Origin of the sequence: Nostoc mirabile CHAB5784, from assembly GCF_020829645.1 — a bacterium.
Classification (GTDB): domain Bacteria; phylum Cyanobacteriota; class Cyanobacteriia; order Cyanobacteriales; family Nostocaceae; genus Nostoc; species Nostoc mirabile.
Map to the genome: position 1 here is coordinate 1 of NZ_JAIVFS010000050.1, position 57,671 is coordinate 57,671.

At 41.5% G+C, this 57,671-nt stretch carries 37 protein-coding genes and 3 pseudogenes (1 of these 40 running past the window's edge); 24 read left to right on the forward strand and 16 right to left on the reverse strand.

The window, feature by feature from the left end:
• The 3 genes from LC653_RS26115 to LC653_RS26125 all read left to right on the forward strand — a co-directional run.
• On the forward strand, window positions 1-200 hold a 200-nt coding region (locus LC653_RS26115), incomplete at its 5' end, for a hypothetical protein (protein WP_229497615.1).
• A complete protein-coding gene (locus LC653_RS26120; RefSeq protein WP_229497616.1) occupies window positions 142-5,316 on the forward strand; it encodes a PAS domain S-box protein in 5,175 nt (1,724 codons plus the stop codon). The genes LC653_RS26115 and LC653_RS26120, both read left to right, overlap by 59 nt.
• Entirely contained in the window at window positions 5,313-6,944 is a 1,632-nt protein-coding gene (locus tag LC653_RS26125; protein ID WP_229497617.1) for a hybrid sensor histidine kinase/response regulator, read from the forward strand. Before LC653_RS26120 ends, LC653_RS26125 begins: the two co-directional genes overlap by 4 nt.
• Window positions 6,945-7,030: 86 nt before the next feature.
• Here the strand turns inward: LC653_RS26125 and LC653_RS26130 are convergent, their stop codons facing one another.
• The 5 genes from LC653_RS26130 to LC653_RS26150 form a co-directional block, all read right to left on the reverse strand.
• Window positions 7,031-8,398 (reverse strand): hybrid sensor histidine kinase/response regulator, encoded by a 1,368-nt coding sequence (locus LC653_RS26130; RefSeq protein WP_229497618.1) that lies wholly within the window; start codon window positions 8,396-8,398, stop codon window positions 7,031-7,033.
• Window positions 8,399-9,028: 630 nt separating this feature from the next.
• Window positions 9,029-10,864, reverse strand: coding sequence for a two-component system response regulator (locus LC653_RS26135; RefSeq protein ID WP_229497619.1), 1,836 nt, complete (start codon window positions 10,862-10,864; stop codon window positions 9,029-9,031).
• Entirely contained in the window at window positions 10,861-14,469 is a 3,609-nt protein-coding gene (locus LC653_RS26140; protein ID WP_229497620.1) for an ATP-binding protein, read from the reverse strand. The genes LC653_RS26135 and LC653_RS26140 overlap by 4 nt, the downstream gene beginning before the upstream one ends.
• Before the next feature lie 475 nt (window positions 14,470-14,944).
• A complete protein-coding gene (locus tag LC653_RS26145; protein WP_229497621.1) occupies window positions 14,945-15,733 on the reverse strand; it encodes an MOSC domain-containing protein in 789 nt (262 codons plus the stop codon).
• Window positions 15,734-15,974: 241 nt separating this feature from the next.
• Window positions 15,975-17,366, reverse strand: a complete 1,392-nt coding sequence (locus tag LC653_RS26150) for an IS200/IS605 family accessory protein TnpB-related protein (RefSeq protein ID WP_229497622.1) — start codon at window positions 17,364-17,366, stop codon at window positions 15,975-15,977.
• A gap of 77 nt (window positions 17,367-17,443) precedes the next feature.
• Between LC653_RS26150 and tnpA the strand changes: the two genes are divergently transcribed.
• The gene (gene tnpA / locus LC653_RS26155; RefSeq protein ID WP_229497623.1) at window positions 17,444-17,869 is read left to right on the forward strand and encodes an IS200/IS605 family transposase; all 426 of its coding nucleotides are present in this window, start codon (window positions 17,444-17,446) and stop codon (window positions 17,867-17,869) included.
• Window positions 17,870-17,980: 111 nt separating this feature from the next.
• Here the strand turns inward: tnpA and lepB are convergent, their stop codons facing one another.
• Complete coding sequence (lepB, locus tag LC653_RS26160) at window positions 17,981-18,622, reverse strand: signal peptidase I (protein ID WP_229497624.1); 642 nt, start codon at window positions 18,620-18,622, stop codon at window positions 17,981-17,983.
• 271 nt (window positions 18,623-18,893) lie between these two features.
• Between lepB and LC653_RS26165 the strand changes: the two genes are divergently transcribed.
• Window positions 18,894-20,213: a dihydroorotase gene (locus LC653_RS26165; RefSeq protein ID WP_229497625.1), complete on the forward strand. Its 1,320-nt coding sequence runs from the start codon at window positions 18,894-18,896 to the stop codon at window positions 20,211-20,213.
• Window positions 20,214-20,823: 610 nt separating this feature from the next.
• Window positions 20,824-21,999 carry a patatin-like phospholipase family protein gene (locus LC653_RS26170; RefSeq protein WP_229497626.1) on the forward strand — a complete coding sequence of 392 codons (1,176 nt, stop codon included), beginning with the start codon at window positions 20,824-20,826 and terminating at the stop codon, window positions 21,997-21,999.
• Between the two features lie 804 nt (window positions 22,000-22,803).
• On the opposite strand, the gene tsaE is transcribed toward LC653_RS26170, so the two are convergent.
• Both tsaE and LC653_RS26180 read right to left on the reverse strand, forming a co-directional pair.
• On the reverse strand, window positions 22,804-23,259 hold the full coding sequence (gene tsaE / locus LC653_RS26175) for a tRNA (adenosine(37)-N6)-threonylcarbamoyltransferase complex ATPase subunit type 1 TsaE (RefSeq protein WP_229497627.1): 456 nt from the start codon (window positions 23,257-23,259) through the stop codon (window positions 22,804-22,806).
• Window positions 23,260-23,621: 362 nt separating this feature from the next.
• Window positions 23,622-25,010 carry a gluconeogenesis factor YvcK family protein gene (locus tag LC653_RS26180; protein WP_229497628.1) on the reverse strand — a complete coding sequence of 463 codons (1,389 nt, stop codon included), beginning with the start codon at window positions 25,008-25,010 and terminating at the stop codon, window positions 23,622-23,624.
• A 174-nt stretch (window positions 25,011-25,184) separates the two neighbouring features.
• On the opposite strand from LC653_RS26180, the gene ruvC reads away from it, so the two are divergent.
• From ruvC to LC653_RS26200, 4 genes are all read left to right on the forward strand, one after another.
• Window positions 25,185-25,676: a crossover junction endodeoxyribonuclease RuvC gene (ruvC, locus tag LC653_RS26185; RefSeq protein ID WP_229497629.1), complete on the forward strand. Its 492-nt coding sequence runs from the start codon at window positions 25,185-25,187 to the stop codon at window positions 25,674-25,676.
• A gap of 1,255 nt (window positions 25,677-26,931) precedes the next feature.
• Complete coding sequence (locus LC653_RS26190) at window positions 26,932-29,226, forward strand: NACHT domain-containing protein (RefSeq protein WP_229497630.1); 2,295 nt, start codon at window positions 26,932-26,934, stop codon at window positions 29,224-29,226.
• Window positions 29,227-30,166: 940 nt separating this feature from the next.
• Complete coding sequence (locus LC653_RS26195) at window positions 30,167-31,207, forward strand: chemotaxis protein CheB (RefSeq protein WP_229497631.1); 1,041 nt, start codon at window positions 30,167-30,169, stop codon at window positions 31,205-31,207.
• A 222-nt stretch (window positions 31,208-31,429) separates the two neighbouring features.
• Window positions 31,430-31,627: a hypothetical protein gene (locus LC653_RS26200; protein ID WP_229497632.1), complete on the forward strand. Its 198-nt coding sequence runs from the start codon at window positions 31,430-31,432 to the stop codon at window positions 31,625-31,627.
• A gap of 391 nt (window positions 31,628-32,018) precedes the next feature.
• On the opposite strand, the gene LC653_RS26205 is transcribed toward LC653_RS26200, so the two are convergent.
• The 5 genes from LC653_RS26205 to LC653_RS26225 all read right to left on the reverse strand — a co-directional run bounded on the left by LC653_RS26205 (window position 32,019) and on the right by LC653_RS26225 (window position 40,589).
• Window positions 32,019-32,168 (reverse strand): hypothetical protein, encoded by a 150-nt coding sequence (locus tag LC653_RS26205; RefSeq protein ID WP_229497633.1) that lies wholly within the window; start codon window positions 32,166-32,168, stop codon window positions 32,019-32,021.
• Window positions 32,169-32,279: 111 nt separating this feature from the next.
• On the reverse strand, window positions 32,280-32,549 hold the full coding sequence (locus LC653_RS26210; protein WP_229497634.1) for a hypothetical protein: 270 nt from the start codon (window positions 32,547-32,549) through the stop codon (window positions 32,280-32,282).
• A 612-nt stretch (window positions 32,550-33,161) separates the two neighbouring features.
• Entirely contained in the window at window positions 33,162-37,394 is a 4,233-nt protein-coding gene (locus tag LC653_RS26215; RefSeq protein ID WP_229497635.1) for a chemotaxis protein CheB, read from the reverse strand.
• Between the two features lie 704 nt (window positions 37,395-38,098).
• Window positions 38,099-38,539 (reverse strand): response regulator, encoded by a 441-nt coding sequence (locus tag LC653_RS26220; protein ID WP_229497636.1) that lies wholly within the window; start codon window positions 38,537-38,539, stop codon window positions 38,099-38,101.
• A 1,027-nt stretch (window positions 38,540-39,566) separates the two neighbouring features.
• A complete protein-coding gene (locus tag LC653_RS26225; protein WP_229497637.1) occupies window positions 39,567-40,589 on the reverse strand; it encodes a LacI family DNA-binding transcriptional regulator in 1,023 nt (340 codons plus the stop codon).
• 171 nt (window positions 40,590-40,760) lie between these two features.
• Between LC653_RS26225 and LC653_RS26230 the strand changes: the two genes are divergently transcribed.
• The 6 genes and pseudogenes from LC653_RS26230 to LC653_RS26250 all read left to right on the forward strand — a co-directional run bounded on the left by LC653_RS26230 (window position 40,761) and on the right by LC653_RS26250 (window position 42,948).
• Complete coding sequence (locus tag LC653_RS26230; RefSeq protein WP_229497649.1) at window positions 40,761-41,270, forward strand: gluconokinase; 510 nt, start codon at window positions 40,761-40,763, stop codon at window positions 41,268-41,270.
• A gap of 137 nt (window positions 41,271-41,407) precedes the next feature.
• The gene (locus LC653_RS26235; RefSeq protein ID WP_229497638.1) at window positions 41,408-41,731 is read left to right on the forward strand and encodes a DUF1815 family protein; all 324 of its coding nucleotides are present in this window, start codon (window positions 41,408-41,410) and stop codon (window positions 41,729-41,731) included.
• A 392-nt stretch (window positions 41,732-42,123) separates the two neighbouring features.
• Window positions 42,124-42,228: pseudogene (locus LC653_RS47485) on the forward strand (transcriptional regulator); the annotation flags it as partial.
• Window positions 42,229-42,267: 39 nt separating this feature from the next.
• Complete coding sequence (locus LC653_RS26240) at window positions 42,268-42,435, forward strand: hypothetical protein (protein WP_443689863.1); 168 nt, start codon at window positions 42,268-42,270, stop codon at window positions 42,433-42,435.
• A 43-nt stretch (window positions 42,436-42,478) separates the two neighbouring features.
• A pseudogene (locus tag LC653_RS26245) lies at window positions 42,479-42,595 on the forward strand (ribose ABC transporter permease); the annotation flags it as partial.
• A gap of 16 nt (window positions 42,596-42,611) precedes the next feature.
• A pseudogene (locus LC653_RS26250) lies at window positions 42,612-42,948 on the forward strand (MFS transporter).
• A 329-nt stretch (window positions 42,949-43,277) separates the two neighbouring features.
• On the opposite strand, the gene LC653_RS26255 reads toward LC653_RS26250, so the two are convergent.
• A complete protein-coding gene (locus LC653_RS26255) occupies window positions 43,278-43,448 on the reverse strand; it encodes a hypothetical protein (protein WP_229497639.1) in 171 nt (56 codons plus the stop codon).
• Between the two features lie 535 nt (window positions 43,449-43,983).
• Between LC653_RS26255 and LC653_RS26260 the strand changes: the two genes are divergently transcribed.
• The 4 genes from LC653_RS26260 (at window position 43,984) to LC653_RS26275 (ending at window position 49,768) form a co-directional block, all read left to right on the forward strand.
• Window positions 43,984-44,391: a sensor histidine kinase gene (locus LC653_RS26260; protein ID WP_308189143.1), complete on the forward strand. Its 408-nt coding sequence runs from the start codon at window positions 43,984-43,986 to the stop codon at window positions 44,389-44,391.
• 159 nt (window positions 44,392-44,550) lie between these two features.
• Window positions 44,551-45,021, forward strand: coding sequence for a riboflavin biosynthesis intermediates N-glycosidase (ybiA, locus tag LC653_RS26265; RefSeq protein ID WP_229497640.1), 471 nt, complete (start codon window positions 44,551-44,553; stop codon window positions 45,019-45,021).
• Window positions 45,022-45,702: 681 nt separating this feature from the next.
• Window positions 45,703-48,435 (forward strand): GAF domain-containing sensor histidine kinase, encoded by a 2,733-nt coding sequence (locus LC653_RS26270; protein ID WP_229497641.1) that lies wholly within the window; start codon window positions 45,703-45,705, stop codon window positions 48,433-48,435.
• Window positions 48,436-48,997: 562 nt separating this feature from the next.
• Entirely contained in the window at window positions 48,998-49,768 is a 771-nt protein-coding gene (locus LC653_RS26275) for a hypothetical protein (RefSeq protein ID WP_229497642.1), read from the forward strand.
• 17 nt (window positions 49,769-49,785) lie between these two features.
• Here the strand turns inward: LC653_RS26275 and LC653_RS26280 are convergent, their stop codons facing one another.
• The gene (locus tag LC653_RS26280; RefSeq protein ID WP_229497643.1) at window positions 49,786-50,640 is read right to left on the reverse strand and encodes a phosphate/phosphite/phosphonate ABC transporter substrate-binding protein; all 855 of its coding nucleotides are present in this window, start codon (window positions 50,638-50,640) and stop codon (window positions 49,786-49,788) included.
• Window positions 50,641-50,818: 178 nt separating this feature from the next.
• On the opposite strand from LC653_RS26280, the gene LC653_RS26285 reads away from it, so the two are divergent.
• Entirely contained in the window at window positions 50,819-51,733 is a 915-nt protein-coding gene (locus LC653_RS26285) for a Tll0287-like domain-containing protein (RefSeq protein WP_229497644.1), read from the forward strand.
• Window positions 51,734-51,799: 66 nt separating this feature from the next.
• Here the strand turns inward: LC653_RS26285 and LC653_RS26290 are convergent, their stop codons facing one another.
• Window positions 51,800-53,179, reverse strand: coding sequence for a serine/threonine-protein kinase (locus LC653_RS26290; protein WP_229497645.1), 1,380 nt, complete (start codon window positions 53,177-53,179; stop codon window positions 51,800-51,802).
• Window positions 53,180-53,795: 616 nt separating this feature from the next.
• On the opposite strand from LC653_RS26290, the gene LC653_RS26295 reads away from it, so the two are divergent.
• The 3 genes from LC653_RS26295 to LC653_RS26305 form a co-directional block, all read left to right on the forward strand.
• Window positions 53,796-54,998 carry a hypothetical protein gene (locus LC653_RS26295; protein WP_229497646.1) on the forward strand — a complete coding sequence of 401 codons (1,203 nt, stop codon included), beginning with the start codon at window positions 53,796-53,798 and terminating at the stop codon, window positions 54,996-54,998.
• Window positions 54,999-55,127: 129 nt separating this feature from the next.
• Complete coding sequence (locus LC653_RS26300; RefSeq protein ID WP_229497647.1) at window positions 55,128-56,546, forward strand: hypothetical protein; 1,419 nt, start codon at window positions 55,128-55,130, stop codon at window positions 56,544-56,546.
• 368 nt (window positions 56,547-56,914) lie between these two features.
• Window positions 56,915-57,671 carry the 5' portion of an actinoporin family protein gene (locus LC653_RS26305; protein WP_229497648.1) on the forward strand. It continues 680 nt past the right edge of the window, so only the first 757 of its 1,437 coding nucleotides appear in the window; the start codon lies at window positions 56,915-56,917; its stop codon lies beyond the right edge, outside the window.

Sequence of the window (57,671 nt, forward strand, 5' to 3'; positions counted from 1 at the left end):
TGAGCAACTCCTCTAGTTCCTCGACAGTTTCTTCAATCTCGATATGCGTTACCCCTGCCATCACATACCCTGAATGCTACTTCTATCTATATTTACCATCTGTCGCATTCTTTTTTCAAATTGGTATAACAATTACAGCTAATGCAGCAGCTAAAACAGCTACAGGAACAACAAAAGTTAATTGGAGCGATCGCTCTTGATATTCGCAAGTCCTTGAAGTTTCAAGATATCCTCGCTAAGAGTGTCAAAGAAGTCCGCCAGTTACTCAAGGCTGATCGCGTGCTGGTGTATCAATTTACTCATCAGATGGCGGGTAAAGTCATAGCTGAGTCGGTATTATCCCAATGGACACCAACCTTGGGACTGGAGATTGAACAAAAGGAAAGGGAGCAGGGAGCAGGGAGCAGGGGGGAAAATTTTCCTTTTTCCCCCAGCCTCTTCGTTGAAGATACCGATTTTCAGCAAAGCCAAGGGGAAGAATACTACCAAGGAAAAATCTGGGCAGCGACGAACATCTACGAAGCGGGTTTAAGCGATCGCCATATTCAATTTTTGGAACAGTTTCAAATCAAAGCGAATTTAGTTGTCCCCATTTTGTTAGAGAACCAAGGGACTCCAGCAGTTGAATGGGGGTTATTCATCGTGCATCAATGTTCTGCACCGCGACAATGGCAGACATTTGAGATAGAATTTCTCAACCAACTGACGGTGCAACTAGCGATCGCTATCCAACAAGCCCAACTCTACCACAACCTGCAAACCCTCAAGTCCGAGTTAGAAGCCAAAGTGGAGGAACGCACTACTGCACTACAGGAAAGCGATCGCCGATTCCGTGTATCCTATAACACTTTCCAATTCACAGGACTGCTAACGCCAGATGGCATTTTACTAGAAGCAAACCAGACTGCGCTCACTTTTGGCGGGCTTAAGCTTGAAGATGTGATTAATCGCCCTTTTTGGGAAGCACACTGGTGGACGATTTCACCTCAAATTCAAGAAGAATTAAAACAAGCGATCGCTCGTGCAGCTCAAGGGGAGTTTGTCCGCTATGAAGTTGATGTTCTCGGCGCAAATAACCGAGTAGCAACAATCGATTTTTCACTGCGTCCGTTGCAAAACCAGACGGGTGAAGTCGTTTTGTTGATTCCAGAAGGGCGAGATATCACTGAACGCAAAGCAACAGAACTCGCCTTGTATGAGCGTGAAGTGATGTTGTACTTGATTGGAGATAATCTGCTTAATGGCGCAGTTTATCGAGTGATCCGCGAATTGGATGATAGCGATCGCTTTTCCTACCTGAGTGGGGGGATTGAAAGACTGATGGAAGTCAAGGCAGAAGATGCACTCAAAGATTCATCTCTGCTTTATCGCCAGTTTATTCCAGAGGATATCCCTCGCTTACAGGCAGCCGTTGCAGAGTCCCGCCTGAATCTGTCTGTATTTGATATTCAACTGCGAATCCGAACGCCTAGTGGTCAACTCAAATGGCTTAATTTTCGTTCTACGCCACATCAGTTGAACGATGGGCGTGTGGCTTGGGATGGACTGGTGGTAGATGTCACCCACCTCAAGCGCACTGAAGAAACATTGCGCGAAAGTCAAGAACGTTGGCAATTAGCGATCGCAGGTACTAATGAAGCAATTTGGGATTGGGACATATCTACTAATCAAACCTTCCGGTCTGAGCGTTGGTTCACAATTTTGGGATATGAACCCAACGAACTTAGCAATTGCGATCATGAATGGAGTATTCGCATTCATCCTGATGATTATACCAGAGTTATGGCTGCACAAGAAGCTTATTTGCTTCAGCAAGTTGCCGATTATAACCTTGAGTATCGTCTGCGGTGCAAAGATGGCAGTTATCGCTGGGTGCGATCGCGGGCCAAAGCAATCTGGAATGAACAAGGAAATCCAGTGCGATTGGTCGGTTCACTTGGGGACATTAGCGAACACAAAGAAGCTGAGGAAAAACTCCAACAAAGTGAAGCGCAGCTAGCCACTACTCAACAGATCGCCCATGTAGGCAGTTGGGAATGGAACTTAGAAACGAAAAAGCGCTGCTGGTCAATAGAAACTTTTCGCATTTTTGGTCTAAATCCAACTCAAAGCGAACCTACCCAGGCAGAATTCCTCCAGATGCTTCATCCAGAGGATCGAGAACTGTTCCAGACCAATTTTGAACAGGCGCTCGCCCAAGAAACCCCTTTCAATATTGAGTATCGAATTGTCCGACCCAATGGCTCAGTCCGCTACCTTGAGGGGAAAGCAGAGATAGTTTATAATCCTCAAGGGAATGCAGTTAAGTTATTAGGATCTATCCTAGATATTACACAACGAAAACAAACTGAATTAGAAATTATTCGTAGTCGTGACCTTCTAGAAGCTATTTATAATGAATCTGCTGATGCGCTCTTTCTTGTGGATGCAGAAACTTTACTCACCACTGACTGTAACGATCAAGCAGTGAAGCTATTTGCAGCCTCTAGCAAAGCTGAACTCATTAATATTGAAGGTCACACTCTGCAAAAACAACAGTTCACCCCTGATGAGTTAACCTCCATAACCGAAGAAATGAACCAGCAAGGGTTTTGGAGTCGAGAAATTGAATATGTTACCAAGCAGGGCAATCCCTTTTGGGGAAACATAGCAGCCAAACAAATCACAGTCGCTGGCAATGTGATGAACCTGGTACGAGTCACGGATATCACTGCGTTCAAGCGTGTTGCAGAAGATCGCAAGCTGGCAGAAATAGCTCTCCGAGAAAGTGAAGAGAGATTACAATTAGCACTAGAAGCTTCTGGGGATGCTTTATGGGACTGGAATATTCTCACTGGAGAAGTATATTACAGCCCCCGCTATTTAGAAATGCTTGGATACAGTTTCGATGAACTTCCACAGGATCTTAGTACCTGGAAGCGATTAGTTCATCCAGACGATCTGCCTTGGGTTGAGAAAATCTTGGCAGATCACTTAAAGAATAATTCACTACCCTACAAATTTAACTATCGACTCCGAACTAAGTCGGGCGAATGCAAATGGATTGCCAACTACGGCAAAGTTGTCATGCGAGATGGACAAGGGAACTCTTTGCGGATGACTGGTACTCATCGGGATATCAGCGATGTTTACGACGAGCTTCGCTTACGCAAACAAACCGAAGCAGCCTTAGCCAGAAGTGAAGAACAACTCAGACTAACGTTAGAATTTAACCACGTCGGTATCTGGGATTGGAATGTTAAAACAAATGAAGTTATCTGGAACGACAACCATTTTCGTTTGTTAGGTTTAGAGCCAGAAGCATCAGCAGCTAGCTATCAGCTATGGCGCGATCGTGTTCATCCAGAGGATGTTGACCGAATTGAACAAGCTGTATTAGATGCCTTAGCACAACATATTAATTTTCAAGGTGAATATCGAGTGATTTATCCCAATGGCAGGGTTTACTGGCTGATTGGGAAAGGGCGCGGCATTTACAACGAAGCAGGCGAACCTGTTCGGATGTTAGGGGTAATTATTGATATCAGCGATCGCAAGCAAGCAGAAGCAGCCCTGCAAGAAAGTGAAGCCCGGTTCCAGGCATTTATGAACAATAGCCCCGTGCTAGCTTGGATCACTGATGCGGACGCGCGTGTACTTTACTTAAACCAAGCATACCTGGATACATTTAAATTACTACCCGAACAGGTGATTGGACGATCCATTTTTGATCTCTACCCAGATGAAATTGCTCGGCAGCATTTTGATCGCATTCAGACAGTTATACAGACAAATCAGGTAATTGAGGCGATCGAAGTTGCTTGCCGACCAGACGGCACCCTTGGAGAGTTCTTGGTATATAAGTTCCCGATCCTGGGATTGTCTGCACAAAAGCTAGTGGGTAGGGTGGCGATTGACATTACAGAACGGAAGATTTTGGAGCGAGAACTGGCTCACAAGCAAAAGTTATTGGATAGCTTCATCAATAGCGCACCCGTTGGTATAACCATTCTGGATCGGCAACTGCGTTACTCATTGATTAATGAAGCATTAGCAGAAATTAATGGCATTCCCGCAGCCGCGCATATTGGCAAAACTCTGTGGGAGATTATCCCTGATTTGGCATCAAGGCTCGAACCGATCTTTGAACATGTTTTAACCACGGGTGAAGCGATTCTGGATTTTGAGATTAGCGGCGAAACTCCAAAACTGCCCGGTGTAATCAGAACTTGGCTAGCTTCTTACTTTCCGATTCAGTCTCAAGCCGATCAACCCATTAGCATGGGCATTGTTGTAGTTGAAATCAGCGATCGCAAACGCGCTGAACAAATGTTACAACTGCAAGCAGTGATTACCCGTAACATGGCAGAGGGAATTTGCCTAATTCATGCCACAGATAGCGTGTTTGTCTACACTAATCCTAAATTTGAGCAGATGTTTGGCTATGAACCTGGTGAATTAATCGGTCAGCATGTGTCGATTGTCAACTATGGTGACGAACATACTACACCTGAAGAAGTTTACCAGGCGATTAGGACTGCTGTCTTGCAACACGGTGAGTCCACTTATGAAGTTTATAATGTTAAGAAAGATGGCACTCTGTTCTGGTGTAGGGCGAAAGCTTCCGTTTTTGAGCATCCTGAGTATGGAAGCGTTCTTGTGGCTGTCCAACAAGACATCACCGAGCATAAGCAAACGCAGGAAAAAATCAAAGCCTCTCTGAAAGAAAAGGAGGTATTACTTAAAGAAATTCACCATCGGGTGAAAAACAATTTAGGAATTGTCAGCAGTTTGCTGCAAATGCAGTGCAGACGTACACAAGATCCTCTGGTGACAGCTATTTTGCGCGATAGCCAAAACCGCGTTGCCTCCATTGCCTTGGTTCATGAAAAGTTATACCGCTCTGAAGACCTCGCTGATATTGATTTCGCTCAATACATCCCAGATTTAACAACTCATTTATTTGATTCCTATAACGTCAGTTCTAGCCAGATTCAACTGAAGATTCAAGTTGATAATGCTAGGCTCGACATCGAAACCGCCATTCCCTGTGGCTTGATTATCAATGAACTGGTTTCCAATGCTTTGAAATATGCTTTTATTGGTAATCGTAGAGGGGAAATTGAGGTTAAGTTTTATCAAGAATCCAAGTCTACTTTGGCACTGATTATTCGAGATAATGGTATTGGTTTACCTGAAAATTTTGATAGCAAGAAAGCTAAAACACTCGGCATAACCCTTCTCCAGGGTTTAGTCAAGCAACTGAGGGGAAAGCTCGAAATTGACTCTCACCACGGAACACAGTTCAAAATTACTTTTACAAACAGCCGTGCATGAACATAATTGACATCCCATCAAACATACATACAAAGCAGACAGTTAGAATCCTCGTTGTTGAAGACGAATATATTCTTGCGATCAATTTGCAAGAAAGTTTAGAGTCTCTGGGATACACTGTTTTAGATATAGCCGATTCCGCAGAAGGGGCAATTGTAAAAGCAACCGAATTACGCCCAAACCTGATTTTAATGGATATCAGGTTACGGGGTGAAATGGACGGTATCCAGGCAGCAGAGCAAATTTGGCATAATTTGCAAATTCCTGCTATCTACGTCACAGGACACTCAGATAAAAGTACTGTAGATAGGGCAACGCTGACATCCCCTTTTGGATATATTCTCAAACCAATTAAGGAGCAAGAACTCTACGTTGCCATTCAAACAGCACTCAATCGTTACAATCATGAGCAATTTTTGAGTTCTGTGCTTCGAGGAATGGGGGACGGGGTGATTGTAGTCGATCTTCAGTTAACCATCAAGTATCTAAATCAGGTAGCTGAAGCATTGACAGGGTGGCGATGGAATGAAGCCAAGGGACGAATGTTAACCGAGGTGTTCAAGCTCGTTGATGAACAAACTCAGATCCCCGCTCAAAATCCAATTATCGCAGCCCTGCAACAAGAAACTACCATCTATCTAGGCAGTCACATCTTACTAGTTGCTAGAGACGGGACAAGTATACCAGTAGCTGATAGCGCTACTCCTGTGAGAAATAATAGTGGTGTAATTACAGGAGCTGTACTAGTTTTTCGGGATGACACGCAACGACGATTAACCGAAGAACAAAATCTTGCAGCTCAACGTGCCCAACAACTAGAAATTCAAGTGGCAGAATTCCAACGGCTAAACCAGTTGAAAGAGGATTTTCTCGCAACCACTTCTCATGAAATGCGAACGCCTTTGTCAAACATCAAAATGGCCATTTCCGTGCTAGAAAATATTCTTGATGGGCAGGGTATCTTAAATTCAAACGCACTTTCCCCATCTGAATCTGTAGCCCGCTACTTAACTATCCTGCGTGAACAGTGCGAACAAGAACTAGATTTAGTAGACAATTTACTATATATGCGAATGATTGATGCAGATGTCTATCCGTTGGAATTAACTTCAATTCAACTTCAAACCTGGCTACCTCACGTTGCCGAGTATTTTGGTGAAAGAGCTGGAGCTAGGCAACAGTCTTTTCAAGTTAGCATTTCTCCAAATTTACCACCTTTAGTTACAGACTTAGCTAGCTTAACCGAAATTGTCACAGAGTTACTCAACAATGCTTGTAAATATACTCCTGCTGATGAACAAATTACGGTGAATGTTCGGGTAATCGACACCACAAAAAGTCTAATAAATGAGGATGCTGAATCTGGTGTATTAGATAATCTTCAAGTTTCCTACTTTCAAATCACAATTAGCAATTCTGGGGTAATAATCCCTAAAAAAGAACAATCTCGAATCTTTGAGCCGTTTTACCGAATTCCTCAAAGCGATCGCTGGGAACATGACGGTACAGGATTAGGTTTAGCATTAGTGAAGAAGTTAGTAGAATATCTCCAAGGCACAATTGAAGTTACCAGTTCTCAGGGCTGGACAACGTTCACAGTTCAATTGCCGTTAACCCTGGCAGAGTGATTAGTGACACAACGTATCCATCAGCAGTTAAACTTTTATTCCCTCTTCAAACGACAATTTACCGAGTTCGCTGTTGGCTAACGCTCTTATTGCTCGATGGGAATTTTGATCGCAAACTCTGCTCCTTTGCCAACAGATGAGGTACAGGTAATCTGTCCTCGGTGTTTTTGCACAATAATTTGATAACTAATCGATAACCCTAGCCCACTACCTTTGCCCACAGGTTTTGTGGTAAAAAATGGGTCAAATAAACGCGATCGCAACGACTCTTCAATACCAGGGCCATTGTCTGCGATCGCAATTTTGACCATATTCAAGCCTGTTAATTCTGTGTGAATCCGAATTTGGGGAGTAGGGAGTAGGGAGTAGGGAGTAGAAGATTGCTTCTCCACTCCCCACTCCCCATTCCCCACTCCCCCTTCTAAAAATTGGTTCCCCACTCCCCACTTCCCATTCCCCACTCCCCCTTCTATTGCATCAATAGCATTATTCAACAGATGCATAAATACTTGGTTTAATTCACTTGCATAACAAGTGACTAGGGGCAACTTACCATAATCTTTCACTACAACAATTGCCGGATGGTCTGCTGTTTCCCTGAGTCTATGTTGTAACATCACCAAAGTGTTTTCGATGTCTTCATGGATATTTACCTGCTTCATCTTTGCTTCATCATGCCGAGAAAAGTGTTGTAGCGCTAGTACAATTTCCCGAATGCGATCAGATCCTCTATACATTGCACCTATCAGGTTTTGCAGATCCGTAATCATAAAATTCAGGTCTATATCTTTAGCTATTTGCTGAATTTTTGGTGTGGCTTTGGGATATTCCTGTTGATAAGCCTCAATCAGATTAATTAGGTCTTGCACATATTGACCAGCATATTGGAGATTCCCATAAATAAAACTGATAGGGTTATTAATCTCATGAGCAAACCCAGCCACTAACTGTCCCAGCGCCACCATCTTTTCGCTCTGAATCTGTTTAACTTGAGAGGCTTTCAAATTGTCAAGAGCTTGTTGGAGTAAAAAGTTTTTTTCTTGCAGTTGAACTTGAAGCAAACGTAAATTAATCTGATTTTCAATTCGCAAGACAACCTCTGCCCCATGAAAAGGTTTTGCAATATAATCTACACCACCAACATCAAAGGCTTTTACTTTATCTACAATATCATCCAGGGCGCTAATAAAAATTACTGGGACTTCACAAGTTTTCTCGTCAGCTTTTAGCTGTTGACAAACTTGATAGCCATCCATGTCTGGCATCTTGATATCCAGCAAAATCACATCTGGCAAAACCATTTGGCAAGCAGTTAGTGCCATTTTACCGTTTAAGGCTTTGCGAACTTCAAAACCTTGTGCAGTCAACATTGCCGATAAAAGCCGCAAATTATCTGGCGTATCATCGACCACCAAAATATTTCTTTTATAATGGTTAGTTTGATTTAAATGCATTATGTATAAAAAGCTATATTTGTAATAATTGAGTATAGTAAATACTTGTTTTAAATAATCCTAAAAAATTTTTATCAATTTCACCAGAATACTTGTATTTATAGTCTAACTCCTACAGTGCTTGGAGAGTTTTACAGACTAGGACAGCTATTAGTCAATTAGGAGCTTTGCGAACTTGATAGCCCGGTTACAGCAGTATAGTACAGGACTTACGCACAAGGAACGGAAAATCGAACCACAGAGAAGCCAGTGCGCCCTTGCGGTTAAGAGACTTGTCCCTTGCGCGTCTCCCCTTGGGAGAAGCAACTGGCGCGACGCAGAGAAGCCAGTGCGCCCTTGCGGTTAAGAGACTTGTTCGCTCAAGCGCGTTCCCGCTATGACAGCAACTGGCGCGACACGGAGGAATAAGAGTTTGAGAGGTTTTCTGCGTAAGTTCTATAGTAGATAATACAGGCAGATTATCTAGCCGAGCGTCAACAATGAAATTTTTCCAAGTGTTATTTGATAGGTAAGTAAGCACAATTAAACCGAACTGTGTAAATTTATGTAAAGCGCCAGAAACGCTTTGAATATCAGCTTTTAAGCGATTTACATTTCTTAATCTAGTTATATTTTTTAGCGCCCACCTACTTACCATTGAGGTGCTGCGGCAAGTAACTTAGTAACCAATTGTTCTTCTATGGGTTTAGAAAACAGATATCCTTGAGCAAAATTACAGTTTAAAGTTCTTAATTGGGCTAACTGTTCTTGTGTTTCGACACCTTCCGCGATCGCACTCATTCCCATTGAGTTGGCAATGCCAATCATTGCTGGTACTAGTCCCATATTCTCTTTGTTTTCTTGCATACGTTTAACAAAAGATTTATCAATTTTGAGTGCATTCAAAGGAAAGCTGTGTAGGTAACTTAAAGAGGAATATCCTGTACCAAAGTCATCCATAATCAATTTTATTTTTCGCTGCTTTAGTTGTTGAAGAATTATTGCAATTGCATCAGAATTTTCCATAATTACACTTTCTGTAATTTCTAATTCTAAGTATGCAGGATTTATGTTACTTCCATAAATTATTCGGTCAATTTGATCTACTAAATTAGCCTGTGAAAATAACCTAGCACTCAAATTGACACTCATAGTTAGAGGTTCTGGTGTCACTGGATGATGTTGCCAAATGCTGAGTTGATGACAAGCTGACTGTAATACCCAAGTATTGATGGCATTAATCAAACCTGTTTCTTCTGCCACAGGAATAAATTCTATGGGAGAAACCAGACCGCGAATCGGATGTCGCCAGCGCACCAAGGCTTCAAATCCAGAAATTCTGCCTGTAGTCAGTGAAACAATTGGTTGATAATAAACGAGGAATTCTTGTCTTTCAACAGCCCTTCGCAGATCATTTTCTAACTCTAAAAGCTGAATAGCTTCCTGATGCATCGCTGGATTGAAAACGTGATATTTGGCTCTTCCTTGAGCCTTAGCCCGATACATTGCCGTATCAGCATCCCGCAGCAAATATTCTGGGCGCTCGTAATTTTTATTGCCCCAACTAATCCCAATACTGGCATTCATAAATACTTCATATCTGGACAGCTTAAAAGCGAGTGATAGCTGTTGCAGAATTTGTTCGGCAACTTGGATTGCCATATTGATATGTGTGATATTTTCTAAGATAATTCCAAATTCGTCACCGCCCAATCGTGCTAGAGTATTAATAGGTGTCAGACATGCTTGCAGGCGATAAGCGATGGCTATCAGCAATTCATCTCCCACCAGATGTCCAAGGGAATCATTGATAACTTTGAAGCGATCGCAGTCCAAAAAAAGGAGTGCAAACTGATAACTAGATTCTTGCTTCGCCCGATTTAAAGCATTTTCTAGTCGCCTAACAAACAAAACTCGGTTTGGTAATCCAGTCAGGGAATCATGCAGCGCTATGTCTAACAGTTGACTTTGCAATTTCTGCCGGGAATTTATTTCTTCTTGGAGTTTTTGGAGAGTTTTTTCTAGCTCCCCAGTCCGCTGTTTTACCCGATCTTCCAGTTCGACATTTAGCTTCAATACTTCTAATCGCGCCGACCTCAATGCCAGTTGATTTTGCACGCGCACTAAAACTTCTTGAAACTCAAAAGGTTTGGTGATGTAGTCTACACCACCTACCTTAAAGGCTTTAACTTTGTCAAAAACATCATCTAAAGCGCTAATAAAAATCACCGGAATATCGGCTGTTAGCTCCCAAGCTTTAAAGGTCTGACAAACTTCATAGCCATCTACTTCTGGCATCATAATATCAAGTAGAATCAAATCCGGTAATACTGTTTGAGTTGCCGTCAGTGCCATTTGCCAGTTCAAGGCTTTACGAACGTTATACCCTTCCCTTGTCAAGATCGACGATAAAACCCGGAGGTTATCCGCCATATCGTCAATGATCAAAATATCTTTTTTATTAGGGTCTAAATGCTCGTGATTCATTCTACGTTTGTTTTAGTCAATTCCATGATTTTCTCAAACTGGTAGTTATTCGCTAAATCCCGGAGAACTTTGAAAACTTGACTATTATCTGATGGAATTTGCTTGAGTAACTCTAAAATCAGTTCATCGCTACAGCTAGCTGCGGCATAGTAAATATGTTGGAGCCACTCAGGGGACATTTCTGATAAATGGCTCAGGAGTTCGGTAACAGTGATAAACATCGGTGTAGCTTCATCGACAACTGTTGTGTTTGTGTTTTCTACTTGGTTGGTATACTTTAAACCCAGATGTTGGCTCAGTTTTTCCAATAATACTTCTTGTGTGAATGGCTTGCGAATAAAATCATCGCAGCCAATGGACAAAATTTTCTGGCGTTCTTCTTCAAAGGCGCTAGCAGTTAGGGCAATAATGATCGTATTTGTATTAGAGCAACTCTGCTCTGCCCCAGAGAAGTCATCAGGGGGAGCTAGGGCTGTTGGCGATCGCTTTGCGGCACCATTAGCATCATTTTCCATGACACTAGTTGCTTCTGGTGTGGGGGACGCTGTGCCTAGCTGGGTTTTGAATAGCGGTACAACGAGAACTTCGGACTCGCCGGAATCGGGGAACCCGGACGCAAGGTACTGGCTCCCTGACGACAGCAACTGTTCCGATTTTGGGAACCTCCGCAACGTATTGGCTGCCCTATACCCTATTTGTTTAGCTTTAATTATTCTTGTCGCTTCGTAACCGTCCATAACCGGCATTCGCATATCCATAAAAATCAAGTGTGGTTGCCAAGATTCCCAATTAGCAACTGCTTCACTACCATCTCTAGCTTCCCTAACTTCAAAGCCAACAAATGTGAGAATTTTAACTAACAACATCCGGCTTTCTTTGGAGTCGTCAACTACTAAGATACGGTATGCTTTCTCAGTAGGTGCTAAAGCTAGAGTTTGGTATCTAACTTGGTTTGTTGGCATTTCTCTGGGGCAAGTTAGAGCAATCTGAATATCAAAGGCAAATCTACTACCGACACCAGGGATACTGTTGACAGTAATATCTCCTTTCATCAGTTGCACGTATTTCCGGCTAATCGCCAAACCCAATCCCGTCCCTTGTTGGAATTTTCTGCCGATTTCGGTTTGCTCAAAAGCTTCAAACAACAAGTCAAGTTCTTGTGGGGCAATACCGCAGCCAGTGTCTTGTACCTCGAAGAAGAGATGAGGGGGATGAGGGAGATTTTGCTCTCCCTGCTCCTCAGTTTCCCAGCTCCCAGCCCCCAGTTTCACCCGTAGTGTCACCCTCCCAGTATTAGTAAATTTAATGGCATTTCCCAAGAGGTTGAGCAAGACTTGACACAATTTATTTTCGTCCGTTTCTATGTATTTAGGAATGTTTTGTGCATATTCAAACACTAGTTCTAAATTTTTAGATGCAGCACTTGCGTGTTGCATCTCTTCTAACTTCTTCAATACATGAATTAAGTCAAAGCTGCTGGTGTTTAATGTGATTCTGCCAGCTTCGATTTTGGACATTTCTAGAATGTCGTTAATTAAGTTGAGTAGATGTTCGCCAGCACGATTAATAATTGCCAAGTTTTCTTGATGTTCGCCAGATAGCGAATAATCTCGGCTCATGACTTGGGTAAAACCGAGAATGGCATTGAGTGGGGTACGCAGTTCGTGGCTCATGTTAGCAAGGAATTCGCTTTTAGCGAGGTTAGCGGCGGTGCTTCGCGCCGCTTCACGAACAGCTGCTTGTTGTTCCTGTGCGGCAATTTTTTGCGATTGAATCAGTTCTTGTTGGGTGATTTGCAGTTGCTCGATAGCTTGCTGGAACTGTTCAGTACGTTTTTTTACTTGAGCCTCTAAGGTGCGATTGTATTCTGCTAATAAGTTTTCTGCTTGTTTGCGTTGGGTAATATCAAAAAATGTCGCGATCGCAAAAGCAAGATTTCCTGATTCATCATAAATTGGCTTTCCCAAAACTTCAATGGGAATAATCTTGTCAGAATGGCGAATTTCCATATCATCGATCCTGGTGCTTTCCCCAAGCAATGCTCTCAAAATCGGCAGGCGATCGCTGGGGTAAAGTTGATCTGTCCCAGCAAGGTAAGCTTGATATACCTCTGACAATTGTTCGGTGCTAACTTGTGCTATCGCTCCTTGACCTAGAATTTGCTGCCCAATATTATTTGTGTAATAAGGTTTACCTTCAGCATCTATGATAAATACACCTATCGGCATGGCTTCTAAAAATTGAGTTAGCCGACTCTGACTGTGAGATAGCGCCTCATTTAAGACTTGCATCTGAGCATTCTTTGCTGACAAAGTACTAAAGGATACTTGGAGTTGCTTTGCCATAGTTTCAAATGACTTGGCTAGTTCCCCTAGTTCATCCGAACGCTGAATTTCTGGTATTTGCTCCCATTCACCTTTAGCAATTTTCTTCGCTGATGTGTTTAATTGTGAAATCGGCTTGATTACCCAGCGACTAGTGAAAATTCCAATTATTGTAGCGACTAAAAAAGCAACTATGCACAGCAAAATAGTGATGCGGGTGTTAGCATTAATTTGCTCCATAAATTCGCCTTCGGGAATCACCGCCACAATTAGCCAATCTAAACCCAGTTCATCCTTCCAGTTTTTTACCTGCACAAAATAACGCATTCCATCGGCGGTAAAACTTAGCTGTTGCTTCCCAACAACAAACGCAAGACTGCCAAAGCGTTTGATCAAAGACTGGGTTGTGAGTCGAATTAAAGAATCTTCAGTGTCTAATGCCGATAGGCGTTTTGCTTGACGATTAATGATGGTATATGGTGACTCAGTAGTAGAAGAAGCTACTATTAACCCCGAGCGCTCTAAAATAAAAGTTTTACCCGATTGTTTGGTGTTTAAGTTGGCTAAAAAATTGCCGATTTGTAACAATAGCAAATCAACACTAATCACCCCAACAAGTTTCTGATTTTTATCGTAAACAGGATAGCTAGAAGATATGGATAGGACTTCTGGTTTATCTTCCCATTGATAAATTTGACTCCAAACTGGTTTGCCCATCTTAGCTGCATCTGCATACCACGCTTCTACACGAGGATCGTAATTTTTAACTTGTTGAAGCTGGCGGCGATTCCCTTTCAAGTCTGTATCGTAAACATAAAGTTTCCCGATGCCATGCTTTTCGGTAACTTCATTAATTAAGAGCGTGCCATTATCTAAACGTTCAATACCGATAAACTCACCTTTGGAATTGGCAAAGCTGTTGTAGCCAACATTAAAAACCTGCATTTGTTTCCAAAAATAATTTCCGGTGGTTTTAAAGTCTGAAAGGTTGAGCAAATCTAGCTCAATTGCATCTAAGTTGATTTGATTGATTTGCTTCGGGGTTGTTAAATGCCTATCAAGATGCTGTTCAATGCGATCGCAGATTTCATTTTCTAGTTGCGTAGCAAGCTCCGTTACCGCTTTTTGGCCGTTTTGATACGAAAGATAGCCCACAAGTCCCACCGCCCCACAAATTTGCAATATAAAGGGCACAATCAGAACATACCTCAGGGGCATATTGGCATAAACTTTGCCAACTAAGCGATTAATAGATTTGACGGGCTGAAGTTTGGATAACATTGTTGTTTAATTCTTCCCCAGCATATATTAGGGGTATTGTTGCCATATCAGCTACACTTAATATCAGGAGAATTACGGCGTATTATGCTTTTAATATGACATATTTTTTGCTCTACTTAGTATAAAAAAATACAGAGATTGATTTTCTACTTCTTTGACTGGCTAAATTCCCCCAACGCCTAATTTTCAGACTTTGCGGCCGCACCTAAATTTACTCAGTTTTATCAGATTTTCTCGGATGAACTGAAATTTAACCGATAAGCTACAGTATGCCATTCTAAAATTCAGGTCGTCATTAGCACCCAATCCTAAATTTAATTTTTAATTGCTGATGTCTTGATTTTCCAGATCAAAACCTTTGGACTTGTACAAAAACTTATATTTAAGTACAACAATTTTAAAATTTTCATACAAATACAGAGTAAAAATCTAAAAAAATTTACCTAATATTTTTTATTTTAAATAAATGTTAATTTTATTGTGGAAGTATGTCAAGCTCATCGCCGATTTGTAAAATTTTTCCAGCTGACGATGGGGGTAATTGGGTATTGACACTCAATCTGTAAAAGTGATTAAAAGGTGATGAAGCAACCCAATTTGGCAGAGTTGCTTGTCGCTGGGTTGCAAATATTTTTTGAAAGTTTGGGTAAGCTTTCCCTAAGTAAGAATCGCGTGTTGGGACTATACAACGCTGACATGGATTAACTCCAAAAAAATCCACATTTCCCAGTCGAAAGGAGACTAAATCACCTTGTTCACTAAATAGCCGATCTTCCCAAAATGCTGGTACACCATCAATCTCGATGTTGGCACGCATCCGACGGCGTATTTCATCTACAGTTAAACCGGGAAACCAAGAAGCTACTTCTGCCAATGTTGCTGTACTAATTACCGTTGGGCCAGGTGAGTGTGTATCGTCAGGAAAACCCATCATAGAGTTTTGCCTTAATGTGACAGCAAACTCAAAAAAATCACTCAAAATTGCTTCTAATGCTTGCCGTTCCTCATCCAGATGAAAAATTTGTTGTGAGTCACCGCCTGGCATCTGCAACGAGATAGTTCTATTTAAGAGTGCAAATTGCGCCCTTACTAAATTGATTTTAGCATGACGCTTGCCATTGACAAATCTATCCTGTTCGTCAAAAATGGCAAACTCGCGGTCATGCTGTAGTGCGCCACTGGCAAGAACTCTAGCGTTTTCAACTTCAATACCATCCAGTGACTTAACTGGATACAGTAAAATCTTGGCTAAGTAAGGCTTCATAGCAATTTTGGATTTTAGATTTTGCAAAAAGTCTGAGCGGAGTTAAGATTGGTAATCTAGCAGCCCTCAATCTAAAATTCTTTTGTTACTTATACGAGTGGCTAGTGCCGCAAGGCGGAAGTCACGCAGCGTCCCGTAGGGAAGGGGCTGACTCCCCTGGTTTTCTGAGCAAGTAAGCACTCGCGTTACTTGTTGAACGCACCCCAACTAAACCTTGCGGTTATAGTTGGGGATTCTTTCGCTAAGAAACTAATAAATTTCTCAACGTCCCCAGAGTTACTGGCGTTCTCAGTGTGTCGTTGGAACTTTTGCCTACGAACACTCTAGAAAAATGTTTATCCCCAATAATTAATGAATACCAATATCTAGCACCGATATTGTATGAAGCTGATAAATCAGCGTTATACTGCTTACCATTTTGAAATACAGCAAGTGAATAATTAACTTTGCTTCTTTTGACTTTTCCACTACCATCAAAAGCATAAGCACTTGTGTATTTAGGGTTAACAAAAACTACTTTACCTCCTAGCTCATTCCATCTTTGCTGTATCAACTCAACTATTTTGCAGTGACACCAGAGATGGAATTTTTGTTTTTGTAAAGAACCTTTTTTACCTGCTTTCGCTTTCCATCCCGATAAATTTTCAAATACAATCACTTTAATATTATGAGATTTTGCAAACTCTATAATGCCTCTCGTAACTTTACGTGATATTTCTAGATTGACGTTAGCCGACTTGCGGTAAAGACCCCGACAAAAACCATTGGATAACTTCTGCTTTGTAATGTTGGCAGTCTGAGAAGATTTTCTTTTGATCATCATTCTACGTTGGTTTCGTCGGTCTATGTCTCTGGCAGGATTGATGAATTTCCTTGCTTTTACAGTACCGTTTTTACCAACAATTGATGCTGTGGCAGCATTGTTAATTTCCATATCAACACTACACACAAATTCAGAATCTTCCCTATCAACTTTCTTGATTTTAACTGGCATAGAAAGTTGACATTTGTTCTTATTAACCACTAATGCGGGTGATTGTATCTCGTTGCCATCAATTAGATGACGAGATAACCCATGCTTCTTAACTTTGATGTTATTAAGCCATACCCAATCTGTACCACTCCATACTTTAATATCTACAGTTTGATAATTTAAGTTATAGCGTACTTGCTGACCTTTATATAAAGCAGGGTAAGTTTTGCACATAGCAGTTAATTTTGGTGGTTTAGCTGCTTTATGCTTTCTTATTCCTGATTGCCATTCATAATATCTGCTTTGAAAGCTTGAAACTATACCAATGGCATCAGCTATTGCTGCGCGTCTTAAGTAGCTAGGAAACTTTTTAAAGAACTGATATTTGTCAACTACAATCTGAAAATACTTATGTTTATGATTGGGATTATCTGCGGTTTTATGAATCATTTTCTCAACCGCATTTACCTTATCATGCGCTGTTAATTCGCCAAGATATTGCCATTGAGCATTAATAACAATCACCAACGGAATTAAAAACTTACGATAGGCTTCTATCGTTAAAACCATCTTGTGCTTTTGTTCATTGTCTGCTGACAAATCCCATACATCAGTTCTGATTTCCTGTGCAGCTTTTCTTTTGGTTCTTGCTTTACTCATTGGCTATTGTCTCGACCTTGACAAAGATATAGTATCAGGATACCTTTTTAGTTGTCAATACGGTTATTAAATTAGTTATGAAAGATATTGTCAAGCTAAAAACCCGTTCTAACAGTGCTTTTAGGCTCATTTATCATTTAGTTCTAGTAACTAAGTTTCGGCAGAAATCACTTACAGTTGAAATTCTCAATAGGATGAAATCGATTGTCAATGAATTGTTGTTTAAATGGGAATGTGAATTGATCGAATTTGGTGGAGAATCTGATCATGTGCATTTGTTAATTGAAACTCACCCCAGTGTAGATTTGTCAAAATTGGTAAACAATATAAAAACCGTAACTTCTAGAAAATTACGGAATGAATTTTCTCAACATTTAAAAAAATTTTATTGGTCAGAAAAGCCTCAGTTTTGGTCAGGGTCGTATGCGTTAATTAGCGTTGGCGCACAAGCTCCATTGGATAAACTTATAGAATATGTGCAAAACCAAGAGAAACCAGAATAAGCTGTTGCTACGCTTTTTATACATGTGTAGCTAACCCTACCTATAACGAAGTTTAGGTAGGGTTAGCTACACATTTTTGTTCAAGCAGGGGAGCGTCAATAATATTGTTAATTATGGATATATTGGCGATTTATCTATTCCTCCAACATGATCTAGAGGCCAGAACCGAACTACAGCCCGTCCAATAATATTCTCGCGGGGGACAACACCCCAGCAGCGACCATCATAACTATTGTTACGATTATCACCTAGCACTAAATATGAATTGGCTGGTATAGTCTGGGGTTTCGCCAAAAAAGGTGGCTGTGGCCCTGATTGGCAAACATCAATAACTGTACTCTGATCAGAACCGAGGTAATTGGCTTCTGGGAGGGGTTTGTTGTTGATATAAACTTTGCCATCCTTAAGTTGTACTTTTTCTCCAGGTAAGCCAATTACACGTTTAATAAAAGCATCTTGGTATTGTTCTTTTTGTAACTCTTTTGTAGGTGAAAATACTACAATATCTCCCCGCTGCGGGTCAGCAAATTTATACTTCAACTTATCGACAATGATTTTATCTGCCTCCCACTGGTTTGGCGTACCATGCAGAGTCGGTTCCATCGATCCAGAAGGAATCCAGCGTGCTTCAGCAACAAAGGTACGAATTCCCAAAGCTAGAACAATGCTCAATACAATTGTTCTACCTAGCTCTGCGATCCAAGAATTATCGGGTTGTGGACTAGAGTTGTTATCAGACACTTTATTTTGCATGAAATTACTTAACGGAAGGAAAGATGTAGGTAATTAACTTGCCTAGTGAGACTTTATCTGTTAATCTTAACGGGAAAATTTTAATTTCCTAGTCATGTTCCCATCTTGACTACCAATTTTAGATTGTGGATTTGACGGGGTTCTTCATAAATTAAAAATAAACTTTTTTTTAACGCGCGGCAAAAATTGGTTACTCCGATCGCGAATAAGTTTAACCTAAAAGCATAGTTCTCTGTAATACATAGTTCCTTGTCTGAAGAAAGTTAACCCTATGTCATCTCCACAAATTTTACTGATTCGCCGCGCTCGCATAATTCTACCCAATGGTGAACTGATGATTGGGGATGTGTTGACCCGCGATCGCCAAATAGTCGAAGTTGCACCAAAAATCTCCGAAACGGCACTAGCCACTGAAATTGACGCAGAAGGGTTAACTTTGTTGCCAGGAGTTATTGATCCGCAGGTGCATTTCCGAGAACCTGGACTAGAACACAAGGAAGATTTATTCACTGCCAGTTGCGCCTGTGCTAAAGGGGGAGTCACAACATTTTTAGAAATGCCCAATACGCGCCCCCTGACAACGACACAGCAGGCTTTAGACGACAAGCTACAACGTGCCTCACAAAAGTCTTTAGTTAATTATGGGTTTTTTATTGGGGCAACAGCAGAGAATCTACCAGATTTGCTTTTGGCAAAGCCAACACCGGGAATTAAGATTTTCATGGGGTCGATGCATGGCCAGCTGCTAGTTGATGGCGAAACAGCACTCTCTGCGATATTTGCTAAAGGCGATCGCTTGATTGCCGTTCATGCCGAAGACCAAGCTAGAATCAACCAACGCCGCCAAGAATTTGCCAACATCCACGATCCAGCCGTTCACTCGCAAATTCAAGATAATCAAGCGGCTTTGCTTGCAACTCAACTGGCATTAAAACTTTCTCAAAAATATCAACGTCGTTTGCATATTTTGCACATGTCAACTGCCGAAGAAGCAGATTTGCTGCGTCAGGAGAAACCTAGTTGGGTAACAGCAGAAGTGACACCACAGCATTTGTTGTTGAACACCAGTGCTTATGAGAAGATTGGCACTTTGGCACAGATGAATCCACCTTTGCGATCGCCCCACGATAACGAAGTTCTCTGGCAAGCTTTGCGCGATGGCGTGATTGATTTCATCGCTACAGATCACGCGCCACACACCTTAGAAGAAAAAGCTCAAGAATACCCCAATAGTCCTTCGGGAATGCCTGGGGTGGAAACTTCCCTAGCTTTGATGTTAACTGCGGCTATGGAGGGAAAGTGTACTATTGCTCAAGTTGTTAACTGGATGTCAAAAAATGTAGCTGTGGCTTATGGTATTCCGAATAAAGGAGCGATCGCGCCTGGTTACGATGCCGATTTAGTGCTTGTAGATTTAAACACATACCGTCCAGTCCGGCGCGAGGAACTTTTAACCAAATGCCGTTGGAGTCCCTTTGAAGGCTGGAACCTCACCGGCTGGGCTACAACCACCATTGTCGGCGGTGAGGTAGTTTATCACAAAGGTCAGGTAAATACGCAAGTACGGGGTCAAGCTTTAACTTTCTTGTAGAAATATTTATTTAACCTTACGTAGTAGACAAATAATTATACATCAAAGCCATACTTGAACTGGCAAGATTTTCATCTATCCAGAGTCAAGACTAGACCAATACGGTTTGGTTAAGATCCCCCCGCCTACGGCGACCCCCTTAAAAAGGGGGTAAATAGGAGGAAAAGCCCCCCTTAAAAAAGGGGGGTTGGGGGGATCTCCGAGAGCCAAATATACTAACCGAACCGTATTGAGACTAGACCAATGCGGTTTGGTTAAAGCTAAAAGGCGAAAATCCTTGTTTTTTTCCCTTACCTTTTTAACCAAAGGGTATTGACTTGTCGCTGTATCAGAAATTGCAACTTGAAACTCTGAATTTATTACTAAGTATTTCAAGTCAAATCTCAATAACTACTCCCGTAGCCTACCAGATTACCTATTTATTCTTCTTTTCCCTGCTTGGCGTCCAACTCTTACGAGACGCTACGCGTTGGCGGTTGGTAAAAACTTAGGTATCTTCCAGCCGCATAAGAGTAAACAAGCTAATGAAAGCATATTGCGATTCATTTCATGATGCTTGTCCCCAGAAACTATGCCCAGAAACATAACCTAGAAATCAAAGAGAATTACTATGTCCTTCAAAATTTTAGCTTTAGACGGTGGCGGTATTCGTGGAGTCGTTGCAGCACGAATACTTCAACAAGTAGAACAAGAAATTAGAAAGCAGGGGAAAGGAAACTTTTTACACGAATACTTTGATCTGATTTCTGGCACATCTACCGGTTCAATATTAGCAGGAGGGATTGCTGTTGGAAAGGAAAGCGGTGAACTCATTAAACTGTATAAAGATAGAGGTAAAGATATATTCCCGTTGGATAGAAAAGAGCGCTATAAAAACTTGCCGTCTATCATCAAATCAATTCTTGATGTATTTTCAGTATCTAAATATTCTCATGATGGAATGATTAGCGTCCTCAAAGATGCATATAAATCCACAAAAATAAAGGATATTGAAAAACCTGTTCTCTTAATTCTTGCTTACGATACGTTATATCGTAATACAACCTTTTTTACAAATTGTCATCCCGATCTGGGAGACAGATGGTACGATGACTGTTATTTATGGGAGATATGTACCGCTTCTGCCTCAGCTCCTACTTTTTTTCCACCATATAAATTAGAACCTGTAGATAAAGAAAAATTTGGTGATTGGGAATTCCCACACATTGATGGAGGAGTTTCTGCTAACAACCCCTCTCTTGCAGCTTTAAGTCTAGTTATGAGGATTAGTCAGTCTTCAGTCTCTCCAGAAATCAAGCAAAAATATAAACTTGATAATCTGCGATTAGAAGATATTTCTATCCTTTCTATTGGCACAGGTCAAACTGGTGAACCATATCAATATAAGCAAATAAGCAAATGGAAAGGCTTAGACTGGGTAAAAAATCTTACTAACATCTTTATGGAACCTACATCTGAGATTGGTAGTACGATTTGCCGGCAAATCATGGGTGGATACGATTCTAAACGTTACTTACGTCTTCAGTTTGACTTAAATGAGAAATTCAAACCCAAGCCACAAGAGACTTATAAAGATCCTCGCATTTTATTAGCTCCAGAAGAGCGAAAAAACCTATTTACAGGGCAAAAAGTCAGTGAAGAAATAGATAACACTAATTCAGAGATTATTGAGCAGTTAATAAATACTACTTCTGCATTCATTGATAAAGGTCTTACGTATTATACCAGAGACGACTCCGGTTCTCAGATAAAAGAGGCGATCGCCTCTTTCATTAAAAATAACTAGTGCATCCACGTAGACATATTAATGTCAACTAATATAAGACAAAACATCTCGTATTTCTACGATAATTATGTAGAAATACGAGATGTTTTATTTAAATTTATTAATATCAGTATTTATTACAGATGTGAAGAGAAAAACTTATTGCTATTTAAAATTTTTTCAATTAATTTTCAAATATTTGATAATTCAGTATATTTGTGTATATATTATGACTTTGGTTTGGGTATATTGAGTATAAGGAAAAGTTAGACAACTTCTACAGAACTTGCTTGATGTTGTTTAACTTTTCTCTACTAGCTTTGGCTGCTAAGTAATCCAGATTTGTTCTCTTAATGACAGTAGAGAACCAATCGGGTAAAACCAAGCTGACTAAGTTCTGTGAAAACTCTCATTTAACCCAACGACAGTTTACATTTTCTTCATTCACAGACCATCTAAATCAGTTTTTTAAGTGATTATTGCAGCAATAAAGCTGCTGTTACAAAATTTTTTCATTTATTTTGGGTTGAAATAACAATGTTAGTGATTTACAGTGGTGAGCGTGGTAGTGGCAGATAGAACGAGTGTGGAGTTCTCCCTCGACTGTTTGCAGAAATTTTCTCGTGTTGTATGTGCTAAAGAAGGTGACATTTCTCGTACTTAAGTCAATACGCTTGGGTTAAGAAGAATGCTACGTTGGGTTGAACATTCGTGTTACCCAACAAAGGCTTGATAATGTTGGGTTTCGTTCCTCAACCCAACCTACACTAGTTTTATTTTTTAGCCTTAACCCAAGCGTATTGGTACTTAAGTCGGGAGATGAGCTTAAATCGCGGCAATAACTTCGCTAATGGCACAATTGAATGGGATGAGTTCGACTTGACGAGTGCCCTCATTTCCATAAGTCAAGCTCACACTTAGATAGCTATCTGGCTTGTAGGGCAATCGTTTCGCCCATTCAACTGCCACAATTCCTGGTATGACTTCAACACCTTCCCAGTAACTTTCTAAATTCAGCGCTGCAACTTCTTGTGGTTCTAAGCGATATAAATCTAGGTGGTAAAGGGGGAGGCGTCCTTCCATGTACTCATTAATCAGCGTGAAAGTGGGACTGACAATAGGTTCAGTGATTCCCAAACCCTTGCCAATACCTTGAACTAGGGTAGTTTTACCAGCACCTAAATCACCTTCTAGTAAAATTACACTGCCAGGAGTCAGAGATTCACCGAGAGTAATACCTAAGCGTAGCGTCGCCTCTGTATCTGCAAGAAAAATTTTCATAATTAGTCATTAGTCATTAGTCAAAATAATTCGTAATTTATAATTCGTAATTCGTAATTATTACCCCACGACTGAAGTCGGGGGCCTAATTGAGGAATAAATTTATTTGTCTCCATAAACTTTAGTTAGGGGCTTGTCCTTTAATTACGAATTACGAATTACGAATTAGTAATTATTTGGTCATTAGTCATTAGTCCTTTGTTTAGACTAATGACTAATTTTCATTTTCCTTAATTTTGAATTTTGTTAGCGCAGCGTAAAGCCTTCTCTTCTTAGGCTGCGCCAACGGCATGGCAACGCTATGAGCGAGTCAGCGTACTCTGTAAGAGTTGCAAGCTACGCGCAGCGTCTCGTAGAGAGCGTCATTTTGAATTTTGAATTCCCCCAAGGGGCTGACCTCTACCGTACCACCGCAATAACACTCGTGCTAGTTTCTGCGGATTGTGACGGACAAAACCCGTTTCATCTTCATACAAAACATTAGCTGCAACAATCCTTCGCCCTAGCTGAGTTACGGCTTCTCTATCTAGGAAAACGGGATGGGAGTTTTGTTGGGCGTAGCGGATGAGTGATTGCTCCGAGGGAGATTTTTTGTGGATTAGCACAGCGTCGAATAGCCGTCTTTGCCCACAAGCAGCATCTATTGCTCTAATGTGATCTGCAACAGTGTAGCCTTCAGTTTCTCCTGGTTGAGTCATTATATTGCAGATATAAATACGGGGGGCATCTGTTTGAGCGATCGCATCGGCAATTTCTGGTACTAATAAATTAGGAATCAGGCTTGTATAAAGGCTACCTGGGCCAATAATAATGTAATCAGCTTCTTTAAGTGCCTTAATAGCTGCTGGTACTGCCGGAGGATTAGCTGGAATGCAGCCAATTTTGACAATTTTACCACCAGCTTTGGGAATGCTAGACTCCCCATCAATGCGACGACCATCGGCTAATTCTGCCCAGAGGCGAACATCACTGAGAGTTGCTGGTAGTACTTGTCCCCGTACCGCTAGCACTTTGGAACTGGCTGCAACTGCTTGTTCTAAATCTCCAGTAATATCACTCATTGCCGTTAAAAACAAATTACCAAAACTGTGACCCGTTAACCCATCTCCAGCCCGAAAACGGTATTGAAACAATTCTGTTAATAACTTTTCTTCATCTGCTAGAGCAGCCAAACAATTGCGAATATCTCCTGGTGGTAGCACTCCAAATTCTTGACGCAACCGCCCAGAAGATCCACCATCATCGGCGACAGTGACAATAGCAGTAATATTAGCACTGTAGGTTTTCAATCCCCTCAATAACGTAGAAAGTCCCGTACCACCACCAATTACCACTATTTTCGGGCCTCGGTACAATCGATGATGTGCCAGCAAGACATCGATAAGTTCTTCTCCGCCTTCTGTTCTTAGTACTTTAGTAATTGAGCCTACAGTGCGAGTTTGCCCCCAAAGCACTAACAGCAAGCCGCCAAGCAGCACCAAAGGCCCACTAACATAGTTGGGTAAAATGTTGGTGATTACTCCCAGGAAACCCCTAAACAACTCGATCATCCAAAAAATTGGGGTCAGCTTAATCCAGATAGCTAATCCCAAACTCGCCAGCAGTACACCCCCAATACTGATCAACAACCAACGTTTTACCGATAGTCCAGGGGATAACCATTTGAACCACTGGTTAACCCGATAGGAAGTACGAGAACGCGACTGCTTTTGCAGGGCGTTGAGGGCTTGTCTGAGAAAACCAATTGACATACCTGATTTACAGCAGTGCTACAAACAATAATTAACAGAAAATGTACACCACTTGGTTTAAAACACTAGGCGTGAAACTATTATATTTGTCAATCTCATTAGACTAAGAGCAAGTGGTCAAGATTGCCAGTATTTCTAGTTAAACAATACACTGGCTTGATAAAAGTGAATTTAATGGAAAAACGAATTTTAGGATTAGACCCAGGACTGGCAATTTTAGGGTTTGGGGTAATTACCTGCACACAAATTCCTAACAAGGTACAAGAGACTAGAGTAAATATGCTGGATTTTGGGGTAATCAAAACGTCGGCAGATGTAGAAATGGGACAGCGCTTATGTACTTTATTTGATGATTTACACACCGTGATGGAGGAATTTCAACCAGATTTAGTGGCGATCGAAAAACTATTCTTCTACCGGATGTCAAGTACAATCCTGGTTGCACAGGCGCGGGGTGTAGTCATTTTAGTCTTAGGGCAGCGTCGTCTTCCTTATGTAGAATTTACTCCGGCTCAAATTAAACAAGCTTTAACAGGGTATGGCAATGCCGATAAGTCGGAAGTGCAAGAAGCGGTGGCGCGGGAGTTGGATTTAGATGAAATTCCCAAGCCTGATGATGCTGCGGATGCTTTGGCGGTAGCTTTGACGGCTTCTTATCAGCTATAGGTGTGTACACGAAGAAAAAAGTTCTTATATTAATTAAGAATACATTCGTTATACCAATTCTGTATAAAGATGCGCCAAATTTATAAAGGAACGAACCGCAGAGACACAGAGAAGCCAGTGCGCCCTTGCGGTTAAGAGACTTGAAGCAACTGGCGCGACACAGAGGAGAAAAAGCAAGGTTAAAAAATTCAGCGCAGCTTCATAAAGAAATGGTATTAGAATCAAGACGCTCGTGGACTCGCTACCGCTACGCTATCAGTGAGGGATTCAGACCCGACACTGATTGTTTTGCACCAAATTTTCAATTTTGTGTGGTGTTTCATTGTTTATTCAGCGTTCGACTGAGCGCTCACGCCGAAGTCCACCATTTGCACGGAATTCAATTTCTTATTCTGCCGAAGTCGCGCATGTATTCTTTCTTGTTAACTAGTTCCGTGGGTTTAAGTCCCCCGGTTCAATAAAAAAGCAAGTTTTGTGTTGGGGTTATATCAAGTACGTCGGATTACTTATGATAAAATCTATCAATGTAGGTTGGTAGGTTGGGTTGAACTTAAGTGTTACCCAACATGAACATGGATCAAATGTTGGGTTTCGTTCCTCAACCCAACCTACAGATATTATAAGTGTTTAATCGAACCTGATATTAAATCCCCATTACAAAACTTAATTACGAATTACGAATTACGAATTACGAATTATTTAATAAGGATTTGGCTGAATAAGTAGGCTTGACAATAAAACGCTAGAAATATTGAAATCAAGAAAAAATTCTTATGCTTTAAATACGTTTGCTTTGATAATGTATCTTAGAGCCAATTATGTTTCAAAAGCCAGCTAGCAACACAAGAAAAGGACTTGATAATCTAAGCCTCCTCTCGGCAGATAAACCTCTAAATCACAAGCTTGCTCTAAGTTATTTAAATATTAATTATAACAAGCTAACTTTCTACATAAGTACACTTAAGCGTACAAAAGTTGTACAATAATTATGAGTAATCAATCATACAGAAATTTTAGGCTTGCCGTACCCCTATAGGTACTAAAATATACCAAATATTTCTCTGAGATCCAATACAAAATATACTTTAATGAATCAGATTTTATGGAAAAATGCAATGATAGGATATTGGCTGAAGATGCTTTAAATAAATCATTAGCATTTAAAAATAGCTCACTTAGTTTCTAAGTAGTTACGAAACTAAATGTATGAATAATGTCAAATTGAAGAATTCTTATTTGATGTATGTAAGCTCCTATGGTCAAGCGATCGCTCCAGGGATCACTCACCGGGATTCAACAAGCTAAAAAAGCATTCGCTCATAAGGGGTGGACACAAGAAAATTTGGCTTTTGAAGTCAACTTAAAAACTCGTCAACCAATTTGGCGGTTTTTTAGTGGACGTCCCGTTGAACGTCATATCTTTATAGAAATTTGTTGTGTGTTGTCGTTGAATTGGCGGGAGATTGCGGCTAATCCTCCAGAAGAATTTCCTGAATCAAAAGAACTCGGTGCTGCTGAATTCTTAGATATTGATGCTCTAGTACGACAAGTGCGATCGCAACGCTTCGACAAAATTCAAGACCAGTGCGGCACTTTGCAGTTATTAGATGTTACTCGCCCCGTTAGAATCGACGACATTTACATCGATGTCAACATTTTGGAGGAGATTGCCAGCCTTCAGTGGTTAGAGTTTGCTGATTTGCAAAACTTTACATCAAAAGAATTTGATCGCTTTGCTTTAGGTGGAGTATCCCAGACACAAATGGCGGGGATCGCGGCAGTTGAAATTTACTCAAAGCTGCGGGTGTTGGGTAAACCGGGAGCAGGTAAAACCACTTTTTTACAATATCTGGCAATTCAATGCAACCGAGGGAGATTTGCTGCAAATCGGGTTCCTATTTTTGTCACCTTAAGAGATTTTGCCGACGAATCTAGAGAAGCAGGAGAGTTCCATTTACTCAACTATATTTGCAAAGAATTCCTCACCTGTGGAATTTCAGATCCATCTGTGCTGGAAACTTTGTTGTTAGAGGGCAGAGTGTTGCTGTTGCTGGATGGATTAGATGAAGTACTCCATCAACAGAGCATTGGTGTCGTCAATGAGATTCGCAGACTCTCTGAAAAGTATCAAAAGAATATATTTGTCGTCACCTGCCGCACAGCAGCTAAAGCTTTCAACCTCAGACGCTTTACAGATGTTGAAATTGCCCCTTTTACTCAAGATCAAATTGTTCGTTTTGCTCAGAAGTGGTTTACAGCAGTTACGAAAACGAACATCCAGGATAAACATGAACAGGCATTTGAGTTTATTGAGAAACTAGATTTGCCCGAAAATCTACAATTTCGGAGACTTGCTATCACTCCCTTGTTTTTGCATCTCGCCTGCTGGGTTTTTCATCACCAGAACCAATTTCCAACCCAAAAAGCTGCGTTTTATAAGCAGTGTTTAGACCTGCTTCTGGGCAAATGGGACGAAACTAAAGCAATTGAGCGGGATGAAGTATACGAAGGTTTTTTATTACCACAAAAACTTAAATTGCTGAGTCAGGTTGCTAGCGCGACATTTGAGCAGGGTAATTACTTTTTTGAACAACGCATTGTTGAGCAATACATTAGCGATTATATCGGTGATTTGCCGAATGCTTCCACAGAACCAGAGGAATTGGAATTAGATAGTGAAGGGGTACTTCAGGCGATAGAGTTGCAACATGGATTACTAGCAGAACGAGTGCGGGGGATTTTCTCTTTCTCTTATTTGACGTTTCAAGAATACCTGACTGCTCGAAAAATCGTTGCCAGTTATAATTTACAAGCATTAAAACAACCGTTAGAACGTCTGGTAACTCATATTACTGAACCCAGGTGGCGTGAAATCTTTTTGTTAACGGTTGCTATGCTACGGAATGCAGATTTTTTGGTACTGTTGATGAAGCAAGAAATTGATGCGCTAGCGGCTCAAGATCCATATTTGCAAAAATTTTTAACTTGGGCAAGTCAAAAGTCTCTCGCTGCTCCTGAGTCTGCTGCAATTCGCGCGTTTTATCTTGCCCTGGCTAGGACTCCTCACCTTACCCCGTACTTTGCCCTTGTCTGCATCTTCGATCAAGATATTTTTTTGGATGCGGCATTAGATAACCTAGTAATGGAATGCGAATCTAATTTTGCCGATGTCTATGGGTGCAACGATGCTCTGAGTAGTGCTTTAGCAATTGTTCACGGTGCTGGCTTACATCAAGCTTTACAACAACTTAAAGACCTACTGCCCGATCCAGAACAAAGTAGAGAAAGGATTCAGACATGGTGGCAAACAAGTTATCCTGCTTGGATGGAACAGTTAAAAACTGCGATCGCCAAGCATCAAAACATCCAGCATCAATGGCATTTCAGCCCACAGCAACAGCAAGTATTGCAACAATATTACGATGCCAATCAGTTGCTTATCGATTGCCTTAATAGCAACTGTGAAATCACAGACGTTGTGCGGCAGGAGATTGAAGCCAGTTTATTGCCGATAGAAGAACTCTCCGAGCGGGAATGGCAGGGATTGTGATGAGGCAGGGGGCAGGGGGCAGGGGGCAGGGAGCAGGGGGGGAGAGGAGATATAGCCGTTCTCGTTTGAATGCAATACACTTTGACCTCTCTCCAAACCTCTCTCCTAAAAGGAGAGAGGCTTTGAATATTACTCCCCTTCCTTTGCAGGGAAGGGGTTGGGGGTTAGGTCTGTATTGCACTCAACTGAGAAGGGCTATATATTTCAATACGCTTGGGTTAAGGCTAAAACTCTTTGTGAAAGTCAATTTTTTTAACGAACCGCAGAGGCAAAAGAGACACAGAGAGAAGGAAGAAATGCTTAACTGAACAGTATTGAGATATATTTTAGAATGCAACAATGAGTCTTTGAACTCCATTAATGAGGCTCGGAACTCCATTAATGAGTCTTTGAACTCCATTAATGAGGCTCGGAACTCCATTAATGAGGCTCGGAACTCCATTAATGAGTCTTTGAACTCCATTAATGAGGCTCGGAACTCCATTAATGAGTCTTTGATATTCATTAATGAGCCTTTGATATTCATTAATGAGGCTCGGAACTCCATTAATGAGCCTTTGATATTCATTAATGAGACTTATACCATTTCTTTGTGAGGCTGCGCCAAACCCTTTTCTTTCGGGAGCATCCCAAATGTGTAAAAACATATTTTGTCATTGCGAGCGTAATGAAATGAAGCGTTCGCGGAGCGTCTCTTAGAGTTGCAATCGTAGCATCTAGACTTTGCGATTGCTTCATTCCGCTTCTCTTACGAGACGCTACCGCGAACGCTCCATTCGCAATGACTACCTGCTAACTTGGTAAATTTGCTTGCATTGGGATGCTCCCTTTCTTTCTTATACTTAAATATGGTTTAACGCATCTTCATACAGAAGATGTTTAATTATTCAAAAGACATAGATAACATTGCCCTGCTTTTATTCACTAAGAAAAGGAATCTATGCTTGGACACAACATTATTGTGATTGGTACTTCGGCAGGCGGACTCAAAGCGCTGGGCGCAATCTTAGGCACTCTGCCTGCTGACATTGATGCTGTCTTCTTCATTGTTCAGCACCTTGCAGCAGATAAGCCCAGCATTCTCCCCCAAATTCTTACAGATGTAGGCTCTCTCCCAGCATCTCACCCGGCAGATGGAGAGTCAATTCAAACCGGGCGAATCTATGTCGCACCGCCGGATTATCACCTGTTGGTCAATCAAGGCTCGATGCGTGTCGTGCGCGGGCCTCAAGAAAACCGCTTTCGCCCCGCGATCGATGCGTTATTTCGTTCAGCCGCCCGCGCTTATGGTACAAGGGTGGTAGGTGTGGTACTCACCGGCTATCTTGATGATGGCACGGTGGGGTTGCAGGCAATCAAGAAACGGGGCGGAGTGGCGATCGTTCAAGACCCGAACGAAGCAGAATACCCCAGCATGGCCAAGAGCGCCTTGCGGTATGTGAATGTCGATTACTGCCTGCCGCTTGCAGAAATCCCAGACCTACTAGTGGAGTTATCAAAGGAACCCGCCGCCCAGGAGGAGGCATATCCCGTGACCAAAGAGATCGAAATTGAATCCAAGATTGCTGAACAGCAGATGAATACCCAGGAGTTTTTAAAGAATGTAGAAGCGATCGGGACTAGAACGACTTACACCTGCCCTGAATGCAACGGCAGCATCTGGCAAATTGGCAAAGAACAGCCGCTACGGTTTCGCTGTCACATAGGGCATTCCTTTACAGCTAATGTGTTCCTGGCAGAGCAAACTCAGAATCTCGAAAATGCGCTGTGGTCGGCTGTGCGGGCAATGGAGGAAAAGGTTACATTCTCCCGTCAAATGGCAGAACAGATGAGAAACTACAATTTAACTATTGCCGCAACAAAATATGAGAATCATGCAATGAATTTGGATAAAGAGGTGTCCTTAGTTCGAGGCATAATTCTCAACGGCTTTGCCACGAAACGAACTATTGCTGCAATAGAGGAAGATCAGGCTGAGTAGCTGTAGGCTTAACCTTTTTTAACTAGTTCCGTGGGTTTAAGTCCCCCGGTTCTATAACCGACAAGTTTTGTGTTGGGGTTAAATCCCCATTACAAAACAAAATTTACGAATTACGTTAGCGCAGCGTTAGCGAGTCATCGAGCGTCATTACGAATTACGAATTATTTAATCACTATCGCTATATAAAAATCCAAAACCCTTATTTATTCGGACTTTTATAAATTGGCGTTGCTGATTGATGGGATGAATTTTGTTTCGCGCAAAGGCGAGGCAGGCGCTAATAGCCGCTCTGCCGACTTGATGCGACTGCCGTCGCAAAAGCACGAAGAATTAATCTTTGGCTTTGGTCACAAATCTCAATTCATCCCACATTTATGCCTGACAATTCAGGTTATGTGGAAAAGTCCACCAAAAACCTAACCCCCTAACCCCCAACCCGTGGCGGGAAGGGGGAAAATTCAAAGTCTCTCTCCTTAAAGGAAGAGAGAAATAGAAGTGAGGTTTTCCAGATGCCGTGAAAAGTCAGATTTATGCAACGCCTATAAATTTAGCTATCAGTTTGAGAATCTTTGACTGAATGGGTGAACATCTTGCTACTGCTTTACTTACTCGCTACTGATATTGTTTAAAAATCTCTTAGCATTTATAAGGGGCTGGCACTTGATTTATAATCCAATAGGCTTGGGTTAAGGATAATTGTAGGTTGGGTTGAACTTTAGTGTTACCCAACAAATGCCCGAAAATGTTGGGTTTCGTTCCTCAACCCAACCTACGCAAATTTATTTTTCTGGCTTAACCCAAGCGTATTGATTTATAATCGGCAAAAATCACCATCAATGGTATTAAAGTCTTGCTCTAATTGTTTGTCAAAATCAGATTTTTGGAGAATTTTATCTAAGGAGAAGCTATCAGTTTTAAAGTCTTCTATTTGTTTGACTAGAGCAGATTTATCTTGCTGCATGAATCTTCCCCTACTGTTCTGCTAGCACTCTGATTTCGTAAAGTTCTCGCCGAATGAAATAGAATGTAAATATCAAGCGCTTACCATTGAATGGCATGATTCAGAACTAAGTCATTTGAGGCTGTAAAGTGCCTCGAACCTTTTAAGGATAACGTCGCCCTCACTAGCAATGTGTGTAAGATGTAAATCTGCCTCGGTGAGGAATATCATCGTTTCTGCACCAACTCTGCCAAAGTCAGGCTCTAACCCTAATGCCATCTCAATAAGATACGTCCATGTACCAGATTCAGGTGTGTAGCTGCGTACAATCCCTTCTCCACCAATAAAGCTCACCCATTGAGTAGCGCGAAACTTAGGCACTTTCATGAAGGTTGCAGTCATGCGTAAAACTCCTCAATTCATAGTTGATACCTTCTGTTTTAATATAAAAAATTAAATATGTTTTGTATCTTTTTAAGTAAAGATGTTAAATATTCTCTATAACTTTTGAATGTTTTAGATGCAGATGAAACAATTTATACGTAATTAAAACGTTTATTCAAACATAATATATAGCAGTCCTAAATAATATCATGTCCGCCAAATAACCATAAAATAACCTCACCCCAACCAACAGGGTTTGTATCTGTTTCATTGTTTTCGTGAAATGGTATTAGGGGAGACAAAGCTACGCTTTGGTGGGGTGGGGTGCAATAACTGTGGGAATCATAACTAATACCAATTCAATTAATGATTGCAACACATCCTTGGGTAAAGACGCGATGAATCGCGTCTCTACAGATGTCGCATTCTTTTTTCAAATTGATATAATTATGCGGACATCATATAATTTGTAAAAAATTAGCTCCCCGACTTATTTGAGGAGTCAGGGATTTGGACACCGCGCATTTTTACAAATCAAATGTTGTATTGCTATATTTGACAACAGTACCCACAATTACGAATTACGTTAGCGTAGCAGGGCGTAGCCCATTACGAATTACGAATTACGAATTACGAATTATCTATGACTCGTCCACTCAAGTTTACAATCATCAATACTAATTCAGTAAGTTCAATCGGTTTAGCTAGATGCATTTGGAAACCAGCTTCAATCGCCCTTTGTCGCTCTTGCTCGGTGACATAAGCACTGATTGCTGCTGCTGGAATTTGTCCCCCAGCTTCAGCCTCAAGCTCTCTAACCTGACGAATCAGGGAGTAACCATCCTCCTCTGGCATCCCAATATCTGCTAGAAGCAGATCATATCTGCCAGGAAATTCAATTAGAGCCGCGATCGCTTCCCTTGCCGATGTAACAACCACTACTTCCGCCCCGAAGTCTTCTAACATCCACTTGATTAAGTCGCGGCTATCCGCTTGATCGTCTACAGCCAAGATACATAACCCTTCAAGGGTAAAGGATGGATTTTTACCATCTAATGTATCTGGAGTCTCTGATAAAAGGCTCGGCTCTAAATAAGTTGGCGGTGTAATCTCCACTGGCATTGAGCGCAGAGGCAGCCTGATGGCGATCGTGGTTCCTTTTCCCTCGCCTGGACTCTGTGCTTGAACTGTTCCACCGTGAAGTTCGACAATATGACGGACGATTGACAAGCCTAATCCAAGTCCCTGAGTTGTTTTACTGCTGCTGGAATCTCCTTGGCGGAAGCGCTCAAACACATATGGCAGCAAGTCTGCTGGGATGCCAATTCCTGTGTCGCTGACTCGAATCTCGGCGTGACTATGTACAGCTTCGAGCATAACTCCCACTCGCCCACCGGGTGGAGTGAACTTAATCGCGTTAGAAAGTAAATTCCACAGAACTTGCTGTAAACGGTCGAAATCTCCGACAACTGTCGCCGAGTTCAACTGTGAAATAATTTGAATGCTTTTCGCCTCTGCGGAAAATTCGATAGACTCAATCGCGGCATTCACTACTGAAACTAGATCGATTAGACGAGTGTTTAAATGAAGCTTTCCACTCGTAATCCGTGATAAATCCAGCATATCATCGATTAACTGAGCCTGCACATTAGCACTCCGCTCCACCACTTCCCAGGCACGAGTGACTGTTGAAGAATCTAAATCGCGGGTGCGGAAAAGTTGCGCCCAGCCGAGTATAGTATTGAGCGGGTTACGAAGTTCATGGGAGAGGTTCGACAGGAATTCATTTTTAGCTTGGTTGGCAGTTTCCGCCTCTTGACGGGCTGACTGCTCCTGTGCTAAAAGTTGCGATCGCTCTAACTCAAACTGCTTGCGATCGCTAATATCTTCAATCGCCAGCAAAATCCTTTGAGCCTCTCCCTGTTGAATAATTTTCCAACCATTGAGCAGCATGGTTTTCTGCCCAATCTGCTCAAAACGATGCTCTACCTCTAAGTTTTGAATAGTGGTATCGTTGGCGAGAATGTCTTCTAAGAGCGATCGCAGTCCAGGTAGGTTCCACTGACCATTCCCTAGTTCAAAAATCAGAGATTGCGTTGTCTCCAATGGTGAAACCTGAAATGTTTCATAAAACGAGCGATTGGCTTTGTTCACCCGGAAATCAGAATCAAGCACGATTAACGGCACTTGTACCGTCTCTACAATCGCTTCAGCGTAATTCCGCGCTTCTTCTAAGGTTGCTGCACTGCGTTTGAGAAAATCAATATCTATTAACACCAACACTACACCGTCAATCTGGTTTTCTGTGGTGCGATAAGGGCGGATGCGGAGGTTGTACCAATGTCCCCCCAGAGTTTGGACTTCTAATTCTTTGATGCTGAGTGTGTCAAGTACTTCCAAAATTAGAGGTTCTAAATCAGGAATATTCAGATTGGCTCTGATATCGCTCAAAGGTCGTCCAGCATCGGCGGGAATTAAATTGAAAAGCCGTTGCGCCATTGGCGTAAAACGTCGAACCCGTAAGTCCGAAGTCAATATCAAAATGGGAATATTGATACTGGCAAGTAAATTGGTGAGATCGTTGTTAACTTGGTGTAATTCCAGATTTCGAGAGCGAAGTTCTTCATTAGTTGTGTTAAGTTCTTCGTTGGTTGCCTGAATCTCTTCTTTAGCAGTTTCTAGCTCCTCATTGGTGCTTTGCAACTCTTCATTGCTGGAGAGAATTTCTTCATTAGCAACTTTCAGGTCTTGATTGATGTGTTCCTGCTCTTGAATCACCGCTTGCAGATATTCTTGAGTCGCAGCCTTCTCTTGATTGGCGGTTGCGAGTTCTTGTTTGAGCTGAACAATCTCTCGCTCTAAGTCTGGCTGCTCTTGGCTCTCAGGATTTACCGTGTTGAGGTTGCTAACAGTGGGTGGGGCTTCTTCAAATAAAACCAGAAAATAGAATTCTTCATTGGTCGAAGGCTTGAATGGAATCACCTCAATATTGATGATTTTTAAAAGATCGCCCTCTTCAATTCGTAACCCTTCCTTTCTAACTAGAATTTTTTGCCGTTGTGCTTGATAAATTGTGGCGCGTAGCTCAATGAGCAAACCCTCGCGCACCATTTTGAATAAGTTAAAACTTGGTTTACCAGGTGCAAGTTTTAGGTAGAGATCGATTTCTCCGCGAAATTGCAGCACCTCGAGCTTGTCGTTGATCACCACACCCACGGGGGCATAGCGATTCAAGAGCAGTTGGTCAGTTTTTCTCTCTAAGTCAAACTCATCGGATGGATTCTCATTTATCAACTTAGGCTCGTCCACTTTTACCATCGGATAATTGCTGGTAACGAACGAAAAAGTTGGACGAATTGCGGTTATTTTCTTGGCATAAATTTTATACTTTTTATCAATCTGAGTAAACAACTCTGAATATTTACCAGTGCTTTCTGAAGTCCCTAGCAGCAAAAAGCCAGCCGGGTTGAGACTGTAATGGAATATGGGCAATATCCGTTTTTGCAACGTTTCGTCCAAGTAAATCAGTACATTCCGGCAGCTAATTAAATCTAAGTTGGAAAAAGGGGGGTCACTACCCAAGTCTTGTCGGGCAAACACACACAGTTCGCGGACAGCTTTGTTAATTTGATACCCACCGCCTTCAATGGCATTAAAGAATCTGCGGCGGCGCTCTGGTGAGACTTCCATCATTTGATTCTCTGCATAAATGCCTGATCTTGCTTTGTCAATCGCTATCTCGCTGATGTCTGTAGCAAAAATCTGGATCGGCGGCGGGGTGATTTTATCCGATAAAAACTCCAGCAAGGAGATGGCGATGGAATAGACTTCTTCGCCTGTCGAACACCCAGCTACCCAAATCCGAATCGGCAACTCTACTGATTTGTTTTGGATGATACTGGGAAAAACTCGCTCCTTCAAGAGTTGAAATGCTTCGGGATCGCGGAAAAAATAGGTGACGTGGATCAGAATTTCTTCATAGAGCGCTTTGACTTCACTCGGATTTTCATGCAAAAACTGGGCATAATCCTCTAAACGTTCTAGTTTATACAACAGCATTCGGCGCTGGATTCGGCGATCGAGGGTGTTGGGCTTGTAGTGGCTAAAGTCAACGCCAGTTGCCGATCGCAATGACACAAATATAGTCGCCAGGGCATCCCCCAGTTCGGGCAACTTCTCAATTGCGATCGCTGGCAATAAATCAGAAATAAAAGGATTGCGACTGAGGTTTACCAGTTCCTCGGCGATTTTTTGAGGCGGCAACACAAAATCGACATTCCCGCTGGCAACAGCAGTATTGGGCATACTATCGAATTTTGCGGTGTCTTCACACTGAGCAAAAGTCACGCCTCCGGCTGCTTTGATTGCCTTCAGCCCCAGTGAACCGTCTCCATCGGCTCCAGATAAAACCACTGCGATCGCTTTGTTCCCTCGATCTGCTGCCAATGAAGTAAAGAACGCATCAGCAGGCATATATTTCCCCTGAACTTTCTCTCGCGGCGTGAGTTGCAACACTCCACCAGATAAGATCATCTTAGTGTTAGGCGGAATAACGTAGACCTTGTTAGGTTCTATAGTCAGGCCATCTTGCACTTCACTGACAGGCATTTGAGTTGTTCTTGCCAGAATCTCGCTCAATAGACTCTTGTGGTTAGGGTCTAAGTGTTGAATCAGCACAAATGCCATCCCTGTATCAGTAAGCAAATGCCTGAGTACCTGCGTAAATGCCTCTAATCCACCCGCAGAGGCGGCAATGCCAACGATGGGAAATAAACCATTTGCAATGTCTTGCTGCTCTACGTCGAACGCATCATTAGCGGTAGATTCAAATGCACGTTGCTCAAAGGGTTGATCGGATGTCATAGGATGAAGTTTAGCACTGCAATGGTTTGGCAGAACAGGTTTATACTTTAGGTCAGTTTACTTACTTGCCTTGTATTTAATAATAGTTTGAGTAGAAATTAAATACATTAAGGCTTCTTTGGGTGGTGCGCGTTCGCGTTGGCGTTCGCGTTAGCGTCTCTGAAAGAGAAGCCTCTCTGCAAAGAGAAGCGTCTCTAAGAGTTGCGCAGCGCAAGCGCGATAGGCAGGGAGACGCGATTAATCGCGTCTCTACTCGGGAATCAGGCTTTTCAAGTTATACCGATTTTTTTCACGCAATCAAACAGGAGTCCTATATTCCCAAAATATAAACTATAAACCATTTAAGTTTTCTAAATCCAAGTCACTGCCAAGAAGTAAGAAGCTAGAATAAATCCAATACCAATAATTCCGCTACTCAAAAGCAAAACTAATTGAGTTAAAATATACATTTGATAACTCGTGAGATTAATTTTATCGTTTATCAAGTTCATTAGTAGCATTTGAAAGATAATTATCCTCACCAATAAATGACCCATATCATTACTTCTCAAAACTTAGACTACTATATCTAAGACATTAAATAATTCGTAATTCGTAATTCGTAATTCGTAAATTTTGTTTTGTAAGGGGGATTTAACCCCTACACAAAACAAAATTTTTATTGAACCGGGGGACTTAAACCCACGGAATTGAGTTAATTAAAGCTACTTCCCATAAAAATGAGGATTATTAGCAATTGCTAAAATGCCAAGTACAGCAACAAAATCATCAATAACTACGGGTTTAGCAACGCATAGACTAAACCCAGCTAAGAGAGTACGTTGATACATATCTTCGGTTACAGCGCCTGTCAGAGCGATCGCTGGTACTACTTTGCCTCGTTCTCCCGTAAGTGTTCGCACTTGGTGAATCAGAGCATAGCCATCCTCCTTTGGCGAGGAAATACCATTCAAGAGGATATCAGGTTGCCATTGCACAAATATTTCCAGAGCTTGCTCTCCTAAAACTGCTGCTTGCACCTTCACACCATAGGATTGCAACATCGGCGTCAACGAATTGCAGAAATTGACATCATTATCTACAAGGAGTACTCGTAGCCCTTCAATAAATGAAGGATTAGTAGGAAATTTATTATTTATATGCATCAAAGTTTCAAAAATGAGGTTTTCTTGAGCTTTAGAATGTCCTTAAGCAGTACATTTATCGTAAATTAAAGGGTTTAAGACCCCAACCATTACATGTAGCATCCATTTCAGTCGGGGTTTAAATCCCCGTCTGAAATGTCTAAAATGTTTGAATTTTGAATTTTGAATTTTGAATTGTTAATGTGCTTGCTTGAAGTTCAATAAACGTCTCATCAGTAGGCATGAACGGGCTATTACCTTTGAAATGATCTACTCCCTTAGCAGCTTTAATTGCAGCAATTAGGATACTAGTAACTTCCAAAAATATCCCATTGCTTTTAGGGCAGGGAGCAGGGGGAGCAAAAGTCGTTTTGATTCCAAAAATCGGATAATTTATTTTTTGTAGTTCCCCTAAATACACTAGCTTTCATGGCAACATCGCCAATATCAACTATTTCTTTGACCCTTAAAAATAATTTGTGTTAACAATTTTTACTTTAGCATCCTATTGTTAAAGCTGATGTTTTAGATAGTGTATAAGTTGTATGTTTTGTATAAATTTAGCAAAAATTTTTCTGAGAAAAATATTTAAATTATTCTGATGCCCGGTAACTACTGCTAACAATTCTAATTATGTCTAAAGAAATAGAGTTTTTCTACGTTTCAGTAGTAATTAAAACAATTTTCAACAATAGATACTTAGTTTTTATAGATGAGCGCAGTCTCTCTCATGAAATTTGCACTTGCGACTTCGGTTTCGAGGATAATATCGAACCTCTAGATAATTCATCCTTGGAACGGCTTAAGTAGGTAGGCGTAATTAAACATAAGATAAAACCTCACCCTCAATCCCTCTCCGTGAGTTCGGAGAGGGAAGCCGGAGGCAGGGTGAGGTTTTATATTTAATTTGACCCACTTACTTATACCATTTCACTTTAAGGTTGATACAAATATTAATTGTAGTTATTTATTACAGAGCTTTTCAAGTAATTGAACTACACTACTCCCTACTTACCCTCTCAGTTGTGGTATAAGTACCTGAAAATTGCTATAATGCTGCGCTACTACCACGCTGTAATAGAAAAGGAGATAAAACGCGGTTTTCTACAGTTTTTTCTTCTAATAAATCAAGTAACATTTGCATGGCTATGCCACCAATTTCTAACATTGGCTGGCTGAGTGTCGTGAGTGCCGGGGTAACGTAACCACTCAAAGCAATACCATCAAATCCAACTAGACTTAAACTTCGCGGTACTAAAATACCTAGTTTTTGGCAGGCTAACAGAGCGCCAACCGCCACCATGTCGTTATAACAAAAGATGCCTGTAACCTCAGCAGTCAATAGTTTAGATAGCATCTTTTGTCCAGTAGTAACGTTGCTTATTCTGGTATCATCTTCATCACTAATTGCAATCCAATCAGCATTTTGTGGTAGGCTAGCTTCTGCAAGAGCCATTTGATATCCTTCTAGGCGCTGCTGATTCGACCTGCTGCGATCGCCTACGCCCAGATAACCAATAGCGGTGTGTCCTAGACTTATGAGATGCTCTGTGGCTAATTTACCACCTAAGCGATCGTCTATTGCCACTGAGTGAAATATTTCGGATTGATCTTCTGTCTGGCTATTAATCAGAACTGTTGGCACAGCAATTTGCGTTAATTGTTTGGTATGCTCTTTACTAATTCGTGAGTCGGCTACTAAAATCCCGTCCACTCTCCGGCGATGAAAACTATTAATAGCTGCTATTTCCTGCTGAAGATTTCGGTGTGAAGCACTTAACAAAACACTCAAGCCTGCGGGTCTAGCTATCTTCTCGATTCCCTCTACTACCTCAGCAAAAAAGGGATCTGCAATTGAAGTTACTACTACTCCAATGGTATTAGTGCGTTTATTTTGCAAGCTTTGAGCAATAGCATTAGGCACATAATTCATCTCCTGCGCCAGTTGCTTAATTTCCTCTCGCACTTTAGAGCTAATGAGAGCGTTATCTCGCAAAGCGCGTGAAACTGTGGAGTGAGAAACGCCTGCTCTTTGAGCAATATCTTCAATTGAAATTCTTCTTTTATTCATTTTTTATATGAAGTTTTAAATTTATGCATACGTGTGCATAAATAGTATCATAGAAAATAATCGTTATTTGTCAAGAGATTTTAATACAACTCACATTTTGCAAGGAGTCTTGAATTCTGCCTCCATTTCAATAACTTAACTTTTTTTAAGAAAAATATGATTAAGCAGTCAATGATTATTATCGTAATGGGTGTATCAGGTTCTGGCAAAACCACCATAGGAAAACTGTTAGCAGACTCGTTAGAATGGGAGTTTAGCGATGCTGACGCTTTCCACTCACCAGAGAATGTTGAGAAAATGCGGCGGGATATCCCTCTGAGTGAAGCTGACAGGACGCCTTGGTTACAAGATTTGCAAACAGCGATAAAACATTGGCTGCAAGAAAATAAAAATGTGGTGCTGGCGTGTTCGGCTCTAAAAGACAGTTATCGGCAATTTTTGGTATTGGATAGCGATGGCTCCGCCAACGCCAAGGGCGAACGCATCAAGCTAGTTTACCTCAAAGGGTCTTATGAGTTGATTCAAATGCGGTTGCAAAAGCGTAGCAATCATTACATGAGCGAAAAACTGCTCAACAGCCAGTTTTATACTCTTGAAGAACCATTAGATACCATATCTATAGATATTGCACAACCACCCCAGGTAATTGTCCAAAACATTAGAACGGCTTTGGGAATTTAGCTTATAGGTTACAACCGGAAGATTAAGATTAATCACGTCTTTACGAAAACACGAACTTTTAACAACCAAATTACATCAGATGTAAATCTAAAGAAATTTTAAAAGCAACCACATAACTGGAGTGGTAGGAGAAAACAGTGTTTCTAAGATTAGCGCAACAACATCAGGAATTCATTCAAGACTTGGTAATGAACCTGCAAGCCTTGACAATTACCCTTGACGGGCGTGGCTATACTGCGTCTTGTTATACATGCGGTGACAAAATGCAGAGTGCTTCATTTATGGTTAGCCTGGGAGACAAGCACCTGATTCGGTTTTTAGTGTCTGATTACGGGATTACTTGGATGGAGTTGTGGGACGATCGCGAATTAATGAAGCTGGAGGGTGCAGAAGCCATAAGCCAGTTACAAGAGTTGGCTAATATTGTCAAGTATTCTCATGCTGTACAATTGACAAATTAACACTCCTCTGAGTGAAGTTGACAAAAATATTAACTTTCCACAGGTGTGTAGAACAAAAAATGAGGTTATATTTAGTAACAGCTATGCACACGTATGCATAGCTGTGTACAAAAGACCTCTTGCATAAATCAAACAATTTGAACCCCACCCCGCCAATCGTCGCTTTGTCTCCCCTAAGAGCAAGCGAGGAGAGGTTGGGGTGTTAGGGACTTTTGCAAGAGGTCTAAAGTTATCGTTACTGAGAAGGCATCAAAACTCTGAGAATTAGTGATCGCATAAGTGCTTTTTCTAACTCAAATTCATATTCATATTCACCTTTTATTTATTTTGTCAATTGATTCTGATCGTTCAAAACACTTGAAGAAGTCAATCATGCACACGTATCTCAAGACGTTGCTGTAGACACAGGCGCTGAGGGAGGTGTGGATGCCACCATCACTACTAATAATGTCCAAGCTGGAGAAGTTAGTTGCAAATATATTGCTGACCGCCTCAAGTTCATGCTGGAGAAATTGTTGGTTTAGCGGGGCTGGTTGGTGCAGGACGCACAGAACTATCCCGGTTGGTTTTTGCTGCGTTGGTTAGCCATTAAACCGAGAGTTTTGATGTTAGATGAGCCGACACGCGGCGTAGATATCGGTGCCAAAAGCGAAATTTACCGAATTATGAGCGAATTGGCAGCACAAGGTGTAGCTTGGTGGTAACGAGCGGGCAGCTAGATTAACTGGGATTAAAGTTAATCGTGTCTTGCTATTTGTCTATGGTATCAGTGGATTACTGGCAGGTTTAGTAGGAATCATGAGTGCCAGCCGTCTTTATAGTGCTAGTAGCATCTTAGGTCAAGGTTACGAATTAGATGCGATCGCTGCTGTTATTCTAGGTGGAACCCCTAGCGTTGCTGGGGTCTGCCGTAGGAGCCTTCTTTGCTGGACAGATTGCAGACCGTTATGGTCGAGTCAACGCAATGGTGGTCGCTTCGGTATTGTTTACTATCAGTGCCATTGGCTTTGGGCTTGCCTTCACTATCTGGGATTTTATCTTTTGGCGAGTATTGGGTGGGATTGGAATCGGCGTTGCTAGCGTCATCGCGCCATTACATCGCCGAATGTTCTCCCGCCCATTTGCGGGGAAGGTTAGGATCTCTGCAACAATTAGGGATCGTAGTAGGAATTTTCGTCGCCTTATTGAGCGTGATTCGCACAACCTTCGATTTTTAACTAATTACTGTAACGTAAGAGTTTTAGACATTTTAAATGGTTATTTATGATAACCAAAAGTTATCTGTATGGCTCACCTCAACCGTGCTTTTGTCATTCTCAAAGTCCTCCAATAATTTATCGGAGGATTTAAGAGAATCTAAAGTTTTGGATACTCTCAGCTACAACTTTTCAAACATCCTCTAAAGAATAGGGTTTGTAGTAAGGACTTTAGTCCTGGAATTTTAAGCACTGAAGTGCTTACTACGAACTCATCAAGATTAATTTGACAGACCACTACTAAGATTAATGGATAATTTAATTTTTTCCTTAATCTAGATAATGTTCAGCTATTTTGGTGGATTAGGGCGATCAACGCCAGGAGGATTGGCAGGAACTCCCAACGCATCCTTTAACTGTTGTTCTGTAACTCCTAACTTTGCCGCCGCCGCTTTAAAATCAGGTCGAGGTGGGCGCTGATTGCGATCGCCTGGATTTGGAGGATTGGCAGGAACTCCCAACGCATCCTTTAACTGTTGTTCTGTAACTCCTAGCTTCGCCGCAGCCGCCTTAAAATCAGGTCGAGGTGGTCGCCCCTGTTCATCCGGTGGTTGGTTAGGCGGTAGTTGCGCCTGTGCAATTTGAGAGAATTTACTAGCGGCATTTGCTTGATTGAGTCAAATAAAAGCAAATGTGCCAACCAGAACAGGAATCGCTGTTACAACTAGTACTCGACGAATATTCATGATCATTTTCCAATAGATAGATCGTTTACATTTCTGATTTAACCGAACCACAATTACAGTTCACCCTGCTTGTAAATTACAATTTTGTAATTTGAGGAAAGAATGCTCTTGCGATCGCAAATTTACGGCGAGGCGAAACGCAAGGGTGCTGCAATTAACGGTTATTCTGTTCTACGCGATTTTGAACCCAATACAGTTCAGTTAAGCATTTATTTCTTCTCTCAGTGCCGCGCCAGTTGCTTCAAGTCTCTTAACCGCAAGGGCGCACTGGCTTCTCTGCGCCTAATAAGGTTCGTTAAAAAACTTGACTGTGCAAACTGACTTCACTGATGGGCTGCGGGTACAGGGCGATCGCGATCTTCTAATTCAAGTTTTGCAAAACCTGTTCAGTAATGCCATCAAATACAATCTCGCCAACGGTTGGATACAGATTCGCGCTCATCAAACTCAAACAACTCTCTATCTTACCATAGCCAATGCATCCAAAGATATTCCCCTGAGTGAACGCGATGCCTACGGCGCACGTGAACGTGAACGCATTTTTGACCGCTTTTATCGCGGTGATCCGGCTCGAACCCGCAAGATAGAAGGCATCGGATTGGGACTGGGCCTAGGGCGTGAAATTGCCAAGGCCCATCATGGCAACCTTACCCTTGACTCAACATCTTTTGGTCAAACAGCGTTTACCCTCACCTTACCGACGAAGTTACAGAATTGAGCGATCGCTTGGTAGAAATTTGAGAATCTTTATAAGTCGTTGGGAAGAATCCCTAGTGATATGAACCGAGAGAAAATCTGTTTGATAAGCTCGATTTTGGGTTGCAAGTGCGATCTTTCAGCTACCCTGAAATTGAATATATAAAAGAGCAATTTTCAAATGACCATTTACTTTTATAAGGTTTGGCAGCCTTATGGCTGTTTTTCTAACTTTTCTCCGCACGGAATCCACATCCAGGGTACTTACTGGCCAACGGTTGAGCATTATTATCAAGCCCAAAAATTTGTTGGCAGCACAGATGCGGTTATTATACCCCTCATCCATGCTGCCGATACCCCAGAAGAAGCTGCCGTGTTGGGAAGATGTAGCACTCGCCAACTCCGTCGAGACTGGGATTTGGTCAAAACTGAAATTATGCGAGAAGCTGTACTTAAAAAGTTTATCACTCATATTGATATTAGAGAAGTTCTCTTGAAGACAGGCGATGAGATTTTGGTTGAAAACTCCCCAACGGATTCTTTTTGGGGCTGTGGTGCTAATAGAGCAGGTCTTAACCATCTCGGTAAAACCCTCATGAGTGTGCGTGAAGAAATCCGTAATTTACTATCCTTAACGGTAACTTACGAATAACTTCATCAAAATAGTTACATTCAACATAAAATCAGTAATTCGACGGGGAATAGTAAAATTCCCCAGCCAAAAACCTTTGAAAAAGTTGCCAATAATTTAGTTATTTATTTGAAAAAATTTTAATTAGTTAAATTAATGGGCTAATACAGCAAGGCGGAAGTCAAAAGTTAACACTGAGCGAAGTCGAAGTGTCACGCATAATTGTATTTTAAGCTTTTGCGCCATTTGAAATTGTATGTTTATTTACGCCGTGCTGTACTAGTGGGTAAAAAGGGTAAAAAAATATTTTTAATTTAACGCACTTTTAAAGTCAATAAATTAAGTAACATTACTGAAATAGTTTAATGATTGAGAATATAAAATTAATAGGTGTAAATGATTAAAATTTTCTTAATTTTCGACTGGAAAGGATTTTTTGAAAGTATTTAATGATACAGCAAGTTTGATATCTCCCTAAATCAACTTTAGAAGGGTTAGAGGGATCAAGCAAAATATCTAATACTTTTAAAATATCCTCTGATCCATTTTCAAAGATATTTGCAACGGATGCACGCCCAGAGCAACGCATTTGTCGCAGGAATTTTTGGAAATGGGATGAAAATCAAGGCATTGTTAAGTTAAAAATTCTTATCAGTGACAATTATAAAAAAAATTATACTTCAGTCATGGTGTACATAGACAATGACATTTACCGATAAACCAAACGGGTTGCAGCAAAGCTTAGACCAAGAAAGTTTACTGCACCATATGATAAACCAGATCAGGCGATCGCTCGACCTCCAAGAGATATTAACCACTACCGTTAGCCAAGTGCGTTTATTTTTGGGTGCAGATCGGGTAAAGGTGTATCGTTTTGATACCGATGGTAGTGGTGAAGTCATTGCTGAATCTATCCATGAGCAGCGTCTGCCATCCTTATTGGGGCAGCGCTTCCCTGCTGATGATATTCCACAAAAAGCTAGGGAGATGTTTCTCTTAGCGCAGCAACGTTCGATTGTGGATGTGGCAAATGGGAAGATCGGGTTATCGCCTCTACAGTCAAAAGAAACTGGCAAACGTCTAGAAACTAATATCTATTATCGGCATGTAGACCCATGCCATATTCAATACTTAAAGGCAATGGGCGTGCAGTCTTCGTTGGTAGTGCCAATTTTAGATTGCGATCCACAAGAACAATCGGCAAAGCCTAAATTGTGGGGATTGTTGGTATCTCACCAAAGTGAACCGCGAAAGATTTTGAAGCGGGAACTAAAAGTATTGCAGCAAGTAGCTGACCAAGTTGCGATCGCGATCGCTCAAAGCAATCTTCTCACCGCAGCCCGCACCAAGCAAGAGCGAGAAGCTACTATTAACCGAGTTACCACACTATTACATAAACTGCCGACAATCCAATTACAGGGGGCGCTAGAAGAAGTTATTAGTGCCTTGGGTGGAGTAGGTGGCAGGCTTTACATTGAACATAGTCAGGAACTATACACCTGCGGCAACCAACCGATACTCCCCTACGAGTTAGATAACAGTATTATCGAACAGCATCCCTTATGGCAAAACTGGATGGCTGAGTCTAAACAAGACCATATTTGGGCAACAACTGACCTGTATAAAGAAGCACATTTGCGAGTTTTGGCTTTAGCATTCCGTTCTACTCAAATTCGCGGACTTATGGTGATTCCCCTACATGACCGGGAAAAATTTATCGGTGTATTAAGCATTTTTCGCTCTGAATTTGAAACGGAAATCTTGTGGGCGGGACGATGTGAACAAAATCGGCGGCAACTCTTACCCCAGCTTTCCTTTGAGCTTTGGCGAGAGCAAAAAAAGGGGCAATCACATGAGTGGAAACCGGAAGACATCTCATTAGCGCAAGCCTTGTACTATCATTTCTCAATGGCAATTCAGCAGCAGCACATGTTTAAACAGGTACAAACCCTGAATGCCAACCTAGAACTGCGGGTGCAAGAGCAAACTTACGAACTCGAAAAATCATTACTATTTACCAAGGTACTCAAGCAAGTCACAGAGCATATTCGCAGCACATTAGACTTGCAGACAACTCTGCAATCCATCGTTCGAGAAGTCCGTGCCCTGCTAAACTCAGACCGGGTGGTGATTTTTGACCTGAAGAGTAAATCGGTAATTGTCGAAGAGATTAATGGCAATTGGCAGTCAGTTTTAGGAATGAATGCACCACCCGATTGCTTTCCTGATCAGTATAGCCATCTATATAGTCAGGGCAGAGTACGGGTAATTAACAACGTTTCGACAGCTTCTTTAAATGATTGTCATCGAGAGTTTTTGCAGAGTCTGCAAGTGCAAGCAAACTTAATAGTTCCGATTAATATAGGTATGGAAGTATGGGGGTTACTAATAGCCCATGAGTGTGAGACTCACAGAGATTGGCAGGATGCAGAAATTGATTTATTGCAACAGCTAGGAGATCAGGCTGCGATCGCTATTCAACAAGCACAACTCTACGAACAAACCTGTAATGCCGAAACTGAAGCCAGAAATCAAGCCGCCCAGTTAGAGCATACCCTACATGAACTCCAAGAAACACAGACAAGATTGATTCACACCGAAAAAATGTCCGGTTTAGGACAGTTAGTGGCGGGTGTCGCCCATGAAATCAACAACCCTGTTAACTTTATCTACGGGAACCTGTGCCACGCCAGTGATTACATCGAACAACTACTAGAAATTTTACGTCTCTACCAGTTACACTATCCTCAACCTCATAGTGAAATTAAGGCAGCGATCAAAGCAGTAGATTTTGACTTTTTGGTAGAAGACCTCCCGAAAATCATCACCTCAATGCAAGTAGGAAGCGATCGCATCCGCTCAATAGTGCTGTCGTTACGCAGTTTTTCCCGCTTGGATGAGGCTGAAAACAAGCGTGTTGACCTGCATGAAGGCATTGACAATACCTTGTTGATTTTACAACACCGACTGAAAGGAAATGGTGAATTCCCAGGCATTGAGGTAATCAAAGACTATGGCAACATACCACGAGTAGAATGCTATGCCGGTCAAATGAATCAGGTATTCATGAATATCTTCAGCAATGCCATAGATGCGCTAGAAATGGGGAATGGGGGTAAGAAGGACAAAGAGAATACCCAATACCTAATACCCACGATCCACATTTCGACTAGAGTCTCAGCAGACGACTCTCGTCTATTAATTCGTATTAGCGACAATGGGTCTGGGATGACTGAAGAGGTGAAAAAGCGGATTTTTGACCCGTTTTACACTACCAAACCTGTGGGTAAGGGTACAGGACTAGGATTGGCAATCAGCTATCAGATTATTGTCGAAAAACATGGTGGAATAATGGAGTGCATTTCAGAACCTGGCAAAGGTACAGAGTTCTGGATTGAAATTCCCGTCAAGCCTCCAGCCAAAATAGATCGCTAAAGGTAGATAAATCGATTTTTGAGCTGATTTTCAAAACATTACAAAACGTTAGTTTCAAAACTTAAAATTGGAATTAGTAATTACTCAATTCATCCAAAAGGTGGATGATAAAATTTTTAATAATAGAATAAAGAAAAGATTAAGAATACTTCAAAAGTAAAGTTTAGTTGCAAACAAAATCCCTCCCATCCAGAAGTGATAATCTAATAATTGAAGCTAATAAAGCTTCCCTGGCAGATATAACAGCTGCATTTGGAATGTAGTAAGAGGTAAAAGACGCTGTTGAACTTAAATCTGTCTCGTCAAAACACAGCAACACCCAACGCGAAAACTGCTATTTCCTCAAATATGGAAGATTAGGGGGCGCTGTAACTGGTTTTCATAACTTGTTTAGACAAGCGATGAAAGTTAGTACATCCCTGGCTATGATAAACAATGAGAGGAGATAGTTCAGGGAGTAGAGGTTTGGGTGTTGTTGTGTTTAAAGAGAAGTCTGAGATAGGGACTCCTCTTGGTGTAAGATTATCCGAAGTTAAAGAGTGAATAGTTTAAATAGCGCCTTATGTCAATTATTGCGCTCAGAGCGTGGTATATACAGGATTATGAGCCGATTCCAGAACTGGAAAAACGTCCGCCAGACATTCGCTTAAGCAAAAAAAGCTTGCTCAGATCAGCATTGCGAGCAGACTTTTTAGAAGAAAGCGACGAAGTTAAGAAATCAACTTGGTTTGGACGCTATCTGGAAGGGGAAAATATTGAATTTTATATTGAAGGTAGTGGTGGCTATTGTGTCGCCAACATTGACTTAATTAGCCATGAAATTTATTTTACCAAACAGGCGCTGTTGGCTCAGTTAGAACCAACAATTTTTTTATCCTATCAAACAGAGTACGCCGCAGCCACGAATGTTCTAAGAGAAGAACTGCGAAAAAGTTTGGATAGTTTAAACAAGCGATCGCGCCTTCCCCTAACATTAGTAGAATCCTCTCGTCCCAACGGTGCTACTGTACGGATTAACCGGAGTATCATGCGAAAAATCCGTAAGAGTTTGTTATTTATCGCTGACACCACCCCCATTGCTAGTATTGATGGTAAAGAAACTCCCCAAGTAATTCCTAGCCCGAATGTCTGTATTGAGATTGGCTATGCTATCCAAAGTAAGAGGTCTGAACAAATTTTACTAGCGCACATGCAACGCCCAAACTTTGAAGGGCAATTTCCCTTCGACTTACCGACACAGCAAATTTTGCAATTCCAAGACACTACAGAACTAAATAAAATCCTTACAGAAACGCTTCAAAACCAACTAGCACGATTCAAATTGTTTTTTTGAGCAATCCGTGATGTGAATCAAAATATACGAACAGGTTTATTTTGCAGCTTGGAAGTAATAGAACTCACCCGATCAACCACAGAAATCATGTATTTATAATCTGGTACTTGTCCATTGGGTACATAACCTACTTCTTCAGCTAAACTTGAAGGCGCATCGTTCATTACTTTACGGATGAACTCTTGACGGTTACGTTCTACATTAGGCCCAATCAAGACCACGCCTAATGGTACATAGTGAGGGTCTTTAAATAGGATGCGGAATTGGGTTGACCTCAACTGTGAACCGTAGAGACTCAATTCAGCCTCCGAGACAGCACAGGCGATCGCTTTTCCCTCAGCGACTAATTCCAGCGCGGCTTTGGGTGTGGGTGCAAATAGAATCTGTGCTAGTATTATACCAAAAAGATTGTAAAGTGGGAAGTAATATCCTGTTGCTGAACCCAACTGACCTAAAGCCACTGTTTGACCTTGTAGCTGTTTTAAGTCAGATATTGGATTGTCTTTGCGAACAACGAAGATTGAACGCAAATTACTAATACCTATTAAAGGAAACAGGGGAACATATTGGTGACGTGCGATCGCAATAGCCGCTAAACCTGGTGGAGCAAATACCAACGACCAAGCACGAGCCTCAAGGCGCTCAACCGCTTTGTTTTCATTAAAAGCAGGCTCTAGCTGAATTAATGCATTTGTCTTCTCGCCCAAGTAATTATTAAATTTAGCATATTGGTTAATTATTTGTTCGCCTCCACCATAATTGATCACACCAATAGTTAATGTGCCCTCAAACTCCCGTGGTGATCGGCAGGCGGCAAACGTCAAACCTAGCAGATTAAACAGAAATAAACGACGGGGAAATCGCAAAAACATCACTAATTATGCTTAAGGAAATAACTTGGTCAAGACTAATTTAGATAAGTTTGACTACTGCCTAAATAGGTTATATTGCAACAAAGAATTAATATTTATTTAAATACTGTTGAGATGATTTCTAACAGGTATAAATAAATATTAGACAAACTCAGATATCGCCTTATTTGGTTAGGTTATGTTAAACAACATTACGTTAAAGAACTTAAAAATAGGTGCTAAATTTAACTTACTTTTAATATTAGTTTTCATAGTCAGTATTTTGGGTAGTGGTGTTGCCTTATCCAGTGTACTTCAGGGAAGGGCGCAAAATGAAGTGGTTTCCCAAGCGGAGATTCTCATCCAAATGGTAAACGCAGTTAGAAACTATACACAAAATCGTATAGTTCCCCTATTGGAACCTAGAGTAGATGCTAACCCAACGTTCATACCTGAAGTAATACCAACTTTTTCCGCTAAAGAGGTTTTTGAAAATTTTCGTAAAAACCCGGAATATAGAAACTTTTTTCATAAAGATGCAACACTTAATCCAACTAATTTAGCGGATAAAGCCGATAGTTTTGAAACTAAACTTGTAGAGCGTTTTCGCAACGAACCCAATACTCTAGAAATTACTGGCTTTCGCACCTTGTCAGAAGGCAAAGTATTTTACATTGCGCGACCACTCAAGATTACACAGCAGCGATGTCTGCGGTGTCATTCTACACCAGATAAGGCTCCTAAGAGTCAGTTGATAACTTATGGCTCCGAAAATGGTTTTGGCTGGCAGCTAGATGACATTGTTTCTGCCCAAATAGTCTCTGTTCCTTCTGAAGATATTTTTACCAATGCCAAACGGACTTGGATATTGATAATGGGACTTTTAATTGCGATCTTTGCGATCGTAGTTTTCTTAATTAACTTTTTAATCAAAAAATATGTGATTCAGCGCATCAAAAGAATAGAGAAAATAGCTCAAAAAGTTAGCATTGGTGATATGAATGCTGATTTTGAAGAAAGTTCTAAAGATGAAATTGGCGGGTTAGCAGAAGCATTTAATCGCATGAAAGCTAGCTTAAAAATAGCTATGGAGATGCTGAATAACCAGAGCTAATAGTTCGTAATTCGTAATTCGTAATTCGTAATTCGTAATTTACGGAGATTAAAACGCAATAAAAAATTAAGAAAGTAGGCGTTGCTGAAATTGCAAAGCTTTTTGAGGTTCGGGAATTTGTGATGCTAAAACATTCACAAATTCTGCACGAGAACTTTGCCCAGAAGACCTAACAGCTTTTTGGACTAAGAACCTAGCTATTGGCCCAATTAAATCAGCCAATTCTCGTTCGCACTGATGCACAAAGTTATCGCTGATTACTTGAGATTCTTGGTTTGGTAAATTATTTGGCTTAATTTCAGATTGAACACTAAGTTGCTGTAGTAAAGTACGTTTATCTAGTAAAAACATTGTTTTCTTCTTAAAATCAATTTGTTGATTTCCTCGAAGATGAATGGCCAATTGACTAATTAATTCTTCACAGTTGGGCGCTGATGCTGCAACTTGTTGTAATAATCTTGAGGCAACGGGGCCGACAAATTGCAAAAGAATTGTTTCCAACCGACTGTAATTTTCTGGTGACAGGATAAAAGTAGGCGGATACCCAATTGAGTTTTGTTGAGAAAGTGAAGCTTGAGGCGGTTGTGTAAAAAATAGTGGTTGAAGTGATTGCGCTTCTACTTTAGTATCAAGATGCTTAAGCACCCTTAGAACTTCAGCCGCAGACTGATAGCGCTGTTTAAAGTGGTGTAGCACCATCTTCGATAGCACAGATGCCAACTCAGAACTGACGTTAGCCTGATGCTGCCAAGAAATTTCCCCTGTATGTGGATCTTCCTCAAAGTTTATAGGATGTAACCCCGTTAGCGATTGAATACCAATAATGCCCAAGGAATAAATATCGCTGTTGAGGCGCGGCTTACCTTGCCCCTGTTCTGTAGACATATATCCTGGGGTGCCAATGGCAATAGTAGCCGGCGTGCGTGCTGGAACTGTAAGCAGTTGAGTTTGGACTTGTTTAACTGCGCCAAAGTCAATCAGCACTAACTTACCATCTTGTTGCCGCCTGATTATATTGTCCGGCTTGATATCTCGATGGATAACGTTGCGGCTGTGAATAAATTGCAAAATATCCAACATCTCTTGGAGAAGTTGAATTACTTGATCTTTTGTCCAAGGTTGATTGGGGAACAGTTCCGCTTTTAGAGTATGCCCTTCAATGAACTCTTGCACCAAGAAGAACTCTTGATTGTCTTCAAAATAAGCTAAAAGCCGAGGTATCTGGTCATGATTACCCAATTGTTCTAGTGTTTCTGCTTCACTGGTAAATAACCGTCTGGCAGTTTCGAGAAATTCAGGGTTACGAGTGACGGGCTTAAGGTGTTTGACAACGCATTTCGGGAATCCTGGTCGGTGGGTGTCTTGGGCTATGTAGGTTTGACCGAATCCACCTTTACCTAACACCTGGAGAACTTGGTAACGTCCGTCTAATAATTGTCCTAACATTGTGTCACTTGCCTTAAGTCCTCAAATTAATCTTGGCACAACTACCAGCTTTAGTAAGGTTTGTTGAGAAAAAAGGTAGGTACTGTAGCGAGGTTGGTTAAAATTACACGACCTCTGTGAAGGTTGGCAGCTTGCAAAAGAAACTTAACGGGAAAAGTCAGATTTATCAGTAGTATTTAATTTCTCCCTATTTTTCTTAATTCTCAACAAAAAAACGCATCGTAATTTATAAATGAAATGTATAATTACCTATCTTTCAGTAAAAATACTGAACCAGAAAGCAAGCTACTAGATTTAAGGTGGTTACTTGACAGGTAATGGCGGTGGCAACCCTGTTGAGTTAGTACTAACAACCCAGTTAATACCTTCACTACACCCAATCAGCCACACCACACCCAAAAGCCTTATGGATCAATACGGTTCAGTTAAGGATAATCGTAGGTTGGGTGGAACGTAGTGAAACCCAACAAACCCGCGAAAATGTTGGGTTTCGTTCCTCCACCCAACCTACGCAGTTTATGGTTTTTGGCGCTAACTGAACTGTATTGCCTTATGGATAATGGATTTGCCGTTATCTTAGTGCCATTCGTATCTAAACAAAACAGGAGATAAAGTTATGTCAGCTGCATCAGACGCAATCGATATACTCACTAAACAGTACTACAATGCTGTTGCCGCGGGCACCGGCTTGGCGGCGGCACAGTTCCAACTTGCCCAAGGGTCTATTAGTCTTGGCACCACATCGACTAAAATCTGGCAGATGTTTGATTCTCTGCCTCCTGCCGCTCTCAATACCTACTTTAATCCGTCACTATGGAATAGTTTCGGATCAACCTATGGTGCTGTAATCAACAACTTGTTTCCGCAAGATGCTGGTGCTATGGCAGAACTGCTTAGTGATTCTTATATCGATTGGACGAATTACAAAACCCCGCCTAACCCAATTCCCTATCAACCCGCCCCAAATGATTATCTTATTGACACCTCCAAGTACAAAAAGATTCAATTCCAGAACTGGTGTTTGCAAAGCGGGCAAAGTCAAGAAACGATCATTGCTGGAATAGGCCTGCTTTCTCAAGTCGATTTTATAAGTGCCGCAGCTGTAAAATGGCAAGCGGCGAGCGTAGCCAGTGTATTCGCGTACACCGCTACGGCACAACGTCTCAAGGAAGCCATTGAGCGTGGGCAAGCAAAAACAGTGGCTCTGGATAGCAAAACGCAATCCTCCGACACATCAAATTCATGGGCATCCGGCGAAGTATCGGGTGGGTATGGATTCTTCGGAGCGAGAGCTTCAGCGTCCTGGGATAAGTTCTCGCAGGATATCCAGCAGAAGGGGGTTCAGCTCAATGTTCAATTTCAAAAGTTGGCCACGCTTACTGGGAGTCCACTCAGTTCGCCGAATACCCTGGATATCGATCTGTCAAAATACCTACCCTGGTATGATTCCAAGGTTATTCAAACGGCGTACACAGAAAACAACAACAATGTGTGGAAACGCACCCCCCCCACTTGGGAATCTACGTTTGGCCCAAACGGCAACCTAAAAAACCTTACTGTAGCTCTTGTCATTGTCGATGGGATCACTAGTACGATGACTACTACCGCCTCCGTATCACAGGACAACCGAGAGTCATTTCAGACTGCCGCAAAGGCCGGGTACTGGCCGTTCTTCTCGGCAGAAGGACAGGGCGGCTGGAGCACGGACGTTAAGTTCAATGATGATGGCAGTGTGACAGTCACATCATCTTCTAAAGCTGGCAACCCGAACGTGCTAGGGGTACTCGTCTCTCCCTTTACGAATGCATTTAATGGTTAAATAAACAGCCACGTCTAGAATACTAGGGCGGCACAAGGCAATCTCTGCGTTGTGTCTCTCGGTTCACTTGTGTCCCTGGTTTAAATTCTTCTCAGGGGCGTATACCAACCACAATACGGAGATTAGGAAATGAATAACACCAAGCTTACCTCGTTTACCTCTCAGTGGTACAACGCGCTAGTGCAGAGTTGTGGACTTAATTCGCAGACTTTCCAGCTAGTCAAAGGCCTGCTTCCCGTCGAAAATACTTCGACTATCTGGAAAATTCTGGATGCGATTCCTCCCGAATCTATTAACCAGATCAACGATGGATTCGGAAGCAACTTCTTCTCAACACATTACGGAGCAGTAATCAAAAACTTGTTTCCGCAAGATTCTTCTGTTTCTGAGATGCAAAGCTTGCTTAGTGATTCTTATATCGATTGGGCGAATTACAAAACCCCGCCTAACCCAATACCCTATCAAAATCAAAATCAAAATCAAAATACTGACCCCTTCGAGGCCAAAAAGATTCAATTCAGCAACTGGTGTGTGGAAAACAAGCAAAGTCAAGCAACGATCAAATCTGGAATAGACCTGATTTCTGAAATGCAAAAGCTGCAAGAGCAAATGGCACAACTGCTTGGTGAAGATTATATCGACTGGGAGAATTACACAACCCCGCCTAGCCCAGTACCGCCATCCCCCCCAAATGAGTTTCTTATTGACATCTCCGCTTACAAAAAGGCACAGTTCCAGGACTGGTGTTTGAAAACCGGGCAAAGTCAAGAAACGATCACGGCTGGAATAGCCATACTTACTCAAGTCGATTTTATAAGTGCCGCAGTTGCAAAATGGGAAGTGGCGAGCACAGCCAACAAGGGATTCGCCTACACCGCTACGGCACAAGGTCTCAACGAAGCTATTGAGCGTGGGCAAGCAAAAACAGTGGCTCTGGATAGCAAAACGCAATCCTCCGACACATCAAATTCATGGGCATCCGGCAAAGTATCGGGTGGGTATGGATTCTTCGGAGCGAGTGCTTCAGCGTCCTGGGATAAGTTCTCGCAGGATATCCAGCAGAAGGGGGTTCAGCTCAATGTTCAATTTCAAAAGTTGGCCACGCTTACTGGGAGTCCACTCAGTTCGCCGAATACCCTGGATATCGATCTGTCAAAATACCTACCCTGGTATGATTCCAAGGTTATTCAAACGGCGTACACAGAAAACAACAACAATGTGTGGAAACGCACCCCCCCCACTTGGGAATCTACGTTTGGCCCAAACGGCAACCTAAAAAACCTTACTGTAGCTCTTGTCATTGTCGATGGGATCACTAGTACGATGACTACTACCGCCTCCGTAGCAAAGGAAAACCAAGAGGAGTTTAAGGCTGCGGCAAAGGCCGGGTACTGGCCGTTCTTCTCGACAGAAGGAGAGGGCGGCTGGAGCACGAACGTTACGTTCAATCATGATGGCAGTGTGACAATCACATCAGCTTCTAAAGCTGGCAACCCGAACGTGCTAGGGGTACTCGTCTCTCCCTTTACGAATGCATTTAATGGTTAAATAAACAGGCATGTCTAGAATAAGCTGCTACGCAGCTAAATTTAACAAACAGCATTACCTTTGTTTTTAATTTTGCGCTCCCATTTAATAATAAGACCTCCTTCATTTAGCAATTTATTTAACAACTCTTCTAGCAATTAAGCTGCGTAACAGCTTATATCATGTCTGGTAAAAGACTTATCATTAAGACCGGAGGGGGCAGGGGGCAGGGGGAAAGAGAGTTTTAATATTTTTGCATAGATGCCCGGAATAATAACTAATTAAGCGGACATGATATTACTAGGGCGGTACAAGGCAATCCCTGCCTTGTGCCGCTCGTTTCAAATTATTCTGGGGACGTATACCGACCACAATGCGGAGATTAGGAAATGGATAACACCGACCTTACTACAGACCCTATAGCACAATGGTATAGTGCCGTCGTTGAGAAATGCCATCTAGACCCGACAACTTTTCAACTAATGCAGGGCAACCTAATACTTAACTATACATCAGAAACACTTTGGAACATTTTTGATGTAATTCCTCCTAAATCGCTCAATCATTTTTATAACCCTGCACAGATCAATCTTTTCTCCGATAATTATGGAGCGATTATTCAAAATCTCAAGCCAGGTAATCCGATAGTAAGTGAAGCAGTTCAGACTTGGGCGGATGCAGGTGGTGCTATTGGCATTAAAGCATTTAACAAAACAATCAAAGATCTGAAACAAGAGCTACAAGCTTCATCGGGTATCACTTTTAGCATGAATATCACTTCAGAGTCCCCCAAGCTTTCTCAGACTTGGGCAAGTGGAAATATCGAATCATCACCAATTTCTCTATTTGAAGGAGACCAAATAGAGAATGCAGATACAATTATCAATGTTGAATTTAAAAAACTGATTACCTTTGTTTCGGCACCACTTTCTAAGCAAAGTACACTAAATCCTGACCTACACAAATATAAGCCGTGGTACAATTCCGCCGCACTTCAATTGGCTTACCATGAAAAAGAAATTTGGTCTCAGCCTCAATCTTGGAACACCTTTTTTGGTCAGCAGGGTTCAAATCTTCGTTGCTGCGTCAGTTTGGTTGTGGTAGATGGCGTAACTATAGAGACAAATTCAACTAATAAAATTGTTT

Excerpts from the sequence above, each read along its gene's own strand:
- LC653_RS26120 (WP_229497616.1), top strand. The coding sequence starts at position 142 with ATGCAGCAGCTAAAACAGCTACAGGAACAACAAAAGTTAATTGGAGCG.
- LC653_RS26125 (WP_229497617.1), top strand. The coding sequence starts at position 5,313 with ATGAACATAATTGACATCCCATCAAACATACATACAAAGCAGACAGTT.
- LC653_RS26130 (WP_229497618.1), bottom strand. The coding sequence starts at position 8,398 with ATGCATTTAAATCAAACTAACCATTATAAAAGAAATATTTTGGTGGTC.
- LC653_RS26135 (WP_229497619.1), bottom strand. The coding sequence starts at position 10,864 with ATGAATCACGAGCATTTAGACCCTAATAAAAAAGATATTTTGATCATT.
- LC653_RS26140 (WP_229497620.1), bottom strand. The coding sequence starts at position 14,469 with ATGTTATCCAAACTTCAGCCCGTCAAATCTATTAATCGCTTAGTTGGC.
- LC653_RS26145 (WP_229497621.1), bottom strand. The coding sequence starts at position 15,733 with ATGAAGCCTTACTTAGCCAAGATTTTACTGTATCCAGTTAAGTCACTG.
- LC653_RS26150 (WP_229497622.1), bottom strand. The coding sequence starts at position 17,366 with ATGAGTAAAGCAAGAACCAAAAGAAAAGCTGCACAGGAAATCAGAACT.
- tnpA (WP_229497623.1), top strand. The coding sequence starts at position 17,444 with ATGAAAGATATTGTCAAGCTAAAAACCCGTTCTAACAGTGCTTTTAGG.
- lepB (WP_229497624.1), bottom strand. The coding sequence starts at position 18,622 with ATGCAAAATAAAGTGTCTGATAACAACTCTAGTCCACAACCCGATAAT.
- LC653_RS26165 (WP_229497625.1), top strand. The coding sequence starts at position 18,894 with ATGTCATCTCCACAAATTTTACTGATTCGCCGCGCTCGCATAATTCTA.
- LC653_RS26170 (WP_229497626.1), top strand. The coding sequence starts at position 20,824 with ATGTCCTTCAAAATTTTAGCTTTAGACGGTGGCGGTATTCGTGGAGTC.
- tsaE (WP_229497627.1), bottom strand. The coding sequence starts at position 23,259 with ATGAAAATTTTTCTTGCAGATACAGAGGCGACGCTACGCTTAGGTATT.
- LC653_RS26180 (WP_229497628.1), bottom strand. The coding sequence starts at position 25,010 with ATGTCAATTGGTTTTCTCAGACAAGCCCTCAACGCCCTGCAAAAGCAG.
- ruvC (WP_229497629.1), top strand. The coding sequence starts at position 25,185 with ATGGAAAAACGAATTTTAGGATTAGACCCAGGACTGGCAATTTTAGGG.
- LC653_RS26190 (WP_229497630.1), top strand. The coding sequence starts at position 26,932 with ATGGTCAAGCGATCGCTCCAGGGATCACTCACCGGGATTCAACAAGCT.
- LC653_RS26195 (WP_229497631.1), top strand. The coding sequence starts at position 30,167 with ATGCTTGGACACAACATTATTGTGATTGGTACTTCGGCAGGCGGACTC.
- LC653_RS26205 (WP_229497633.1), bottom strand. The coding sequence starts at position 32,168 with ATGCAGCAAGATAAATCTGCTCTAGTCAAACAAATAGAAGACTTTAAA.
- LC653_RS26210 (WP_229497634.1), bottom strand. The coding sequence starts at position 32,549 with ATGACTGCAACCTTCATGAAAGTGCCTAAGTTTCGCGCTACTCAATGG.
- LC653_RS26215 (WP_229497635.1), bottom strand. The coding sequence starts at position 37,394 with ATGACATCCGATCAACCCTTTGAGCAACGTGCATTTGAATCTACCGCT.
- LC653_RS26220 (WP_229497636.1), bottom strand. The coding sequence starts at position 38,539 with ATGCATATAAATAATAAATTTCCTACTAATCCTTCATTTATTGAAGGG.
- LC653_RS26225 (WP_229497637.1), bottom strand. The coding sequence starts at position 40,589 with ATGAATAAAAGAAGAATTTCAATTGAAGATATTGCTCAAAGAGCAGGC.
- LC653_RS26230 (WP_229497649.1), top strand. The coding sequence starts at position 40,761 with ATGATTATTATCGTAATGGGTGTATCAGGTTCTGGCAAAACCACCATA.
- ybiA (WP_229497640.1), top strand. The coding sequence starts at position 44,551 with ATGACCATTTACTTTTATAAGGTTTGGCAGCCTTATGGCTGTTTTTCT.
- LC653_RS26270 (WP_229497641.1), top strand. The coding sequence starts at position 45,703 with ATGACATTTACCGATAAACCAAACGGGTTGCAGCAAAGCTTAGACCAA.
- LC653_RS26275 (WP_229497642.1), top strand. The coding sequence starts at position 48,998 with ATGTCAATTATTGCGCTCAGAGCGTGGTATATACAGGATTATGAGCCG.
- LC653_RS26280 (WP_229497643.1), bottom strand. The coding sequence starts at position 50,640 with ATGTTTTTGCGATTTCCCCGTCGTTTATTTCTGTTTAATCTGCTAGGT.
- LC653_RS26285 (WP_229497644.1), top strand. The coding sequence starts at position 50,819 with ATGTTAAACAACATTACGTTAAAGAACTTAAAAATAGGTGCTAAATTT.
- LC653_RS26290 (WP_229497645.1), bottom strand. The coding sequence starts at position 53,179 with ATGTTAGGACAATTATTAGACGGACGTTACCAAGTTCTCCAGGTGTTA.
- LC653_RS26295 (WP_229497646.1), top strand. The coding sequence starts at position 53,796 with ATGTCAGCTGCATCAGACGCAATCGATATACTCACTAAACAGTACTAC.
- LC653_RS26300 (WP_229497647.1), top strand. The coding sequence starts at position 55,128 with ATGAATAACACCAAGCTTACCTCGTTTACCTCTCAGTGGTACAACGCG.